Source organism: Streptacidiphilus jiangxiensis (assembly GCF_900109465.1).
GTDB classification, from domain to species: domain Bacteria; phylum Actinomycetota; class Actinomycetes; order Streptomycetales; family Streptomycetaceae; genus Streptacidiphilus; species Streptacidiphilus jiangxiensis.
The window spans coordinates 1-55649 of sequence record NZ_FOAZ01000029.1 but is presented as its reverse complement, the minus strand read 5'-3'; the positions used below and the strand labels follow the sequence as shown (position 1 = coordinate 55649).

Annotated in this window: 57 protein-coding genes and 1 riboswitch (1 of these 58 running past the window's edge); of the genes, 41 read left to right on the top strand and 16 right to left on the bottom strand. The window is 72.4% G+C overall.

All coding sequences use genetic code 11. The features are described 5' to 3' along the window. Positions 1–523, top strand: partial view of a hypothetical protein gene (locus BMY61_RS37465; protein ID WP_042453134.1) — the 3' portion only. Its footprint begins 320 nt before the window's first position; only the last 523 of its 843 coding nucleotides appear in the window; its start codon lies beyond the left edge, outside the window; the stop codon is at positions 521–523. A gap of 28 nt (positions 524–551) precedes the next feature. Here BMY61_RS37465 and BMY61_RS37460 read toward each other — a convergent pair whose 3' ends face one another. Continuing rightward, positions 552–1031: a hypothetical protein gene (locus BMY61_RS37460; protein ID WP_042453137.1), complete on the bottom strand. Its 480-nt coding sequence runs from the start codon at positions 1029–1031 to the stop codon at positions 552–554. Positions 1032–1092: 61 nt separating this feature from the next. Here BMY61_RS37460 and BMY61_RS37455 point away from each other — a divergent pair, with 61 nt between their 5' ends. Further along, entirely contained in the window at positions 1093–1764 is a 672-nt protein-coding gene (locus BMY61_RS37455) for a helix-turn-helix transcriptional regulator (protein WP_052439046.1), read from the top strand. On the opposite strand, the gene BMY61_RS37450 is transcribed toward BMY61_RS37455, so the two are convergent. After that, positions 1725–2141 carry a cupin domain-containing protein gene (locus tag BMY61_RS37450; RefSeq protein WP_042453141.1) on the bottom strand — a complete coding sequence of 139 codons (417 nt, stop codon included), beginning with the start codon at positions 2139–2141 and terminating at the stop codon, positions 1725–1727. The two genes, BMY61_RS37455 and BMY61_RS37450, sit on opposite strands and share 40 nt — an antisense overlap. 52 nt (positions 2142–2193) lie before the next feature. Here BMY61_RS37450 and BMY61_RS37445 point away from each other — a divergent pair, with 52 nt between their 5' ends. From BMY61_RS37445 to BMY61_RS37400, 10 genes are all read left to right on the top strand, one after another. Next, a complete protein-coding gene (locus BMY61_RS37445; protein WP_042453143.1) occupies positions 2194–3174 on the top strand; it encodes a GlxA family transcriptional regulator in 981 nt (326 codons plus the stop codon). A 68-nt stretch (positions 3175–3242) separates the two neighbouring features. After that, on the top strand, positions 3243–4418 hold the full coding sequence (locus BMY61_RS37440) for an NAD(P)/FAD-dependent oxidoreductase (protein ID WP_042453146.1): 1176 nt from the start codon (positions 3243–3245) through the stop codon (positions 4416–4418). Next, positions 4415–4726: a (2Fe-2S)-binding protein gene (locus tag BMY61_RS37435; protein ID WP_042453149.1), complete on the top strand. Its 312-nt coding sequence runs from the start codon at positions 4415–4417 to the stop codon at positions 4724–4726. Before BMY61_RS37440 ends, BMY61_RS37435 begins: the two co-directional genes overlap by 4 nt. Then, complete coding sequence (locus BMY61_RS37430; RefSeq protein ID WP_042453152.1) at positions 4710–6140, top strand: FAD/NAD(P)-dependent oxidoreductase; 1431 nt, start codon at positions 4710–4712, stop codon at positions 6138–6140. The genes BMY61_RS37435 and BMY61_RS37430 overlap by 17 nt, the downstream gene beginning before the upstream one ends. Next, positions 6137–7054 (top strand): dihydrodipicolinate synthase family protein, encoded by a 918-nt coding sequence (locus BMY61_RS37425; protein WP_042453155.1) that lies wholly within the window; start codon positions 6137–6139, stop codon positions 7052–7054. The genes BMY61_RS37430 and BMY61_RS37425 overlap by 4 nt, the downstream gene beginning before the upstream one ends. A gap of 143 nt (positions 7055–7197) precedes the next feature. Next, positions 7198–8205 (top strand): proline racemase family protein, encoded by a 1008-nt coding sequence (locus BMY61_RS37420; protein ID WP_042453159.1) that lies wholly within the window; start codon positions 7198–7200, stop codon positions 8203–8205. A gap of 11 nt (positions 8206–8216) precedes the next feature. Further along, positions 8217–9248 (top strand): proline racemase family protein, encoded by a 1032-nt coding sequence (locus tag BMY61_RS37415; protein ID WP_042453162.1) that lies wholly within the window; start codon positions 8217–8219, stop codon positions 9246–9248. After that, positions 9245–10156: an ornithine cyclodeaminase family protein gene (locus tag BMY61_RS37410; RefSeq protein ID WP_236656311.1), complete on the top strand. Its 912-nt coding sequence runs from the start codon at positions 9245–9247 to the stop codon at positions 10154–10156. The genes BMY61_RS37415 and BMY61_RS37410 overlap by 4 nt, the downstream gene beginning before the upstream one ends. Further along, positions 10153–10587 carry a hypothetical protein gene (locus BMY61_RS48120; protein ID WP_052439047.1) on the top strand — a complete coding sequence of 145 codons (435 nt, stop codon included), beginning with the start codon at positions 10153–10155 and terminating at the stop codon, positions 10585–10587. Before BMY61_RS37410 ends, BMY61_RS48120 begins: the two co-directional genes overlap by 4 nt. Further along, on the top strand, positions 10580–10765 hold the full coding sequence (locus BMY61_RS37400) for a KOW motif-containing protein (protein ID WP_052439048.1): 186 nt from the start codon (positions 10580–10582) through the stop codon (positions 10763–10765). Before BMY61_RS48120 ends, BMY61_RS37400 begins: the two co-directional genes overlap by 8 nt. A 170-nt stretch (positions 10766–10935) precedes the next feature. On the opposite strand, the gene BMY61_RS37395 is transcribed toward BMY61_RS37400, so the two are convergent. The 7 genes from BMY61_RS37395 to BMY61_RS37365 form a co-directional block, all read right to left on the bottom strand. Continuing rightward, positions 10936–12039, bottom strand: coding sequence for a sugar ABC transporter substrate-binding protein (locus tag BMY61_RS37395; protein ID WP_042453165.1), 1104 nt, complete (start codon positions 12037–12039; stop codon positions 10936–10938). Positions 12040–12132: 93 nt separating this feature from the next. Next, positions 12133–13410 carry an alpha/beta fold hydrolase gene (locus BMY61_RS37390; protein ID WP_042453168.1) on the bottom strand — a complete coding sequence of 426 codons (1278 nt, stop codon included), beginning with the start codon at positions 13408–13410 and terminating at the stop codon, positions 12133–12135. Between the two features lie 161 nt (positions 13411–13571). Continuing rightward, positions 13572–14570 carry an ABC transporter ATP-binding protein gene (locus BMY61_RS37385; RefSeq protein WP_042453170.1) on the bottom strand — a complete coding sequence of 333 codons (999 nt, stop codon included), beginning with the start codon at positions 14568–14570 and terminating at the stop codon, positions 13572–13574. Beyond that, positions 14567–15574: an ABC transporter ATP-binding protein gene (locus tag BMY61_RS37380; RefSeq protein WP_042453174.1), complete on the bottom strand. Its 1008-nt coding sequence runs from the start codon at positions 15572–15574 to the stop codon at positions 14567–14569. The genes BMY61_RS37385 and BMY61_RS37380 overlap by 4 nt, the downstream gene beginning before the upstream one ends. A gap of 26 nt (positions 15575–15600) precedes the next feature. Then, on the bottom strand, positions 15601–16581 hold the full coding sequence (locus BMY61_RS37375) for an ABC transporter permease (RefSeq protein ID WP_042453176.1): 981 nt from the start codon (positions 16579–16581) through the stop codon (positions 15601–15603). A 66-nt stretch (positions 16582–16647) separates the two neighbouring features. Next, positions 16648–18417 carry an ABC transporter substrate-binding protein gene (locus BMY61_RS37370; protein ID WP_042453178.1) on the bottom strand — a complete coding sequence of 590 codons (1770 nt, stop codon included), beginning with the start codon at positions 18415–18417 and terminating at the stop codon, positions 16648–16650. A gap of 57 nt (positions 18418–18474) precedes the next feature. Further along, the gene (locus BMY61_RS37365; protein ID WP_042453279.1) at positions 18475–19458 is read right to left on the bottom strand and encodes an ABC transporter permease; all 984 of its coding nucleotides are present in this window, start codon (positions 19456–19458) and stop codon (positions 18475–18477) included. 241 nt (positions 19459–19699) lie between these two features. Between BMY61_RS37365 and BMY61_RS37360 the strand changes: the two genes are divergently transcribed. After that, the gene (locus BMY61_RS37360) at positions 19700–20374 is read left to right on the top strand and encodes a GntR family transcriptional regulator (protein ID WP_042453281.1); all 675 of its coding nucleotides are present in this window, start codon (positions 19700–19702) and stop codon (positions 20372–20374) included. Position 20375: 1 nt separating this feature from the next. Here the strand turns inward: BMY61_RS37360 and BMY61_RS37355 are convergent, their stop codons facing one another. Next, positions 20376–20771: a hypothetical protein gene (locus BMY61_RS37355; protein ID WP_042453181.1), complete on the bottom strand. Its 396-nt coding sequence runs from the start codon at positions 20769–20771 to the stop codon at positions 20376–20378. Positions 20772–20787: 16 nt separating this feature from the next. Next, a complete protein-coding gene (locus tag BMY61_RS37350; RefSeq protein ID WP_042453183.1) occupies positions 20788–21399 on the bottom strand; it encodes a LysE/ArgO family amino acid transporter in 612 nt (203 codons plus the stop codon). A 67-nt stretch (positions 21400–21466) separates the two neighbouring features. Here BMY61_RS37350 and BMY61_RS37345 point away from each other — a divergent pair, with 67 nt between their 5' ends. Then, a complete protein-coding gene (locus tag BMY61_RS37345) occupies positions 21467–22426 on the top strand; it encodes a LysR family transcriptional regulator ArgP (RefSeq protein ID WP_042453283.1) in 960 nt (319 codons plus the stop codon). Positions 22427–22468: 42 nt separating this feature from the next. Then, a complete protein-coding gene (locus BMY61_RS37340; protein WP_042453187.1) occupies positions 22469–23095 on the top strand; it encodes a LysE family translocator in 627 nt (208 codons plus the stop codon). 61 nt (positions 23096–23156) lie between these two features. Here BMY61_RS37340 and BMY61_RS37335 read toward each other — a convergent pair whose 3' ends face one another. Together BMY61_RS37335 and BMY61_RS37330 are read right to left on the bottom strand one after the other, a co-directional pair. Further along, a complete protein-coding gene (locus BMY61_RS37335) occupies positions 23157–24605 on the bottom strand; it encodes an MFS transporter (protein WP_082015307.1) in 1449 nt (482 codons plus the stop codon). A 107-nt stretch (positions 24606–24712) separates the two neighbouring features. After that, positions 24713–25090, bottom strand: a complete 378-nt coding sequence (locus BMY61_RS37330; protein ID WP_236656314.1) for a nuclear transport factor 2 family protein — start codon at positions 25088–25090, stop codon at positions 24713–24715. A 146-nt stretch (positions 25091–25236) separates the two neighbouring features. On the opposite strand from BMY61_RS37330, the gene BMY61_RS37325 reads away from it, so the two are divergent. From BMY61_RS37325 to BMY61_RS37310, 4 genes are all read left to right on the top strand, one after another. Further along, entirely contained in the window at positions 25237–28245 is a 3009-nt protein-coding gene (locus tag BMY61_RS37325) for a helix-turn-helix transcriptional regulator (RefSeq protein WP_075004211.1), read from the top strand. Positions 28246–28312: 67 nt separating this feature from the next. Beyond that, positions 28313–29305, top strand: coding sequence for a methyltransferase (locus BMY61_RS37320; protein ID WP_042453192.1), 993 nt, complete (start codon positions 28313–28315; stop codon positions 29303–29305). Positions 29306–29329: 24 nt separating this feature from the next. Further along, positions 29330–29866: an SRPBCC domain-containing protein gene (locus tag BMY61_RS37315; RefSeq protein ID WP_052439050.1), complete on the top strand. Its 537-nt coding sequence runs from the start codon at positions 29330–29332 to the stop codon at positions 29864–29866. 263 nt (positions 29867–30129) lie between these two features. Beyond that, positions 30130–32127, top strand: a complete 1998-nt coding sequence (locus BMY61_RS37310) for an Ig domain-containing protein (RefSeq protein WP_052439051.1) — start codon at positions 30130–30132, stop codon at positions 32125–32127. A gap of 59 nt (positions 32128–32186) precedes the next feature. Here the strand turns inward: BMY61_RS37310 and BMY61_RS37305 are convergent, their stop codons facing one another. Further along, complete coding sequence (locus tag BMY61_RS37305) at positions 32187–33353, bottom strand: winged helix DNA-binding domain-containing protein (protein ID WP_042453195.1); 1167 nt, start codon at positions 33351–33353, stop codon at positions 32187–32189. Between the two features lie 216 nt (positions 33354–33569). After that, positions 33570–33639: riboswitch (guanidine-III (ykkC-III) riboswitch) on the top strand. Positions 33640–33689: 50 nt separating this feature from the next. On the opposite strand from BMY61_RS37305, the gene BMY61_RS37300 reads away from it, so the two are divergent. Beyond that, complete coding sequence (locus BMY61_RS37300; RefSeq protein WP_042453197.1) at positions 33690–34004, top strand: DMT family transporter; 315 nt, start codon at positions 33690–33692, stop codon at positions 34002–34004. On the opposite strand, the gene BMY61_RS37295 is transcribed toward BMY61_RS37300, so the two are convergent. Further along, complete coding sequence (locus BMY61_RS37295) at positions 33988–34746, bottom strand: dienelactone hydrolase family protein (RefSeq protein WP_042453199.1); 759 nt, start codon at positions 34744–34746, stop codon at positions 33988–33990. The two genes, BMY61_RS37300 and BMY61_RS37295, sit on opposite strands and share 17 nt — an antisense overlap. Before the next feature lie 84 nt (positions 34747–34830). Here BMY61_RS37295 and BMY61_RS37290 point away from each other — a divergent pair, with 84 nt between their 5' ends. The 6 genes from BMY61_RS37290 (at position 34831) to BMY61_RS37265 (ending at position 39671) form a co-directional block, all read left to right on the top strand. Further along, positions 34831–35523, top strand: a complete 693-nt coding sequence (locus BMY61_RS37290; RefSeq protein WP_042453295.1) for a hypothetical protein — start codon at positions 34831–34833, stop codon at positions 35521–35523. Between the two features lie 61 nt (positions 35524–35584). Beyond that, positions 35585–36643 (top strand): ArsR/SmtB family transcription factor, encoded by a 1059-nt coding sequence (locus BMY61_RS37285; RefSeq protein WP_063773321.1) that lies wholly within the window; start codon positions 35585–35587, stop codon positions 36641–36643. A gap of 41 nt (positions 36644–36684) precedes the next feature. Beyond that, positions 36685–37113, top strand: coding sequence for a type II toxin-antitoxin system Rv0910 family toxin (locus tag BMY61_RS37280; RefSeq protein ID WP_042453202.1), 429 nt, complete (start codon positions 36685–36687; stop codon positions 37111–37113). A gap of 45 nt (positions 37114–37158) precedes the next feature. Beyond that, positions 37159–38157: a hypothetical protein gene (locus BMY61_RS37275; protein WP_042453205.1), complete on the top strand. Its 999-nt coding sequence runs from the start codon at positions 37159–37161 to the stop codon at positions 38155–38157. Between the two features lie 5 nt (positions 38158–38162). Beyond that, complete coding sequence (locus BMY61_RS37270) at positions 38163–38963, top strand: SDR family NAD(P)-dependent oxidoreductase (protein WP_042453208.1); 801 nt, start codon at positions 38163–38165, stop codon at positions 38961–38963. Between the two features lie 72 nt (positions 38964–39035). After that, on the top strand, positions 39036–39671 hold the full coding sequence (locus tag BMY61_RS37265) for a hypothetical protein (protein ID WP_042453211.1): 636 nt from the start codon (positions 39036–39038) through the stop codon (positions 39669–39671). 85 nt (positions 39672–39756) lie between these two features. Here BMY61_RS37265 and bldD read toward each other — a convergent pair whose 3' ends face one another. After that, complete coding sequence (gene bldD / locus BMY61_RS37260; protein WP_037606436.1) at positions 39757–40260, bottom strand: transcriptional regulator BldD; 504 nt, start codon at positions 40258–40260, stop codon at positions 39757–39759. 368 nt (positions 40261–40628) lie between these two features. Between bldD and pyrR the strand changes: the two genes are divergently transcribed. The 15 genes from pyrR to BMY61_RS37185 form a co-directional block, all read left to right on the top strand. After that, on the top strand, positions 40629–41186 hold the full coding sequence (gene pyrR / locus BMY61_RS37255; protein ID WP_042453214.1) for a bifunctional pyr operon transcriptional regulator/uracil phosphoribosyltransferase PyrR: 558 nt from the start codon (positions 40629–40631) through the stop codon (positions 41184–41186). Continuing rightward, complete coding sequence (locus BMY61_RS37250) at positions 41183–42157, top strand: aspartate carbamoyltransferase catalytic subunit (RefSeq protein WP_042453217.1); 975 nt, start codon at positions 41183–41185, stop codon at positions 42155–42157. The genes pyrR and BMY61_RS37250 overlap by 4 nt, the downstream gene beginning before the upstream one ends. Beyond that, positions 42154–43449 (top strand): dihydroorotase, encoded by a 1296-nt coding sequence (locus BMY61_RS37245; protein WP_042453220.1) that lies wholly within the window; start codon positions 42154–42156, stop codon positions 43447–43449. The genes BMY61_RS37250 and BMY61_RS37245 overlap by 4 nt, the downstream gene beginning before the upstream one ends. Continuing rightward, entirely contained in the window at positions 43446–44048 is a 603-nt protein-coding gene (locus BMY61_RS37240) for a PH-like domain-containing protein (protein WP_042453223.1), read from the top strand. The genes BMY61_RS37245 and BMY61_RS37240 overlap by 4 nt, the downstream gene beginning before the upstream one ends. Next, a complete protein-coding gene (gene carA / locus BMY61_RS37235) occupies positions 44048–45205 on the top strand; it encodes a glutamine-hydrolyzing carbamoyl-phosphate synthase small subunit (RefSeq protein ID WP_042453225.1) in 1158 nt (385 codons plus the stop codon). Before BMY61_RS37240 ends, carA begins: the two co-directional genes overlap by 1 nt. Further along, positions 45198–48503, top strand: a complete 3306-nt coding sequence (gene carB, locus BMY61_RS37230) for a carbamoyl-phosphate synthase large subunit (protein WP_042453227.1) — start codon at positions 45198–45200, stop codon at positions 48501–48503. The genes carA and carB overlap by 8 nt, the downstream gene beginning before the upstream one ends. A gap of 93 nt (positions 48504–48596) precedes the next feature. Beyond that, positions 48597–49697, top strand: coding sequence for a quinone-dependent dihydroorotate dehydrogenase (locus BMY61_RS37225; protein ID WP_042453229.1), 1101 nt, complete (start codon positions 48597–48599; stop codon positions 49695–49697). Between the two features lie 38 nt (positions 49698–49735). Continuing rightward, positions 49736–50587 (top strand): dihydroorotate dehydrogenase electron transfer subunit, encoded by an 852-nt coding sequence (locus BMY61_RS37220; RefSeq protein ID WP_042453231.1) that lies wholly within the window; start codon positions 49736–49738, stop codon positions 50585–50587. Position 50588: 1 nt separating this feature from the next. Continuing rightward, entirely contained in the window at positions 50589–51557 is a 969-nt protein-coding gene (locus BMY61_RS37215) for a dihydroorotate dehydrogenase (protein ID WP_042453233.1), read from the top strand. Between the two features lie 29 nt (positions 51558–51586). Continuing rightward, the gene (pyrF, locus tag BMY61_RS37210; RefSeq protein WP_042453236.1) at positions 51587–52417 is read left to right on the top strand and encodes an orotidine-5'-phosphate decarboxylase; all 831 of its coding nucleotides are present in this window, start codon (positions 51587–51589) and stop codon (positions 52415–52417) included. Between the two features lie 243 nt (positions 52418–52660). Beyond that, positions 52661–52984, top strand: coding sequence for an integration host factor, actinobacterial type (gene mihF / locus BMY61_RS37205; RefSeq protein ID WP_037610072.1), 324 nt, complete (start codon positions 52661–52663; stop codon positions 52982–52984). Between the two features lie 60 nt (positions 52985–53044). Next, entirely contained in the window at positions 53045–53602 is a 558-nt protein-coding gene (gene gmk, locus BMY61_RS37200) for a guanylate kinase (protein WP_042453237.1), read from the top strand. 33 nt (positions 53603–53635) lie between these two features. After that, entirely contained in the window at positions 53636–53905 is a 270-nt protein-coding gene (gene rpoZ, locus BMY61_RS37195; RefSeq protein ID WP_042453239.1) for a DNA-directed RNA polymerase subunit omega, read from the top strand. 132 nt (positions 53906–54037) lie between these two features. Further along, positions 54038–55246, top strand: a complete 1209-nt coding sequence (coaBC, locus tag BMY61_RS37190) for a bifunctional phosphopantothenoylcysteine decarboxylase/phosphopantothenate--cysteine ligase CoaBC (protein WP_042453241.1) — start codon at positions 54038–54040, stop codon at positions 55244–55246. A 189-nt stretch (positions 55247–55435) separates the two neighbouring features. After that, positions 55436–55649: S-adenosylmethionine synthetase N-terminal domain-containing protein (locus BMY61_RS37185; protein WP_280521069.1), on the top strand; the 214-nt coding region annotated here is incomplete at its 3' end.

Sequence of the window (55649 nt, the reverse complement as noted above, 5' to 3'; positions counted from 1 at the left end):
CATCTCCCGGGCCGACGGCGACAGCCACTTCGCCTACACCGCCGACCCCACCGCCGAGGAGGAGTGGGTCCGCTGGGAGGGGGAGCCGCTGGCGGAGTTCCTGCTGCGGGTCGACCGCGCCCACGAGCGCGGCCTGGTCCGCCGTCAGCTCGACCGGATGCTCGCGGAGACCGCGGAGGCCGCGGTGTCCGGCGAGTTCCCCGAGCCGCTGCTCCGGATCGCCTACGCCCGTGGCGCGGAGGCCCTGCGCGGCTTCCTGCTCGGCGCGGGCGAGGGCACGTTCACGGTGGTCTGCAGCCTGTTCGACGCCGATCTGCCGCTGGTCGCCTGGGCGGACCTGCGGCTGGAGCCGGGCGGGGTGATGCGCGTCGACGACGAGGACCTCGACCTGCTGTGCGAGGTCCTGTGCGTGGGGCACGCGCTGAACCGGCCCGGCATGCTCTCGCTCGGCGGCGTCTGCGCCGTCCGGGGCGAGGTCGGCTGGGAGTGGACCTTCGACGGGGAGAGCTTCCGGCGGGTGTGAGGGTCCGTCCTCGGGCCCGTCGGGGCGGTCACCCGCCGGTCGGTCCCTCGGCCAGCGTGTCCCTGAGGTATCCGGCCAGGTCCGGGGCGTCCGGGGCGAGCATTCGGCGCACCCAGGCGGTGCGCTCGTGAGCCAGTGCGGGCAGCTCCCACACGCACCCCGCGTAGGGCGCCCGGTTGACCACGAAGTGCGTCGGATCGTCGTCCGGGCAGCCGACGAACGGCTCCGCGGCGGCGGCCGTCCGCACCTCGACCACGTTGCCCCAGACCCAGGTGCAGACGCACAGGTACATCGCGCCGTTGCCGCCCTCGTGCAGCACCAGCCATCCGGCGGGCGGCAGTTCGTGGTCCGGCTCGGGCAGCATCGACTCGGCGGTCCGGTGGGCGGCCGCCACCACCTCGGGCGGGAGCGGACGGTCGGCCTCGCGGAGCACGTGGTAGGGCTTGAGCTGCCAGCCGGCGAGGGTCAGGGACGGGTGCACCCGCAGGTGCTTCTCCTTGAAGGGCATGCCTGGACCGTAGGGCGGACCGGCTGACACCCTGTGTCAGCCGGTCCTGAGGGGGAGGGAAATGCGTGCCAGCCGACTGATGTCGATCGTCCTGCTGCTGCAGAGCCGGGGCAGGCTCACCGCCCGGGAGCTGGCCCGGGAGCTGGAGGTGTCGGTCCGCACCGTCTACCGCGACGCGGAGGCGCTGTCGGCGTCGGGCGTCCCGATCTACGGGGAGGGCGGCAAGGACGGCGGCTACCGACTGGTCGACGGCTACCGCACCCGGCTCACCGGGCTGACCTCCTGCGAGGCCGAGTCGCTGTTCATGGTCCCCGAGCTCGGCCCGGCCGCCGAGCTCGGCTTCGGCTCCGCCGCTCTCACCGCCCGCCTGAAGCTCGCCGCCGCCCTGCCGGGCGCCCTGGGGGAGCACGCGGCGCGCATCGGCTCCCGGTTCCTGCTCGACACCTGGTCCTGGCAGCCCGAGGCCGAGGGCTCGGCGCGGCTACCGCTGCTCACCGAGGCGGTGAAGGAGCAGCACACGCTCCGGATCGGTGACGAGGTCGTCTCGCCGCAGGGCATCGTGCTGGAGGCGGGCCGCTGGTACCTCGTCGCCCACGACGGCACGGCCGTGCGGACGTTCGAGGTGAGCGGGCTGGCCGAGGCCACCCGCGCCGAGGTGCCCTTCCGTCACGTCGAGGGCTTCCGGCTGCGGCGCTACTGGGAAGGGCGGCCTCGGCCCTCGGCGAGCCGGTGACCCGTGGTCGCGTCGACGTGGTCGGGGACCTCCTCGTGGCGGTCGCCGACGGTCGAGGTGCCCGTGGGTTCGAGCAACAGGATCGACGCGTGGTCAGGGGCCGACGGCTTGTGTTCGGTACCGCGCGGGACGGTGAAGACGCTCCCCTTGGGCAGTCGCACCGTCCGCTCGCCGGCCGGCTCGCGCAGGGAGATGAACAGCTCCCCGTCCAGTACGAGGAAGAACTCGTCGGTGTCGTCGTGGACGTGCCACAGGTGCTCGCCCGCGACCTTGGCGACGCGCACGTCGTAGTCGTTGACCGTGGTGACGATGCGCGGGCTCCACAGCGCCTCGAAGGAGGCGAGGGCGTCGGCGAGGGCGATCGGCTGGCTGCTCATGACGTCGATCCTCGCCCTTGGGCGGGGAGGGCGGGAGTGCTAGGAATCGCATATGTCGCATGAATCCTCGCAGCCCCCGGTCGCCCGCCCGCACCGGGTCGTGGTCATCGTGGACGAGAACTCCAACCCCTTCGAACTCGGCTGCGCCATCGAGGTCTTCGGCCTGCCCCGGCCCGAGCTGGGCCGCGAGCTCTACGACTTCCGGCTCTGCTCGCCCGAGCCGCGCACGCTGATGCGCGACGGCTTCTACACCCTGACGGGGGTGGCGGACCTGGACGCGGCGGAGGAGGCGGACACGCTGATCGTGCCCAATCGCCCCGACATCGAGGTCCCGCGCCGTCCCGCCCTCCTCGACGCGGTGCGCCGCGCGCACGGGCGCGGCGCACGGCTGGTCGGCTTCTGCAGCGGCGCCTTCACGCTCGCGGAGGCGGGCGTCCTCGACGGCCGCCGGGCCACCGCGCACTGGCGCTGGGCGGAGGCCTTCCGCGCCCGGTTCCCGGCGGTGCGTCTGGAGGAGGACGTCCTCTTCGTCGACGACGGCGACATCCTCACCTCCGCGGGCAGTGCGGCGGCACTCGACCTCGGCCTCTACCTCGTCCGCCGCGACCACGGCGCGGAGGTGGTCAACGCGGTCAGCCGCCGCCTGGTCTTCGCCGCACACCGTGAGGGCGGCCAGCGCCAGTTCATCGAGCGCCCGGTCCCGCGCGTTGCCGAGGACTCCCTCGCCCGAGTCCTGGCCTGGGCCCAGGCCAGGCTGGACCAAGCCCTGACGGTCGACGACCTCGCCGCGGTGGCCACCGTGAGCGCGGCCACGCTCCACCGCCGCTTCCGTACCCAGCTGGGCACGACACCCCTCGCTTGGCTCACCTCCGAACGCGTCGCCCTCGCCTGCCGCCTGATCGAACGCGGCGAACCCAGCCTCGAGCTCGTCGCCCACCGTTGCGGCATCGGCACGGCCGCGCACCTGCGCACTCTGATGCGCCGGCACACGGGCCTGTCGCCGAGCGAGTACCGGCGCAGGTTCAGCAGCTGAGACGAACCGCCGATCACCCCTCCAGCCGGGTCGGAAGAGGCTCGTCCGCGGGAGGTAGCGGAGCGCCAATGCCGTGTGACATAGTACTGAACGTGCCCAGAACCCCTCACTACGACGTAGTCGTCATCGGCGCCGGAATGATCGGTGCGGCCTGTGCGTACGCCCTCGCGGAGCGGGGGCTCCAGGTGGCCGTGGTCGATCGGGGCCCGGTCGTCGGGGGGACGACCGGTGCCGGGGAGGGGAACCTGCTGGTCTCCGACAAGCTGCCCGGGCCCGAGCTGGAGCTCGCGACGGAGAGCCAGCGGCTGTGGCGGGAGCTCGCGGAGACCCTCGGCGCGGACGCGCTGGAGTACGAGCCCAAGGGCGGGCTCGTCGTCGCCAAGGATGTCCAGTCCCTGAGTGCCCTCCAGGGGCTGGCCGCGCGTCAGCGGGAGGCCGGCGTCGACGCCGTGGACGTCCCCGCCGATGCGCTCGGGGAGCTGGAGCCCCACCTCGCTCCAGCACTGGCCGGGGGTGTCCTCTACCCGCAGGACGCCCAGGTGCAGCCCGCCCTCGCGGCAGCGACCCTGCTGCGACGGGCGCGGGACACCGGCCGTGTCGAGCTGTTCACCAGAGCCACCGTGACCGCCCTGTCCAAGGGTCGCGTGGAGACGGACGCGCTCGGAACGCTGCACTGCCACGCGGTGGTCAACGCCGCCGGAACCTGGGGCGGCGAGATCGCCGCCCTCGCGGGGGCGCACCTGCCGATCCTGCCGCGCCGCGGCTTCGTGCTGGTCACCGAGCCGCTGCCGCCGCTGGTGCGGCACAAGGTCTACGCGGCCGACTACGTCGCCGACGTGGCCAGCGGCTCGGCCGACCTGCAGAGCTCCGGCGTCGTGGAGGGAACGGCCGCCGGACCGGTGCTGATCGGCGCCAGCCGCGAGCGGGTCGGCTTCGACCGGAGCCTCTCGGTGCCGGTACTGGCACGGCTCGCCGCGCAGGCGGCCGAGCTCTTCCCCGCGCTCCGCGACGTGCGGGTGATGCGCGCCTACCGTGGATTCCGTCCCTACCTGCCCGACCACCTGCCCGCGATCGGCCCCGACCCGCGGCAGCCCTGGCTGTTCCAGGCCTGCGGCCACGAGGGCGCGGGCATCGGCCTCGCGCCCGCCACCGGGCTGCTCGTCTCCCAACTCGTCGACGGCGGGAAACCGTTCCTCGACCCCACCCCCTTCGACCCCGCACGTTTCCTTCAGGAGCAGCCGTGAGGCGCAATCCGCTCGACCTGGTCCGGGCCCGGCCCGAGCCCGGCTTCGAGTTCAGCTTCGACGGCGAGCCCGTCCCCGCCCTGCCCGGACAGACCGTGGCCGCCGCCCTGTGGCAGGCGGACCGCCTGGCCTGGCGCCGCACCCGCGTCGGGGACCGACCACGCGGCGCGTTCTGCGGGATGGGCGCCTGCTACGACTGCCTGGTCGAGCTCGACGGCGTCCCCAACGTCCGCGCCTGCCTGGCGCCGGTGACGCCGGGCGCCGAGGTCCGCACGCAGAGAGGGGACGGCCATGACGAACTCGCCTGAGGCCGATCCGGGTCACGAATCCGACTACGACCTCGCCGTGATCGGCGCCGGGCCCGCCGGCCTTGCGGGCGCGGCAGCCGCGGCCGAACGCGGCCTGCGCGTCGCGCTCCTGGACGCCGCGCCGCAGCCCGGCGGCCAGTTCTACCGGCAGCCCGCCGCCGAACTGCACGCCGCCCGGCCGGAGGCGCTGCACCACCACTGGGCCGAGTTCCAAGGGCTCCTCGCCCGCGTCGACGCGTCGGCCGCACGGCTCACCCGGCTGCAGGACCACCATGTCTGGTCGGTGGCGGGGGAGTCGGGCGCCTGGAGCGTCCGGGCCCTGACCGGGCCGGACCAGCGACAGGCCCGCTCGCTGACCGCACGTCGGATCCTGTTCGCCACCGGCGCCCACGAACGGCAGCTGCCGTTCCCCGGCTGGACCCTCCCCGGGGTCGTCGCCGCGGGCGGCGCCCAGGCCATGCTGAAGGCCGGGCTCGTCCTGCCGGGCCGACGCGTCGTGGTCGCCGGGAGCGGCCCGCTGCTGCTCGCGGTCGCGTCCTCGCTGGTCAAGGCGGGAGCGACGGTCCCGCTGGTGGCGGAGGCCGCCGGCTACCTCGGCTACGCCCGTGGCGCCCACGTCCTCGCCGCCAACCCCGGCAAGCTCGTCGAGGGCGCCCAGCACGGCACCGTCCTGCTGCGGCACGGTGTCCGGCTGCGCCCGCGCACCGCCGTCGTTGCCGCCCACGGCACCGAGCGCGTCGAGGCCGTCACCCTCGCCCGGCTCGACGCAGACTGGCGCCCCCTGCCCGGCACCGAGCGGCGCGTCGCCTGCGACGCCGTCGCCGTCGGACACGGACTGGTGCCGCAGCTGGAGCTGCCGCTCGAACTCGGCTGCAAGACCCGCAGGCTGCCCGACGGCAGCGCCGCCCTCGTCGTCGACGCCGCGCAGCGCACCACCGTCCCCGGTCTGTGGGCCGCGGGCGAGAGCACGGGCGTCGGCGGCGTCCAACTCGCCATCGTCGAAGGGGAGCTGGCCGGACGCGCCGCCGCGGGCGAGACCGACGCGCCGACCGCGCTGCTGCGGCAGCGCACCCGCCTGCGTGCCTTCGCCGACCTGATGGCCGAGCGACACGCCCCCGGTCCGGGCTGGCCCGACTGGGTCGACGACACCACCGAGATCTGCCGCTGCGAGGAGGTGACGGCACGCCAGATCAGGGACGCCGTCACCGAACTCGGCGCCGGCGACCAGCGCACCGTCAAACTCCTCACCCGCGCGGGCATGGGCTGGTGCCAGGCCCGCATGTGCGGGCCCGCCGTGGCCCGGCTCTGCGGAGCCACCGACGACGGCGCGCCCACCCGCCCCCTGTCCACCCCTGTTCCCCTCGGCCTGCTGGCCGAGTCCACCGCACCATCCTCACAAGGAGCTCCCCGATGACCGCCGCCGACGTCACCACCCCTGACCGCCAGGCTCCCTGGCACGGCATCATGGTCGCCACCGCACTGCCGTTCCACGAGGACGGCTCGGTCGACTACGACGCCTACGCCCAGCACGTCGCGTGGCTCATCGAGAACGGCTGCGACGGTGTCGTCCCCAACGGCTCCCTCGGCGAGTACCAGACCCTCACCGAGGCCGAGCGCGCCCAGGTCGTCAAGGTGGCCGTCGAGGCCGCGGGCGACGGCAGCCGCGTCATGGCCGGCACCGCGGCGTACGGCTCCGCCGACGCGCGCCGCTGGGCCGAGCAGGCCGCGGAGGCCGGCTGCGGCTCCGTGCTGCAGCTCCCCCCGAACGCGTTCCGCGCCGACCGCGACGCGGTGCTGGCGCACTACGCGGAGGTCGCGAAGGCGGGCCTGCCCGTCGTCGCCTACAACAACCCCTACGACACCCGCGTCGACCTGCTCCCGCCGCTCCTGGCCGAGCTGCACGCGGCCGGGCACATCGTCGCCGTCAAGGAGTTCAGCGGCGACGTGCGCCGCGCCTACGAGATCGCCGAGCTGGCCCCCGGCCTGGACCTGCTGATCGGCGCGGACGACGTCCTGCTGGAGCTGGCCCTCGCCGGCGCGGTCGGCTGGATCGCCGGCTACCCCAACGCCCTCCCGCGCGCCTGCGCGGAGCTGTACCGCTCCGCGGTGGCCGGCGACGTCGCCGCGGCACTGCCCCGCTACAAGCAGCTGCACGCGCTGCTGCGCTGGGACTCCAAGACCGAGTTCGTCCAGGCCATCAAGCTCTCCATGGACCTCGCCGGCCGCAAGGGCGGCGCCTGCCGCGCCCCGCGCACGGCGCTGACCGGCGACACACTGCGCGCCGTGACGCTGGCCACGGAGAAGGCGCTGGCTGAAGGCCTGCGGTAACCATGGAGGGGCGCGGGGAACTGCGCGAGAAACCACCGGCGTGCGGATGGCCCTGCGCGTTCGGGGACCCACCACGCAGGGTGGCTTGTCGCGCAGTTCCCCGCGCCCCTGGAGGAACAACTGACTCTCAGGGGGCAAAGCTGATGAAGACCCGTCACATCTACCACGCCGTCGACTCCCACACCGAAGGCATGCCCACCCGGGTGATCACCGGAGGGGTCGGCGTCATTCCCGGTGCCACCATGGCCGAGCGCCGGGTGTACTTCATGGAGCACCTGGACGACCTGCGCACGCTGCTGATGTACGAACCCCGCGGCCACGCCGCGATGAGCGGGGCGATCCTGCAGCCCCCGACGCGGCCCGACGCCGACTACGGGGTGCTGTTCATCGAGGTGTCCGGGCTCCTGCCCATGTGCGGGCACGGCACCATCGGTGTCGCCACCGTGCTGGTCGAGACCGGGATGGTGCCGGTCGTGGAGCCGGTCACCACCGTTCGGCTGGACACGCCGGCCGGGCTGGTCAGCGTCGACGTCGCCGTCGAGGACGGCTCGGCCACCGCGGTGACGCTCACCAACGTGCCGGCCTTCTGCGAGCGGCTGGACGCCAAGGTCCACGTGCCGGGCTACGGGGAGATCCGGTACGACCTCGCCTTCGGCGGCAACTTCTACGCCATCGTCGACCTCGACGACTACCGTCTGCCGTTCGACCGCGAGCGGGCCACCAAGGAGCAGATCCTCAAGGCCGGGCTGGCCACCATGGCCGCGATCAACGCCGCGGACGAGCCCGTGCACCCCGCGGACGACCGTATGCACGGCGTGCACCACGTGTACTTCGCCGCGCCCGGCTCGACCGCCGCGCACTCGCGGCACGCCATGGCCATCCACCCGGGCTGGTTCGACCGCTCGCCCTGCGGCACCGGCACGTCCGCGCGGATGGCCCAGCTGCACGCGCGCGGCGAGCTCGCGCTCGGCGCGGACTTCGTCAACGAGTCCTACATCGGGACCCGGTTCGTCGGACGGCTGGTCGAGGAGACCTCCGTGGCCGGACGCCCTGCCGTCGTGCCGACGGTGACCGGGCGGGCCTGGATCACCGGGACCGCGCAGTACTTCCTCGACCCGACCGACCCGTTCCCCAAGGGGTTCCTGCTGTGAGGGAGCCCGCTGTGATCACGGTCGAGAGTGTCGACTGCGTCGACTACCACACCGCCGGGGAGCCGTTCCGGATCGTGCCGTCCGGCACGGTCCCGATCCCCGGCGACACCGTCGCCGAGCGGCGGGCGATCGCCGTGCAGGCGGACGGGACGCCGCGCGACACCGCCATGGAGACGGTCCGCCGACTGCTCTGCCACGAGCCGCGTGGCCACGCGGACATGTACGGCGGCTTCGTCGTGCCGCCGGACGACGACGGCGCGCACCTGGGCGTGCTGTTCTGGCACAAGGACGGCTACTCCACCGCCTGCGGCCACGGCACCATCGCGCTGGGCGCGTGGGTCGTCGACAGCGGCCTGGTGGCCGCGCCCGAGGACGGGGAGACGACCGTCCGCATCGACGTCCCGTCCGGGCGCGTCGCGGCCCGCGTGCGGCGCCGCGGAGGGCGGACGGAGTCGGTGACGTTCCGCAACGTGCCCGCGCGGGCGAGCGGACTGGGCGTCGAGGTGAAGACGGCGGACTTCGGTGTCGTCACCCTCGACCTGGCGCACGCCGGTGCCTGTTACGCGGTCCTGCCGGCGGAGCGACTCGGCCTCGCCCCGACGCCCGAGGCGCTGCCCGACCTGATCCGCGCCGGACGCCAGATCCGCGCCGCGCTGGCCGGCCACCCGGCCACGCGCGAGCCGCGTGACCCGCGCCTGTCCGGCGTCTACGGGGTGCTGCTGCACCAGCAGGAGCCGGCACCGGACGGCTTCGCGCTCGCCCTGCGCAGTGTCACCGTCTTCGCCGACGGCCAGGTCGACCGCTCGCCCTGCGGGTCGGGCACCTCGGCGCTGCTCGCGGTGCTGACCGAACGCGGCCGGCTGCCGGTGGGGGAGCGGCTGCACCACCGGTCGGTCATTGACAGCGTCTTCACCGCGCGGGTGGCGGAGACCGTCGGTGCGGGCTTCGTCACCGAGATCACCGGCACCGCGCACCGCACCGGCTCCCACCGCTTCGAGCTGGACCCGCGGGACGCGCTCGGCACGGGGTTCGTGCTGCGGTGATCCCCGGATTCCAGGTGCTCGACGCCGACGCCGTCGCCGCCCGGCTCACCCCGGCGGCGGCGGTCTCGGCCCTGGAGGCCGCCCTGCGCGGCGGCCTCGACCCCGGCGCGTCCGCACCGCGCGCCCGCGTCCCCGTCCCGGGCGGGGAACTGCTGCTGATGCCCGCGCACGACGACCGCTACGCGGTCGTCAAGATCGCGGGTGTGGCCCCGGAGAACCCCGCGCAGGGCCTGCCGACCATCACCGGCGGCGTGCTGCTCCTCGACGCACGGACGCTGATGCCGCTGGCCCTGATGGACGCCCCCGCGCTGACGGAGCTGCGCACCGCCGCGGTCTCCGCGCTCGCGGCCGGCCGCCTCGCTCCTGCGGACCCCCACCACCTGGTCCTCTTCGGCGCGGGCCCGCAGGCGCGCGCGCACCTGCGCGCGCTGGCCGCCGTCCTGCCGTCCCTGCGGCGGGTCACCGTCGTGACGCGCTCGCCGGGCCGCGCGGCCGAGTTGATCGCCCTCGCGGAGCGGTCGGGTCTGGTCTGCGAGGTGGGCGACGCGAAGCTCGTCACCGAGGCGGACGTGGTCTGCTGCTGCACGACCGCTCGCGCCCCGCTGTTCGACGGCGCGGCCGTCCGCGACGGCGCGCTCGTCATCGCGGTGGGCGCGCACGAACCCACGGCGCGCGAGGTCGACGCCACGCTGGTCGCCCGCGCGGCGGTGGCGGTCGAACACCGGCCCACGGCACTACGGGAAGCCGGCGAGCTCGCCGGCCTGCACGCGGGCGACCTCGCCGCAGACCTCGCCGAACTGGTCCGCGCGGGCCTCCCGATGACGGACGACCGCCCGGCGCTGTTCAAGAGCGTCGGCATGGCCTGGCAGGACCTGGTGGTAGCGGGAGCCGTTTACGACGGAGGGTGACGGACGGCGATCGCCGGGCCTCGGACCGGTTTGGGCGAGTCCGGCTGCACGACGTCCGGCACGGCTGCGCCACGCTGCATGTCGACGCGCCGGGCTGCGAGGGCGGCGGTGTCAGACCGGTCCAGCATCATCTGCTCATGCTGATTGCGACCACCGGGCGCGGCCATAAGGTGAAGCGACCGTCGAAGCCCGCCATCGGGACGATGCTGGCGAACCTCCAGTGCAACAACCCGCACCTGATCCTTGAACGGGTGGACGAGGAGCAGCCTGACGGTGACTGGTACGTCCAGGTCCGGCAGACGGTCTCGCAGGAGAAGGTCCTCGGGGCGCTGCTCGGCTGGGCCGCCGCAAAGCCGGGCTGGAGCGACGGCTTCATGTGGAACAACATCGGCGCCTGGTTCGAGCACCCGCCGGCGGAGAAGCATGGCTGAGCCACGCGACCTGAAAGCCGGGGATGTGGTCCGGGTGATCGGCGGCCCGTTTGTGGGCGACACGGGCCCTGTTCACTCTGTCGACCAGGAGCGTGGGCGGGCTTGCGTGCTGGTGCCCATCTTTGGCGACACGACCACCGTCGAACTGCCGCTGTCCGACGTCGAACGGGTCGGCTGAGTCCGTTGGCGTCACTCACTACCGTCAAACGCCCCGGACCATGATCGGTCCGGGGCGTTTGCGCAGGTGCCCCATGCAGGATTCGAACTGTGACACCGGCTTCGCGAGCGGCCTTCGACCCTGAGCCTCCATGCCCGCCTCCGGGAACCCCGCGCCTCGCGCCCCTGGGGTCACTGCAAGCCGGCGGCCCGGCACGCGCTCGCGTACGGAAGCGTACAGATCTGGCCGACCGTGTAGAGCCCGTCCGCGACGACCGTCTGGCGGATGTTGGCCTTCGTCAGCAGCACCGGCGTCAGCAGGTCCGCGTGGACCGCGTCGCCGGATGCGCTGATCGTCATCGCCGCCGCCAGCGAGCCGATGTCGTGGCCCTGGAGGAGGTCGACGGCGAGTTCCGCCGCGGCCTCGGCCTCCGGCTTGTACGCCTTGTAGACGGTGTAGGACTGTGTGCCCGCCACGATCCGCTGGACGGCGTCCAGTTGCGCGTCCTGGCCGCCGATCGGGGTGCCGGTGAGGCCGGCGGTGCGCAGGGCGTTGACGATGCCCGCGGCCATGCCGTCGTTCGCGGAGTAGACGCCGGCGATGTTCCTCGCGCCGAGCTGGTTGATCGCGGCGGTCATCTTCTGGGCGGCGACGTCGGGCTTCCAGAGGCCGGAGGCGTCGTAGGCGATGTTGACCTTGCCCTGCACCGCCGCGAGGAAGCCCCGTTCGAAGGAGACGGAGTTGGGGTCGGCCGCGTCGCCGTCGATCTCCACGACCTTCGCGTCCGGCGTGGCCTTGTCGCCCATGGCGTCGAGCAGGCCCTGGCCCTGGAGTTCGCCGACCTTCTCGTTGTCGAAGGAGACGTAGGCGTCGACCGGGCCCTGCGCCAGGCGGTCGTAGGCGACGACCTTGACGCCCCTCGCCTTCGCCTCCTCGATGGAGGACTTGATCTGCGCGGAGTCCTGGGCGTCGACGACCAGGACCGACGCGCCGGCGTTGACCATCGTCCGCAGCTGCTGGGCCTGGATCTGCGCGCTGCCGCCGGCGTTGGCGTAGCGGACCGTGACGTTCGGGGCCAGGGCCTTGACCTTGGCCTCGAACAGCGGGCGGTCGAACTGCTCGTAGCGCGTGGCGGTGTCCTCCGGCAGGAGCAGGCCGATGATCTGCGGGCCTGCGCCTGCGCCTGCGACGGCCGACGCACTGCCGCCACCCGCGCCCCCGGCGCTTCCGCATGCGGCGAGGCCGAGACCGAGGACGACGGTCAGCGCCGATAGGGCGGCCGGGGTGCGTTTCATGCTGACGGAGTCAACCGGCGCGCCTCCGTCTCGTCAAGAAGTGAAGACAAACCCGTTACCACACGGACATCTTCGTTCACGCTCGAAAGGTCGTCAGATCTGACCCGCCACCATGTCCATCAGCCTGCCGAGCACGCGCTCGCCGTCGACGCGGACGCCGTCGTGCTCCCACTCGTTGGTGACCCACGTCCGGACCGAGCCGACCTCGGCGGCCGTGCGCAGGGAGAGCTGGGCGTCGACGTACATGTCGTCGAAGTAGACCGCCGCCGCGACCGGTACCCGGTTGGCCGCCAGACGGTCCCGGTCGTACAGGGCGGGCCAGTCCGCGCGGTCCGCGAGCAGCTGCGCCGCCTCGGCGAACGGGCGCAGGGCGGTGACGTCCTCGAACATCCAGGGCAGGATCATCTCGCCGGTCAGCAGCAGCGGGTCCGCGTCCTCGGCGAACTGCGGCAGCGAGTCCAGGACGCGCTGCGCGGCCCAGGCCGTCGGCCCCGACCCTGGCTGCCCGTAGATCGACTCGTGCAGCACCCCGAACAGGGGGTTGGCGACGAAGCCGGTCAGCTGGGCCACCTCGCTCAGGAACACGTCCGTCGGCGCGCCGTCGGCGTCCAGCGCCTCGTCCAGCAGCCAGTGCAGGCGCTCGAAGCCGGCGCCCATGCCCAGCTCCAGGCCGAGGAAGCGCAGCCGCCGCACCGTCAGCAGGTCGCCGTCCGGCAGCCGCGCGGGCTCCTTGGCCAGGCGCTGCGCGAGGCGTCGCAGAACGTCCTGGTCGCCGGGGTAGCGCGCGGCGAACGCAGCGTTCTTGGCCGCCACGCGGGGCGCGGTCGCGCGGTAGACGTCCTCTGCGGTGGCGTCCAGACCCGGCAGGCCGCCGGTCACGTAGCAGCCGGTGAGCCCCTCCGGGGCCTGTGACAGGTACGTCAGCGTCAGGAACCCGCCGTAGCTCTGCCCGAGCGTCTCCCAGGGCCGGCCCCCCGCGACCGCGTGCCGCAGCGCCTCGGCGTCGGCGACGATCGCGTCCGCGCGGAAGCAGGCGAGGTGGTCGGCGAAGGCCTCCGCGGAGGGGAAGCGCGCCGCGGTCCGCCCGGTCACGGGCGTGCTGCGCCCGGTGCCGCGCTGGTCCATCAGCAGCACGCGGTGCGTCCGCAGGGCGCGGCGCAGCCAGCTCGGGTTCCCGGCGGTCGGCCGCGGCGCCTTCCCGCCGGGGCCGCCCTGCAGGTACAGCAGCCACGGCAGGTCCTGGTCCACGCGTGCGGGATCGACGACCTCCCGCGCGAACACCTCGATGGTCCCCCGCCCGGGGTCCGCGTGGTCGAGGGGCACGGCGAGGGTGTGGTCGGTGACGACGAGACCGGGGAGGCGGTAGTTCATCGGTGGTGCCGGTTCCGTTCTGATAGAGGGCTCGTTGCACTATTTAGGGGCGCGGGGAACTGCGCGACAAGCCACCCACGCAGGTAGAGCCCCGAACGAGCAGGGCCGTCCGCATCTCAGTGGCTTGTCGCGCAGTTCCCCGCGCCCCTGGGGTGTTGCACCTATCCCTCTTCGGGAAAGTGGCACGCCGTGAGGTGGCCGTCGCCCGCGTCGACGAGGGTCGGCCGCTCCTGCGCGCAGATCGCGGCAGCCTTGGGGCACCGCGTGCGGAAGCGACAGCCCGAGGGCGGATCCAGCGGGCTCGGGACGTCGCCCGTAAGGGGTACGCGCGCCGCCGCCGCGTCGGCCGCCCTGCGGGGATCCGGCTCGGGGACCGCCGACAGCAGCGCGCGCGTGTACGGGTGGCGCGGGGAGTCGTACAGCTGCTCGCGCGTGCCGGACTCCACCACCGCGCCCAGGTACATGACCATGACCCGCTGCGAGAAGTGCCGGACGACCGCCAGGTCGTGCGCGATGAAGACGAACGCGATGCCCCGCTCCCGCTGGAGCCGCTGCATCAGGTTGACCACCTGGGCCTGGATGGAGACGTCCAGCGCGGAGACGGGCTCGTCGGCGACGATGACGTCCGGCTCGAGGGCCAGCGCCCGCGCGATGCCGATGCGCTGGCGCTGGCCACCGGAGAACTCGTGCGGGAAGCGGTTCGCATGCTCGGGGTTGAGGCCGACGGTCTCCAGCAGCTCCTGGACCCGGGCGGCCCGGCCGCTCGGTGGGGTGATGCCGTGGACCTCGAGCGGGGTGGAGATGATGGCGCCCACGGTCTGCCGGGGGTTCAGCGAGGCGTAGGGGTCCTGGAAGACCATCTGGATCCGCGAGCGGATCGGCGCCAGGCGGCGGCGGGAGGCGTGGGTGATGTCCTGGCCGGCGAAGGTCAGCCGGCCCTCGCTCGGCTCCAGCAGTCGGGTCAGCAGCCGGCCCATCGTGGACTTCCCGCAACCGGACTCGCCCACGACGCCGAGGCTCTCGCCCGCGCGCACGGTCAGGTCCACTCCGTCCACCGCGCGCAGCAGCGCGCGCCTGCGGCCGGCGCCGCGGACGGGGAAGTCCTTGGTCAGGCCGACGGCCTCCAGCAGCGGCGGCGTGTCGGTCGTCGTCGTGGTCATCGGGAGGTCTCCAACTGATCGGTCGGGTCGGAGGCGAGGAGCGGGAAGTGGCAGGCGGCCAACCTGCCACCGACGCCTACGAGTTGCGGGCGGTCCTCGCTGCATCGGTCCTGCGCGTGGTCGCAGCGGGGGCGGAACGCGCAGCCGGGCGGCAGGCCGCCCAGCAGCGCGGGCGGGTTGCCGCGCACGGGTGTCAGCGGCACGTCCACGTCGCCGTGCAGGCGGGGAACCGAGGACAGCAGGCCTGCGGTGTAAGGATGCTGGGGTTCCGTCAGCACCTGCTCCACGCTGCCCTGTTCGACGCAGCGTCCGGCGTACATCACCAGGGCGTCGTTCGCGTTCCCGGCGACGACGCCCAGGTCGTGGGTGATCAGGATGATCGCGGTGCCGAACTCCCGCTGCAGGTCGCCGAGCAGGTCGAGGATCTGCGCCTGGACGGTGACGTCCAACGCGGTGGTCGGCTCGTCCGCGATCAGCAGCTCCGGGTCGCAGACCAGCGCGCAGGCGATCATCGCACGTTGGCGCATGCCGCCGGAGAACTGGTGCGGGTAGTCCTCGGCGCGCCGGGCCGGGGAGGGGATCCCGACGCGGCCGAGGAGTTCGACGGCGCGGTCCTTGGCCGCGCGCCGGTTCGCGCCGGTGTGCCGGCGGAAGCTCTCGGCGATCTGCTCGCCGACGGTGTAGTAGGGCGAGAGCGCGGTGAGCGCGTCCTGGAAGACCATCGCCATCCGGCTGCCGCGCAGACCGCGCAGGGTGCCCTCGTCGGCGCCGACCAGCTCCTGACCGTCCAGCTTGATGCTGCCGGTCAGCGTGGTGCGGGCCGGGTCGTGCAGGCCCAGGACGGCGAGGCTGGTGACGGACTTGCCGGAGCCCGACTCGCCGACGATGGCGAGGGTGCGGCCGCGCTCCAGTTCGAAGGAGAGTCCGTCCACGGCCTGCACCGGTCCGTCCTCGGTGCGGAACCGGACGCCGAGGTCGGTGACGGTCAGGAAGGTGTCGGTCATGCTGGTCCCTTTCGGACTGGTCCCGCTCAAGACGTGCGCACCCGGGGGTCGATGAGGGCGTAGCAGGCATCGACGGCGATGCTGGCGAACACCATCGCGGTGGAGGCGACCAGGACCGTGCCCATCATCATCGGCAGGTCCTGAGCCGCCACCGAGTCCACCGCGAGGCGGCCGATGCCCGGGATGTTGAAGGTGGTCTCGGTGATGAGCGCGCCGCCGAGGAACATGCCCATGTCGATGCCGAACATGGTGAGCACCGGAGTCATCGCGCCGCGGAAGGCGTGCTTGAGGTAGACGGCCCTGGCGCTCAGGCCCTTGGCGCGCACGGCCCGGACGTACTCCTCGCTCAGGTTCTCCAGCATCGTGGAGCGGGTGAACCGGGCGTAGGTGGCCGCGTTGACCACGGCCAGGGTGACCCAGGGGAGGATCATGCCGCCCGCCCACTGCAGCGGGTCGCTGGTCAGCGGGGTGTAGTCGGGGCGTGGCAGCCAGCCGAGCTGGTCCACCAGCACGTAGCGGGCGATGATCCCGAAGAAGTAGATCTGGAAGGAGGCCCCGATCAGGGCCAGGCCCATCGAGGCCTTGTCGAGCGGCTTGCCGCGGCGCAGCGCCGCGATCAGGCCGAGGCCCACGCCCATCGTCAGCACCAGCGCGCCGGCGCCGAACGCCACCGAGAGGGTGGCGGGCAGCCGGTCCAGCAGCGTCTGCAGTACCGGCTGCTGGTTGACGAAGGAGTAGCCGAGGCAGGGCGCCGGGCAGTGCTGCCCGGCGCCGAAGTCACGGCCGGCGAAGACGCCGACCAGGAAGTGCCAGTACTGCACCGGCACGGGGCTGTCGACCCCGAGGTTGTGCTGGATCGCCGCCAGCGTCTCCGGCGTGCACTGCTTCCCGCAGGAGAGCAGGGCCGGGTCGGGGGTGACGGCGAAGAACAGCAGGAAGGTCGCAGCGCTGATCACCAGGAGGATCAGTGCCGCGCCCAGCAGACGGCGGGTCAGGAAGCGCAGCACGGCACGGCTCCATGGCTGGACGTCGGACGACGTTGGGCGGACTGGTGGGATGCGGAGGTGCGGGGCCTACTTGACGTAGACGTCCAGCGGGTAGACCGTCCCGATCATGCCGAGGTGGACACCGCCCAGGCCCGGCCCGTACATGACCACGAGGCGGCTGTAGACCCACGGGATCGCCGGGACCTCGGCCATGATCTTCTCCTCGAGCTTGGACCAGTCCTTGTTCTGCTGGTCCAGGTCGGGTTCGGCGCTGATCCGGTCGATCTCGGAGTTGACCTGCGGGTCGTTGAAGAGCATGGTGTCGGCGCCCGCCGGGGCGATGCCGCGGCCGTCGAAGATCGGGGCGATGACCGAGGTCGGGCTCGGCCAGTCCGGGCCCCAGCCGGCCCAGTACAGGTCGAACGGGTTGTCCACGGCGCCCATCTCGTCGTAGTAGTTCTGGTCCGAGATGGGGTGCTTGACCACGTTGAAGCCGGCGGCCGTCAGCGCGTTGGAGATGACGACGGCGGCCTGCTGCCACTGGTCGGTGTTGGCGTAGGCGTAGACGATCGTCGGGTGCGGGTTGGCGCTGGTGGCCAGCAGCTTCTTGGCGGCCGCCGGGTCGCCGGTGTTGGGCGCGCCGAACAGGTCGAACTTGTGGTAGCCGTTGACCTGCGGGGACAGGAACGTGGTGGAGAAGTCGCCGTAGAGCGGGCCGCCGAAGATCTTGCGGACCTGCTCCTTGGGGAAGGCCATCAGCAGTGCCTGACGCTCCTTCACGTCGGTGACGCGCTTGTTGTTGATGGAGAAGTACTCGGTGAACGGGTTCACCGAGTCGACCGTGCGGGACTTGAGCGACGGGTCGCTCATCACCTGCTCGGCCAGGTCGGGGGTGACCTGGGTGCGGAAGGCCATCGCGTCGGCGTCCTCGCCCTTGGCGGCGATCAGGCGCTGGTCGATGTCGAGGTTCTGGCCGCCGAACTCGAAGTTCCACTTGTCCGGGTAGGCGTGGCGGGTGGGGTCGGTGGTGGGGTCCCAGTAGGTGTTGCGGACCAGCTCCAGGGACTTGCCGGCGTCGTGGCTCAGCACCTTGTAGGGGCCGGAGGAGAAGGGGTGCTGGTCGAAGGCGGCGTGGGTGTCCTTGGCCTTCGGGACGGGGGAGTAGGACTGCATCGCCGCCGCGAAGGGGAAGTCGGCGTGCGGGGACTTCAGGTGGAAGACGATGGTCTTCGCGTCGGGCGTCTCGATGGCGGGCAGGTCCTGGCCGCCCCACGGGCCCGGGTAGACCTTGCTGAAGTCGCTGCTGCCGGTCAGCCACATCTGCAGGTACTGCGGACCGCCGCTCAGCTCGGCCTGGAAGGTGCGCTCGATGCCGTACTTGACGTCCTGCGCGGTGATGGGCGAGCCGTCCTCGTACTTCAGGCCGTCCTTGAGCGTGTAGGTCCAGGTCTTGGCGCCGTCGCTGGAACGTCCGGTGTCGGTGGCCAGGTCGCCGACGAGCGTGTTCTTGCCGTCGACCCACTGGTACGAGGTGAGCTGGCGGGTCAGCAGCAGGTCGGCCATCTGGTTGGTGGAGCTGTAGACGCGGGCCGGGTCGAGGTGGCTGAAGTCGGCGCGCTGCAGCTCGGTGACGGTGCCGCCGGACTTGGCGCCCGGGATGGCCGGGTCCGCGCCGCTGGACTGGGCGGCGGTGCCGATGGCGACCGCCTCCTGCTGCTGCCCGAAGCCCGGGCCGGAGCCGGAGCCGGAGCCGGCGCTCTTGCCGGCGGAGTTGCTGCTGCAGCCGGCGGCGGTGACGGTCAGCGAGCCGGCGACGAGGAGGGTCGCGAGCACGCGGGCGGTTCTCTTGGAGAGCACGGTTTCGTCCCTTGGGTGGTGGTGAACGGTGCGGTGCGGTTCAGGCGCCCGGGGGGCTCAGCGGTTCGACTTGGGGTCCAGCGCGTCGCGGACGGAGTCGCCGAGCAGGTTGAAGGCCAGCACGAAGATCAACATGGCCAGGCCGGGGAAGAGCATGTAGGTGAAGTCGGCGTTGTAGACCTCGGCGCCGCGGTGGATCATCCGGCCCCAGTCGGGGGTCGGCTCGATCATTCCGGCGCCCAGGTACGACAGGGCGGCCTCGGTGGTGACGTAGGCCGGGACGTTCAGGGAGGCCGAGATGAGGATCGGCGTCCACAGGTTCGGCAGCAGTTCGCGCAGCAGCACCCGCATCGGGTGGACGCCCATCACGCGCGCGGCCTGCACGAACTCGCGGTCACGCAGCGAGAGTGTCTGCCCGCGCAGCAGCCGCGCGGTGGTGGGCCAGCCGAAGGCGGAGAGCACCAGGATCAGCAGCGTCGCGATCAGCCACGTCGGCGTCTGCTGGTTCGGCGCCACGAAGCGGGTGGTGACGATGGGGATGAAAGCGACGAAGAAGAGCGTGGAGGGGAAGCAGAGCACCACGTCGATCACCCGACTGAGCGCGTAGTCGACCCAGCCGCCGAAGTAGCCGGCCACCAGCCCGATGAGGGTTCCGGCCATGGTGATCAGCAGGACGATCGCGAGGGCGATCAGCAGCGAGGTGCGGATGCCGTAGAGCAGCTGCGTGAACACGTCCCGCCCGAGCTCCGGCTCGACGCCGAGCCAGAACTGGCTGCTCATGCCGCCGAAGCGGCCGGTCGGGTAGCCGAAGTCGTCGAGCAGGCCGGACTGGTTCTGCCCGTAGGTGGTGTACGGGTCCTTGCCGTAGAGCTTGGCGATGAGTGGTGCGCCGAGGCCGGCCACGAAGAAGAGGGCGACCACGATCCCCGCGAACACCCCCGTCCGGTCCCGGCGGAAGCGGCGCCAGGCGAGGCGGGCGGGTGAGCGGTGCTCAGGAGCCTTCTCCTGCACGGGTTTCGGTGGAGCTGCCGTCGTCGTCATCGCCTCGGCCATCTCTGCTCGGTCGGGTCTGGTGCAACTGTGCAATGTCACGTTGTTCTGCGCGGTGGGCAAAACTGTCGGGCAAGAACGACCGGGCGTCAAGTGTCATGTATGAGGTGTGACATTGCAGTGATCATCCACGTGCAGGAGGCTTCGGCTGTGCCGGGTGATGGTGCAGGATGATGTTGCACACAACCGCGAGGTGAGAGTTCTGAGAGGTCCCGAGGTGAACACGGAGTCCATGGAGAGCCCCGGCGGCACGCTCAACCTGCCCTCGGTCCAGGAGCGGCGCAGTCTGCGCGAACAGGTCACGCACGCGCTGCGTGCCGCGCTGGTCGCGGGCGAGCTGCGCCCTGGCATCGTCTACTCGGCGCCGGTGCTGGCGGGCGAGTTCGGCGTCTCGGCGACGCCGGTGCGCGAGGCGATGCTCGACCTCGCGAAGGAGGGCCTGGTCGAGGTCGTCCGCAACAAGGGTTTCCGTGTCATAGGGCTGACCGAGCAGGACCTGGACGACTTCACCGAGATCCGCGAGCTGATCGAGATCCCGGCCACCGTCCGGGTCGCCGAGACGGCCACGCCCGAGCAGCTGGAGCCGCTGCGCGCCCACGCCCGCGCCATCGTCAAGGCGGCCCGCAAGGGTGACCTGGTCGCCTACATCGAGTCCGACCGGCAGTTCCACCTGGGCCTGCTCGCCCTCCACGGCAACCGCCATCTCGTGGACACCGTCCGCGAGTTGCGCAGCCGCTCCCGCCTCTACGGGCTCAACGCCCTGGTCTCCGCGGGGCGCCTGGTCGAGTCCGCGGAGGAGCACGAGCGCCTCCTCGACGCGATGATCGCCCGCGACCTGACCGCGGTGGAACACCTCATCGCCGAACACCTCGGCCACGTCCGCCGCCTCTGGGCCCAGGGCGACTGACTCACCCGTTCCGGAGGTCCACCACGGCGCCGAAGAGCGGCCACCCGTCCACGTCGGTGGCCTGGTGACCCTCGAACCGCCATCCGCGCGCCGTCGCCTGCTCCAGCAGGGCGCGCACGGCGCCTGGTTCGTGCAGGTTGAGCCAGGCGCCGTCCGCGCCGAGGGCGCCCGAAGGCAGAAGGCCGTCGGACACCAGGCGTCCAGGGCCCGCCGCGAACACCAGGCGCAGCCGCGCCTCGGTCCCGGCGCGGCGGATCGTCAGGACCTCGCGGCAGTCGAGGAACCGATGCCGCCCGGTGGCGACGTCATCGACTCGCCGGTGGTCGTGGCCGACCTGCCACAGGTACGTCTCCTCGCCGACGACGAGTCTGCGTGCCGCCCTGCCGCGTCTGCTCACGCCCGGAGCGTAGTCGCTACGCACCCGCGGCCAGGCTGAGGCCGGTGGCCAGCATGGTGGTGGCGACGAGGGCGTCGAGGGCGCGCCAGGAGGAGGGGCGGCGGAAGAACGGAGCCAGGAGGCGGGCGCCGAAGCCGAGGGAGGCGAACCAGCAGAGGCTGGCCGCCGCGGCGCCCGCGGCGAACTGCCAGCGGAGGGCTCCGTGGCCGGCGGCGACCGCCCCGAGAAGGAGGACGGTGTCGAGGTAGACGTGGGGGTTGAGCCACGTCATCGCGAGGCAGGTGAGGACCGCGCGGCGGCCGGAGTGGACGGTCGGGCCGCTCGCCTCCAGGCGGGAGGGACGCAGTGCGCGCCGTGCCGCCAGCAGCGCGTAGCCGAGCAGGAACACCGCGCCGACGGCGCGGATCGCCGTGAGGGCGGCCGGCCAGGCCGTCACCAGCACGCCGAGACCACCCACGCCGCAGGCGATCAGGGCAGCGTCGGACGCCGCGCAGATCGCGACCACCGGCAGCACGGCCTCGCGCCGGATGCCCTGCCGCAGCACGAACGCGTTCTGCGCGCCGATGGCGACGATGAGCGACAGGCCTGTCCCGAATCCGGCCACCACGGCCGTGAGCGCACTTCCCATGGTCCTCACCGTAGGCAAGGGGTCGTGCCTGAGACCAGCTAAAGATTTTTACGTAGCATGAGTGTTCGTGAAGAACGAGCTGCCGCACGACCTGGTCCGCACCCTGTTGGCCGTCGTCGACGAGGGCACCTTCGACGCCGCGGCGGCGGTCCTCCACGTGACGCCCTCCGCCGTGAGCCAGCGCGTCAAGGCGCTGGAGCAGCGCGCCGGGCGGGTGCTGCTCACCCGGACGCGGCCCGTGCGGGCCACCGAGTCCGGTCAGGTCGTCGTCCGGTACGCCCGTCAGCTGGCCCGACTCGAGGGCGACGCGCGGACCGCGCTCGGCATGGACGAGGCCGCGCGGGACGGCGACGGCGACGAGGCCGCCGCGCCGACCTGGCTGGCCGTCGCCGTCAATGCCGACTCGCTCGCCACCTGGTTCGTCCCGGCGCTGGCCGCGCTCGCGGACGACGCCCGCATCCACGTCGACCTGCGGCGCGAGGACGAGGCCCACACCACCGCGCTGCTGCGCGAGGGCGAGGTCATGGCGGCGGTCACCTCCTCGTCGGATCCGGTCGCGGGCTGTTCGGTCCACCCGCTCGGCGCGATGCGCTATCTGCCGGTCGCCGCACCGGCGTTCGCCGCCCGGTGGTTGACCGGCGACCCGGCACGGTGGATCCCGCGGGCGCCGGTGGTCTGCTTCGACCGCCGCGACGACCTCCAGGACGCCTTGGCGCGCGAGTTGACGCATGGTCGACCCGCGAGCCGACTGCGTCACTACGTCCCCTCCAGCGAGGGCTTCGCCGACGCGGTGACGGCGGGCCTGGGGTGGGGGCTGGTCCCCGAGGGCCAGGCCCGGGCGGGGCTGGCCGACGGGCGACTCGTCGAGATCCTGCCCGGTCGCACGGTGGAGGTTCCGCTGTTCTGGCAGCAGTGGCGGCTGGACTCACCGGCCCTGGCCACCCTCGCCTCCCTCGTCACCGCCGCGGCCGCCCGCGCGCTGACCCCGCCGCCCGGGCGCAAGCGGCGTGCGGCGTCCACGAAGTGAAACCCCCGGTGCGGTGGGCCGGGGCGGTGCGACGCTCAACTCATGCCAGTCTCACCGCACTTGTTCGCACTGTTCCTGCTGACGACTACGGTCGCCATGGTCACCCCCGGCCCGGACATGCTCTTCGTCCTCGGCTGCGGGATGCGCGGCGGGCCACGCGCCGGGCTGCTCGCCACGGCCGGGGTGGCCACCAGTGAGGCCGTTCACATCACCGTGGCCGCAGCCGGTCTGGCGGCCTTCTTCGCGGCGGTGCCGGTGGCCTTCGTGGCCGTCCGGCTGCTCGGCGCCGCCTACCTGATCCACCTCGGCGTGCAGGCGATCCGCCACCGGGGCCGAGCGCCGGAGACACGGGGGACGGTGGCCGTGGACGGACGGCAGGCCTTCCTGCGCGGGCTGCTGACCAACCTGCTCAACCCCAAGATGGTCACCTTCACCATCGCCTTCCTGCCGCAGTTCATCGACCCGGCCCGGGGCCGGGTCCCGTTGCAGTTCGCGCTGCTGGGGGCCGTCTTCCTGGTGCTTGAGTTCCTCGTCGACGGGACCGTGGGCGTGCTGGCCGGGCGGATCGGCGGCTGGTTGCGGCGGCGACGTGCCGCCCAGCGGCGCCTGGACACCGCCACCGGCGGGATCCTCATCGGGCTCGGCGTCAGACTCGCCCTGGAGCGCTGAGCGCGACGTGCCCGGAGGGGCCTCCCGTCACGACGGGAGGCCTCTCCGGGCGGAGGTGGAATCAGCGCTCGCGGGGGAGCAGCTGCATCAGCCCGGCCAGGGCGAGTTCCGCGACGGCCAGGACCAGCACGCCCGCCTGGAAGGCGTGGGCGTAGCCGCCGGGCAGGGCGCCGTAGAAGACCAGGGCGAGCAGGGCCACCCCGATCGCGCCACCCACCTGCTGCAGGGCCGTCACCACACCCGAGGCCGCGCCGACCAGCTCGGCCGGGACACGGGAGAAGGAGGCGCCCGTCAGCGGGCCGAGGACCAGGCCCATGCCGAGCCCGTCGACGACCAGGCCGGGGATCAGCCACAGCACCCGCGCCGTGCCGGGGGCGTCACCGGCCAGGTTCGCGCCGGCCCACAGCAGGACCAGGCCGATCGTCATGCCGACCGCGCCCAGGGTGACCGCGTGCCGGCCGAGCCGGGCGGCGACCAGGTGGGAGCGGCGGGAGCTCTCGAAGTAGCCGAGCGCCATCACCGTGAACACCACGCCGGAGCTCAGCGCGTCCAGGCCGCGGCCGAGCTGCAGGTAGAGCGCGAGGATCAGGAAGAACGAGCCCTGCCCGGCGGCGAACAGCACCTGGGCGACCGCGCTGACGGTGAAACCCCGGTCGCGGAAGAGCGCCGGCGGCACCAGCGGGGAGCCGCCGCGGCGCGCCGAGCGACGCTGGTGCACGGCGAAGACGACCAGCAGCACCGCGGCCGCGGCCAGGCTCAGCCAGGTCCACAGCGGCCAACCGGCCGCCCGCCCCTGGACCAGCGGCAGCAGCAGCGCGACCAGCGTGGCCGCGATCAGCAGCGTGCCGAGGTTGTCGAGGCGCGGACGTCGTGGCGCGCGCGACTCCGGCAGGCAGCGGCGCACCAGCGCCAGCGCGGCCAGACCGACGGGCAGGTTGATCAGGAAGCAGGCGCGCCAGCCGCTGCCGAACAGGTCCGCCTTGATCAGCAGTCCGCCGACGAGCTGACCGCAGACGGCACCCAGACCCATGGTGACGGCGTACAGCGCGATGGCCCGCGCCTGCGCCGCGCCCTGGTAGGCGGTGCGGATGATGGCCAGCACCTGCGGTGCCATCAGCGCGGCGGCGAGGCCCTGGGCCACCCGGGCGCCGACCAGCAGATCGACCTGCGGAGCGAACCCGCACGCGGCCGAGGCGGCGGTGAACAGGCCGAGGCCCAGGGCGAACATCCGGCGCCTGCCGTGGATGTCGCCGAGCCGCCCGGCGGTGATCAGACCGGCCGCCAGGGCGAGCGAGTAGCCGACCATGATCCACTGGATCGCGCCGGCACCGGCGCCGAGCCCGCGCTGCATGGACGGGATGGCCACGTTGACGATGAAGAAGTCGAGCGCGTACATGAACGTGGCCGTCAGGACGACCGGGAGCAGGCCGCGCGGGACGCCGGCGGTGCCGGGCGCCTCGGCGTCGGCGAGCCTCTCGCCCCGGTCGGCCGGGACACTGATGCTGGACATGGACTGCTCCCACTTTCTCTTCTGTGTCGGATCTTCGTCGGAGGCCGGGGCAGGACCGCGCGGGACTGTGGGAGCAGCCCCGCGCGGGGCTGTGGGGTGATGCGCGATCAGGCGGCGGGGACCTTGTCGAGGAAGCCGTGGACCTGCGCGATCCGGCCCTCGGCGTCGGCGACCAGGACGTCGAAGCCGACCACCAGCGCCTCGCCGTCGGCCGGGCCGAGCTCCCAGCTGAACCGGGCGATGTCGTGGTGGGCGTCGACCGGGCCGGCCATCCGGAAGACCAGACCGGGGAACTGCGCCTGGACGGCGCCGAGCGTGGCGTCGAAGGCCTCGCGGCCCTCGGCGACCACCAGCGGGTCGGTGTAGCGGCCGTCCTCCGCCCAGCTCGCGTCGACCAGGCGGCGGCGCAGTGCCGGGTCGGTCTCGTTCCAGGCGGCGAGGTAGCGGTCGGCGAGGTCCTGCAGGGTGGTGGCGGTGATCTCCACGGTGGGCTCCTACGGTCGTGATGGCCTGTGTGTTCTTGCAGGTCAAGACGGTACGGACGTCCGGGCGAGGCCGAATCAGTCGCACTTAGGTACTTTCCGTGCGGTGAGACGCCGTCCTGTCGGTAGGCCCGGGTAGGGTTTTCGGCATGCTGTACGGACGGGGGGCCGAACAGGCCGTCATCGACGAACTTCTGGCCGCGGCGGCACGGGCCGAGCGGCGCAGCGGCGTGCTCGTGCTGCGCGGTGAGCCCGGCATCGGCAAGACCGCGCTGCTCGACCACGCGGCGCAGGGCTGCAGTTCGGCGGCGGGGTGGACGGTGCTGCGCACGGCCGGAGTCGAGGCCGAGTCCGATCTGCCGTTCGCGGCGCTGCAGTTGCTGCTCGCCCCGGCTCTCGACGGCCTGGGCGCGCTGCCCGCGCCGCAGCGGCAGGCGCTGGAGCGTGCCTTCGGCCTCGCCGAGCCCGACGCGTCCGGCGCCGCCGGTGGTCGTCTGCTGGCCGGCCTCGGGGTGCTCGGTCTGCTGGCGGAGCTGGCCGAGTCCGGTCCCGTGCTCTGCCTGGTCGACGACGTCCAGTGGTGCGATGCCGCGTCGACGGAGGCCCTGCTGCTGGCCTCCCGGCGTCTGCGCGCCGAGGGCGTGGTGGTGCTGCTCGCGGCCCGCGAGGGAGAGGGGCAGGTGCCTGCCGCGGGCCTGCCGGAGCTGCGCCTCGGCGGGCTCGACGAGGCGGCCGCGCGCGCCCTGCTGGCGCAGTACGTGCCGACGGCTGACGACATGACGCAGCGTCACGTGCTGGAGCTGGCGCACGGCAACCCGCTGGCGCTGCGCGAGCTGCCGTCGCTGGAGACCGTCTTCGACGACGCTGTCGGCAGCGCGGTCGGCGGCGCCCTTCGCACGAGCAGCGGGAGCGGTGCGGGTGGCGAGCGCGGCGGGCGCGCGGCCGGTGGTGCCGCCGTTGCCGGTCCCGGCGCGGGCGCCGCCGCGCTGCCGCTCTCAGGCCGGCTCCAACTGGCCTACCACGGACAGCTCAGCCGCCTTCCGGCCGCGACGCAGACGCTGCTGCTGGTCGCCGCGGCCGAGGAGACCGGCGAGCTGCCCGTCGTGCTCGCCGCCGCCGCCCGGATCGGCGCCTCGGCCGCCGATCTGCAGCCCGCCGAGGAGGCCGGGCTGGTCGGCGCCACCGGCCCCGCAGGGCGGCTCGCCTTCCGGCACCCGCTGCTGCGCTCCGCCGTGCTGAGCCGCGCCCCACTGGCCCAGCGGCTCGCGGCGCACGCCGCCCTCGCCGCGGCCCTGGACGAGCGGGAGGTTCCCGGCGGCGACGCGGCCGTGCGCCGTGCCTGGCACCTGGTGCAGGCAGCCCCCGGCCCCGACGAGTCCGTCGCCGCCGCCCTGGAACGGGTCGCCGAGACGGCCGCCGCCCGCGGCGGCCACACCGGCGCGGCCTCTGCCTACGAGCGCGCCGCGCTGCTCAGCCCCGCTCCGGAGGAGGTCACCCGGCGCCTGGTCCAGGCGGCCGAGGCCGCCGCCGAGGCGGGCGAGGTCGCCCGCGCCGAGTCCCTGGCCCGCCGCGCGCTCGCCCGCAGGCCCACCGACCCGGTGATGCTCGCGCACGTGACGTTCATCGAGGGCTTCGCCCAGTTCTGGCGCGGCGCGCCGGAGACGGCCCACCGCCTGATGCTCGACACCGCGGACCTGGTCGCCGACGCCCACCCCGGCCCGACGGCCCGCGTCCTGCTCCACGCCCTGGACATCGCCCGCACCGTCGACGAGGCCGCCGTCCGCGAGACGCTGCGCCGCCTGGGGGCGCTCACACTGCCACCCGAGGACGGCCTCGCCCCCGTCGTCTCCCACCTGCTCGCCGCGACGGCACCCGAGGCAACCGACGCCGCCCTCGCGAGAGCGTCCGGCGTGGCCGCCGCCGTTCCGGGCCGGGGCGGCGCGGGGGAGGGGCCTGCTGCTGTCGGGGCCGATGCCGTCGTGCCTGCCGTCGACACCGCTTCCGTCGCCGGCGGGTCGGCTGTCCCGTCCCTCGCGGAGGTGCTGGCCGCGGCGCGGGCCGGCGGGGCGGTCGTCCCCGTCGATCTCGGGGCCTCCTGCGCGGCGGCGCTCGGGATGGGGCGCGACGAGGAGGCACTGACGGTCACCGCCGAGGTGGTGACGGAGGCCCGCGCCGGCGGGGTGCTGGCCGCCCTGCCCCCGCTGCTGCTCACCCTCGCCCAGGCCGAGCTCTTCCACGGCCGGGCCGGTCAGGCGCGCGCCCACGCAGAGGAGGCGCTCGCGCTCGCCGAGGACGTCCGGCAGGTCCAGTGGGCGGCGCCGGTCCACAGCCTGCTCGCCTACCTGGCCGCCCAGCGCGGCGACGAGGACGCCTGCCACGACGCCCTGCGCACCGCCGACGCCGAGACCCGCGGTGGCGCGGCCGCCCTGTCCGGCGCGCCCTGGCGGCTTTGGGCGCCCGGCCTGCTCGATCTCGGCCTCGGCCGCGCGGAGGAGGCGTTCACCACGCTGGACGCGCTGGTCCGTGGCCCCGACCTCGGCTCCGTTCCCGCGCTGCGCGCCTTCCCCGACGCACTGGAGGCCGCCGTTCGCGTCCGCCGCGAGGAGTCGGCCGAGTTGATGGCGGAGCCGCTGGCCCGGTTCGAGCGCTGGGCGCGGCGCGCGGAGCGCGACTGGGCCCGCGCCCTGCTGCTGCGCTGCCACGCGCTGCTGGCCCCTGACGAGCTCGCCGAGCAGCTGTACCGCGAGGCCCTGGCCCTGCACGCCGGTTCGGGCCACCCCTGGGACGAGGCCCGCACGGAGCTGCTGTTCGGCGAGTGGCTGCGGCGCGCCCGCCGCAAGTCCGAGGCCCGCGCACCGCTGCGCGCCGCGGCGCGCGCCTTCGACGCTCTCGACGCCGCGCCGTGGGCGGCCCGCGCCCGCGCCGAGCTGGACGCCTCCGGCGCGGCACCGGCGGAGCCCCGCGCGGCCGGGCCGCTGTCGGGTCTCACGCCCCAGGAGACGCAGATCGTCCGCCTGGCAGCCCAGGGGATGTCCAACCGGGACATCGCCGCCCAGCTCTTCCTGAGCTCCCGCACGGTGGGCTACCACCTCTACAAGGCCTACCCGAAGCTCGGCGTCGCCTCCCGGGGGGAGCTGGCTGCGCTCGTTCCCTCCTGACCGAGCGCACAGCCCGACCGAGCGCACAGACTGGAGAGGACAGTCCTCCGCTCCCCGGGAGGGTCACATGACCACCAGCGCTGTCCCCGATCCGGAACCGATCATCCGCACCGCCTGCGGCTTCATGGCCGCCAAGCACCTCTACGCCGCCAACGAGCTCGGCCTCTTCGAGTGCCTCGCCGACGGCCCCGCCGACCTCGACACCCTCGCGGCCCGGACGGGGCTGACCCCGCGCGCGGCCCGGATCAGCGCGGACGCGATGGTCGCGCTCGGGCTGCTGGACCACGATGCGCAGGGATATCGCAACACCCCGGCCACCCAGTTCTACCTGGCCGGGAAGACCCCGGCCGACCTGCGGCCGTTCCTCCGCTTCTGGGACCGGCTCAGCTATCGGACCTGGGAGGGGCTCGCGCAGGCGCTCAGCAAGGGCCCGAGCTCGCAGATCACCGAGCTGGACGAGGAGGACCAGCGGATCGCCTCCGCGGGCATCCAGGCCATCACGACCGGCGCGGCCCTCGCGCTCGCGCAGGGCGACGAGCTGTCCGGTCGGGACCGGCTGCTGGACATCGGCGGCGGCACCGGCTTCTGGTCGATGGCCGTGGTCGGCGCGCAGCCGCAGCTCTCGGCGACGGTGGCCGAGCTGCCGATGGTGGCCGCGATCGCGCGTGAGAGCGTTGCCGCGGCGGGGCTGGCCGACCGGGTCGCGGTCGTGAGCGTGGACGCCCGGACGGATCCGCTGCCCGCCGGTCACGACGCCTGCCTGCTGGCCAACGTGATCCATTACTTCTCGCCCGAGGAGAACCGCGCGCTGCTCACGCGGGTCCGGGACGTGGTCGAGCACGGCGCGCTGCTGCTGGTCGCCGACTTCTGGACCGACCCGACCCACACGCAGCCGCTGATGGCGGCACTGATGGCCGGAGAGTTCGCGGTGAACCTGCACCACGGCGACGTGTACAGCGTGGACGAGGCCCGGGCCTGGCTGGAGGCGACGGGCTGGCGCTTCACCGGCCACCGGGTGCTCGCGGGGCCGCTCAGCGTGGTCACCGCAGAGGCGGCCTAGCCGGAGGCGGGTGATGATCGGAGGGTGAACAGCCGAGCGCAGACGCGGGAGCCGCAGCCGGACGGCAGCATCGTCTCCGTGGACGCCGCCCATGACGCGGTCGTCTTCTACCGGCACCTGTCGCATCCCGTCGCGCAGGTGTGGCCCTACCTCTCGCGCCCCGCGCTGCTGCGCCGTTGGCTCGCGGCCGCGGACCGGCTCGATCCCGCCGAGGGCGGGGGCGTCGTGCTCCGGTGGCTGAACACCGACACCGAGGGGCGGACAGTGATCGCCACCGGCACGGTCACCGCCTACGACCCGCCGACCCTGCTCCAGTTGGACCTGGAGCCGCACGGCCGGGTGCGGTTCGAGCTGGCGGACGAGGGCGGCGGTGCGACCCTCGCGTTCAGTGCCGCGTTGCCCGCGCCGATCGAGCGGCCGGCGCTGCTGCTGGCCGGGTGGCATCTCCATCTGGACTATCTGGCACAGGCCTTGGACGGCGGCGCGGTGGACTGGCCCGGGTGGGACCCGGCCCGGGACTGGCAGCCGCTGCATGACGCGTACGTCGCGCGGGGGTTGTGAGGGGGAGTCAAAACACCTGGAGCCGTGCATCCCTGGGCATTCCTCTTCTCCCAGGTGAAATGTCACATGTTGTATTGGCCATGGCAGCTGATCGTGTCAAAGGTCTTGACGTGAATAACACGTGACATGTGTCATAGCACTGCTCCTGAGCCGAGATGGGCGTCGAACCGGGCATCGCGCCTGCTCCATCGGCTGATTCCCCCGTTTCGCACCCCTTGGAGAGGACGACTGTGTCCATATCCCGTACCGGTCGGCTGTCGCCGATGAGACGTGGTCTCGTCGCGGCGCTGGCCTTCGGCCTCGCCGCCATCGGCATGGCCGGCACCGCCGCGGCCCAGACCCCGTTCAGTGCATCCGGCACCACGTCCGTTGCGACCGCGGCCCACAAGCACAAGCCGAAGCCACACCCCAAGCCCAAGCCCAAGCCCAAGCCGAAGCCGAAGCCGAAGGGCCCCGCCGACGCCCACCCGGTGTCCGAGGGCTGGCTGAAGGTCAACGGTGTCTGGGTGCAGGCCACCGAGACGAAGCCGCAGGTCATGCTGAACCAGCAGACCTTCACGGCGCGCAAGGCGCAGCAGGCCGCGCTGGCCGCGGAGGCCGCCAAGCACGGTCAGAACAGCGGCGTACACGCGCACAACAACTACGACCTCAACATGACCTACCGCGGCGGCCAGGACTCGATCGGTGTCACCACCGGTCCGCCGCAGGTGTACCTGGTCTACTGGGGAAACCAGTGGGGTACCCAGGGCACCGACGCCGCCGGGCACACCACCTTCAGCGGTGACCCCGAGGGCGCCTCCCCGTACCAGCAGGACTTCTTCAGCGGCCTGGGCTCCAGCGGCGACACGTGGTCCAAGGTGCCGACGCAGTACTGCGAGAACATCGCGGCGGGCAGCGTCTCCTGTCCGTCCGGCGCCAACCGCGTCGGCTTCCCCGTCGCGGGCAAGACCCTCGCCGGCATCTGGTACGACAACTCCACCGCCGCGCCGAACGCCGCCACCGAGCCGCAGATCGCGGCCGAGGCGCTCGCCGCCGCACAGCACTTCGGCAACACCCAGCCCAACCAGAACCGCAACGTCCAGTACGTCATCAACACCGTGCCCGGCGCCGACCCGGACCACTGGCAGGAGCTGGGCTACTGCGCCTGGCACACCTTCTCCCGCAGCAGCTACGGGACCGTCGCGTACACGCTGATGCCGTACCTGACGGACAACAAGTACTGCGGCACCAACTGGATCAACGGCGGCCAGCGCGGCCACCTGGACGGCTACGGCATCATCGGCGGCCACGAGTACGCCGAGACCATCTCCGACCAGAACCCGATCGGTGCCTGGACGGACGCCACCGGCCAGGAGATCGGCGACAAGTGCGCCTGGATCCCGGCCGGCACCATGGGCGGCCTGTTCAACCTGACGCTGTCGACCGGTGTCTTCCCGGTGCAGACGCTGTGGTCCAACTACGACCACAACTGCATGGGCAACGACCCGCTCTTCGCCAACCAGGCGCTGCTGGTGACCAAGCCCTGTGACCAGAGTCTGTCGACGAACACGCCGATGGACTACGCGGTGCTGGCCTCCGACACGGCCTCCGGCAAGCTCACCTACAGCGCGACCGGCCTGCCCGCGGGCGTGTCGATCGACCCCGGCACCGGCCGCATCACCGGCCAGACCTCGGCCACCGGATGGAACTCGGTGACCGTCACGGCCGCCGACGACAAGGGCAACAGCCAGTCGCAGACCAGCTGGATGGGCTTCTTCAACGGCCCGCAGCAGGGCTGCACGCCGATCGAGCAGCTGATCGACTCCGGCTTCGAGAACGGCAGCTACGACCACACCGCCTGGAACGAGAGCGGTTGGAACGTCGTCACCTCGGCCACCGCGCACCAGGCGCGCACGGGCAACGGCTACGCCTGGCTCGGCCAGGACACCGACGACTCGATCACCCAGTGGGTCGAGACGACGCCCGGCTACAAGCACATGTCCTTCTCGTTCTACCTGAACATCACCGGTACCGCGCCGAGCAGCAGCGCTGCCGACACCATGTCGCTGGTCCTCTACGACCAGTACAGCGGCAACGAGATCGGCGTGGTCAAGACCTGGTCCAACCAGGACGCGACCAGCGGCTACCAGCTCCAGAGCTTCGACCTCACCCCGTACATCGCGAGTGAGCTCGGCTCCACGGTCGGCCTGAAGCTGGTCTCGCACTCCACCACCGGCCAGACCGCGTTCCTGATCGACGACGCCTCGGTGCACCTGACCTGACGTCATGCCACCACACGCGGGGCCCCGGCCGTCGGCCGGGGCCCCGTCGTGCACTCCGTTCAGCTGCTGAGTTCGCGCTCCAGCGGGGTGCGGAAACGCGGGGTGACCCGGGCGTCGCCCAGGAAGGCCGTCAGGTGCGCGGCCTCCGCCTCGACGGCGGAGGCGGCCTCCGCGCCCACGTCCTCCAGCAGTCGCCAGACGACCGAGCCGTCCGTCGCCTGGGCCCAGCCGCCGACGACCCGGCCGGCCCACCAGACCGTCGGCCCGATGTTGCCGGTGCGGTCGAAGAGTTGGTCGGCGTGCCCCGGGTCGGTGTACCAGGCGCGCTCGCGCCAGCCCATCGCGGTCGGGTCCAGCGCGGGCAGCAGGGCCGCCCGAGGCGCGGACGCGCGGACGGGTGCCGTGTCGCCGGGCAGGACGAAGCCGTCACCGTCGGCGGCGGGGGCGTCGGGCAGGGCGACGCGCTCCGCGCCGACCTCGGCCAGCGCCTTGCGCACCGCCCCGAGCGGCCAGCCTGTCCACCACTTCAGGTCGGCCTCCGTGCCGGGCCCGTAGCTCGCGAGCCAGCGGCGCACCAGTTCCGCGCGCGCCGGCGCGATCGGCAACTCCGGCCACGGCGTGCTCTCCGTCCAGCGGTAGGCGCTGGAGGTCCAACTGCCGCGCGGGCGGTCCCGGCGGATCCTGTTCTCCGCCGCCAGCACCCGCAGCACGCGGGAGGCGACGGTCTGCACGGCCTCGTAGGGCTTGCCCGCGGCGACGGTCACCCGCTCCTGCAGCGCGGGCACGGCCGCGCCCAGCTCCTGCCCCGAGGCGGGGCCGATCCGGTGCAGCGCCTCCAGCGTCTCCCGCTCGGCGGCCTCCAGCCAGGCGGCGTCCCAACCGCCCCCCTCCCGCAGGAAGTCGAGCAGCTTCTCGCGCTCCTTGGCGGCGATCGCGCGGGCGGCGGCGGTGTCGACGACGGGCGCGAGGTCCACCGGCACGACGAACAGCGTCCGCCGCATGGCGAGCAGCCGCACCAGGGCCACCTCGTCGTAGAGCGCGCGCTCCACGGCTGCGACGGTGGGCGCGGTCAGCCGGGCGGCGAGGGAGAGGTAGACCGTCGCGGCGTCGGTGGCGTGCAGCGCCACCAGGTCGTCCGCGACCGCGAGCGGCGCCTTTCGGCGAGTCAGCAGCCGGGCGTTGATCCGGGCCCGGCGTTCGGCGGTGTCGATGCTCGGGAGCGACATGGCAGCAGCGTAGTGCGGCGGCGGTTCCTCGGGCCGGGAACTCGGCCTCGGCGGGCCGGCCGGAGGCCGAGGTCGCGAGTTCCGCGGTGCCTGGGGGCGACGGGGCTCCCCTGCGGAGCCGCCGCGCTGCTTCCCGTCCCTCCGGGCGGTGCCCGACGGGTGCGACATTGCAGGTCAGCGGCATGGTGAGACCCATGCCGGTGTGTTACGGTCGAGAGTGAGGCCGGACGGTATGCCCGGTCTCCCGGACGAGCGCGTCGTACCCGGTCCGACAAGACGGCGCAGCAAGAGCGGTGGGCCGCGGCCCCCGCCCCCTACTGCGAAAGGCTCGCCGTCATGGCCTGGATCGTGCTCCTCTTCTCCGGCATCCTCGAGACCGTCTGGGCGGTCGCCCTCCAGGCGTCCAAGGGGTTCTCCCGTCCGCTGCCCAGCATCGTCTTCGGCATCACCGTCGTCCTCAGCATGGCCGGGCTCTCCTACGCGCTGCGCAGCGTCCCGCTCGGCACCGGCTACGCCGTCTGGGTCGCCGTCGGCACCGTCGGCACCGCCCTGTACGGCATGTTCGCCCTCGGGGAGCCGGTGACGGTCGCCCGCGCCCTCTTCCTCGCGATGATCGTCGGCGGTGTCGTCGGCCTCAAGCTGGCCCACTGACCTCCGGCGTCCCGTCGAGGAGGGCGAGCAGCCGGTCCCAGTGGCGCTGGTAGGCACCCGGGTGGAAGGCCTCGGTGTCGGACATGGTGTAGCCGTGGAGCGTGCCGGGGCAGATCTCGGTGGTGTGGTCGACGCCCGCGTCGTCCAGGGCCCGGGTGAGTGTCTCGACCGACGCCGGCGACATGTCGCCCTCGGAGAGGCCGAGATGGACCCGCGCGGTGATACGGGGGATGAGCAGGTGCGGACTGTCGGGCGCCTTGGTGACCAGGAAGCCGGGGTGGAACCCGGCGACCGCGGCCACCCGCTCGGGGTGGGCGGCGGCGGTGCGCAGCGCCAGGGCGGCACCGATGCAGTAGCCGACGACGGAGACCGGCCCGGGGGCGACCTCGGGCCGGTCGTCCAGGAACCGCAGGTAGGCGTCGGCGTCGCGGAGGATGCGGTCGGTGGTGAGTGCCTCGATCATCGGCATGCACTCGGCGATGAGCGCGGGCCGGACGTCCTCCCCGATGTGCGCGGGCAGGTCGACCAGTGGTGCCAGGCCGTGTCGGTAGAACAGGTTGGGGACCAGCACGTAGTAGCCGTGCCCGGCCAGCTCGCGAGCCCGGTTCTCCAACTCGGGCCGCACGCCGAAGGCGTCCGGGTAGAGCAGCACGCCGTGGTGGGGCGCGTCGTCGGGGAAGGCGGCGAAGCCGTCGGCCCGGCCGTCGGCGGTGGTGATCGTCACAGTCGTGGTGGTGGTCATCTTTCTCAACATAACGCGCAGAGCGGGCCGTTGCCCCGAATAATTCGCTGGCCTTCGGCGGCGGCGTCACTCATGATCAACTCGATGCTGGAACAGACTCTGCGACCCGTTCTCCTGCGCGCCGCGGCGCGCAACAACGCCGACTGGTGCGAGGCCATGTGCCGCGCCCACGGACTGCGCGGCGAGTTCCGCGCCGACGCCTGGAGCAGTCCGACGCGGACGCCGCCCTACTACCCCGACGCGGTCACGCTCACCGAGCACGTCGACACCGGCGACCTGCTGGCGCGGGTCGACATCCGCACCCCGGGTGCGACGCTCAAGGACAGCTTTGCCGCGCTCGACCTCCATCAGCACGGCTGGACGCCGCTGTTCGACGCCACCTGGATCGCTCGCGCGTCGCAGCCCGCAGCCGGTACCCGGTGGCGCCGCGTCAGGACCGAGGCCGAACTGCAGGACTGGGAGCGGGCCTGGGACGGCGGAGTGCGGGAGCTGTTCCGCCCCTCGCTCCTGGAGGACCCCTCCGTGCTGCTGCTCGCCGCGCCGGGCCTCGACACCGGAGCCGTGCTCAGCCTCGGCGCCGGGGTCGTCGGCGTCTCCAACCTGTTCACCGCTGACGGGGTCGACCCGGATCGCGCCTGGGGCGAGTGCGTGGCCGCAGCCGCCGCGTTCTGCCCGGGCCTCACCCTCGTCGGCTACGAGCACGGCCCGGATCTCGCGGTCGCCGAGCGCGCGGGGTTCACGCCGCTCGGCCCGCTGCGGGTGTGGCTCCGCGACTGAGCGGGGCGGCCGGCCGAGCGGGGCAGCCGGCTGGGCCGGGACGGCGGACTACCGTGGGGACGTGCTCCGATTCACCGCGTCCGCCGAGGACCTGCTGCGCAGCCGGTTCGCGCTCTCGCCCGCGTTCGAGCTCTGCGGCCTGCTCCGCCGCCTGAGCGGACGGGACGAACCCCTTCTCCCGGCGAGCTGGACGGCGCGGCTGGCCCCGGGCTTCGCCCGGCTGCGGCGTGAGACGGAGCTGGATGCGGTGCTGGCCCTGCAGGCCCGACGCGCGGGCGTCAACTTCGTCGCCCCGCCGCCACGCGGGCTCACCCAGCGCTGGGCGGACGACGTCGAGACGATCCGGGCGACGTCGCTCGCGCTCGCGCGGGCCGAGATCGACACCGTGCTGCACGAGCAGGAGCAGCCTCCCCGTGATCCGCGCCTGCGGGCCCTGCTGGCCGCCGACGACGTCGTGGAGGTGATCGCGGAGACACTGGACCGTGCCTGGCACGAGCTGCTCGCCCCCGACTGGCCGCAGCTGCGGGCGGTCTGCGAGCGCGACGTGGTGCACCGGGTCGGCGTGATCGGCGAGCGCGGGTGGAAGCAGGCCATCGAGGGACTGAGCGAGGGCCTTGTCTGGGAGGGGCAGCGCCTGCTGGTCGACAAGTTGGAGGCGGACGAGGAGGTGAGCCTGTCGGGGGAGGGGCTGCTGCTGGTGCCGTCCGTGCTGGTCTCGCCGGGGCTCGCGGTCTTCCACGACGAGCCCTGGCCGAAGGCACTGATCTACCGGGCCCGCGGCACCGCCGTCCTGTGGGAGCGGGCAGCCCCCGACCCGGACGCGGTCGCGTCGCTCGCCGCGCTGCTCGGACGCTCCCGGGCGCGCCTGCTGCTGGAGCTCGGCGCCCCGGCCAGCACCAGTCAGCTGGCCCGTGCGCTGGGCATGGCGCCGGGGGCGGTAGGGGATCACCTGGCCGTCCTGCGCGGTTCCGGGCTGCTGGCCCGCGCCCGCTCGGGACGCTCGGTGCTGTACCGGCGCACCGCGCTGGGGGATGCACTGGTGGGTGGTTCGGCAGCAGTATTTGACGGAGCGTCAGATCAGCCTGCGCAGATTATTGATGGATCGTCAGATCATGACTAGCCTCCGCTGAGAGCCAACTCAGTGCCCGAGGAGGAACGGCCATGCCCGAGGTAACCGTCAGCGCCACCATCGCCGCCCCGGCGGACAAGATCTGGGCCGTCATCACCGACTTCGAACGCTTCGGCGAGTGGAACACCATCCACACCGCCTTCCCCAACGGCGGCCCCGCCGAGCTGGCCGTCGGCGCCGTCTACGGCGAGAAGATGACGCTCATGGGCATGCCGGCCGAGGTCAGCTGGACCGTCAGCGAGGTCGCCGCGCCCACCACGCTGGCCATGGACGGCAAGGGTCCGATGGGCATCGCCCTGCACCAGCAGTACAGCCTCAGCGCCGACGGCGACGGCACCAAGGTCACCGTGGACAGCGAGTTCAAGGGCGCGGCCGTCAACATGCTGGCCGCGCGCGTCAAGGAGGCCACGTCGAAGGCGCTCGTCGAGTCGCTGGAGAAGCTGGCCGGCCTGCTCGCCTGAAAAGCCTTCGCTGCCACGGTCGGAGCGTCGCTAACCTCGCCGCTCATGGGAGCACGAGCGCAGTACGTCGTCGTCGAGAACGGCAGTTGGCAGCGGTACTACTCGCACTGGGGTGCGAACCGGGTGGCACACGACCTGCTGCCCGGTCCGGCCGCCGCCACGCGCTCTTTCCGCGCCCAGCAGGGCGAGGGGTGGCTCAACGACGTGTCGTGCGAGGGTGCCGCGCTCGTCGACCACGACCGGCGGGTGCTGCTCTGGTTCGCCTTCGAGGGAGGCGTGGCCGAACACCAGGCCCACCGAGCGGTGCTGGAGCGGACCTGGGCGGGATGGGACGTGCGTTTCGCCTACGACGGCCTGGGCGACCTCACCGACCATCTCGGCCTCGGGCGGGACCTGCTGCGCAAACCGGGCTGGTTCGAACCCCGCGGACCTCGCTGGGTCGGCGACGAGGACGGAGAGCCGGTCACCGTCGTGTCCGTGCGCCAGGCCGACGGCCGGGTGCAGGCCTGGGGCAGCGTCATGGAGGCGACGGAGTTCCTGGGGATGGGGTTCGTGCTCGCCGAGTGCCTGGAGGAGCTGCCCCCGCCGCCCACGCCCCGGCCGGTGCAACTCCCCGAGGGTGGGCTCCATGTCGACCTGGTCGAGCGGACCGTCCACTACTGGACCGCCGAGGTCTCCCTCGGCGTCCGCGACTGGCCGCTGCCGGGTTGGCGCGGCTGGAGTCTCGACTTCCACGGTGGTGACCACAGCCACCAAGCAGCGCTGCTCCCACCGGAGTTCCGCTTCCCCGAGGTCCCGCTCGCCCCCGCGCTGCGGCAGTTGCGCGACGGCTTCGGCGCTCCGCCACCGGACGCCCCGGCGCTGCTCGCGCGGGCCGCTGCCGCGCCCGGCCCGGAGGGTGCCACCGCCGTGGTGAACCCGAAGGCCCTCGTGCCGCACGACCCCGTCGCGCCGACTCCCGACGAGCTTTGCGTCCTGCGCACCGTCCTCGACGAGTTGATCGCCGCGGCCGAACGGGACCAAGGGGCGGGTCCGATAGCGTGAGCGCCATGCGGACTGCACTCATCACCGGCGCCAGCGCCGGAATCGGCGCGGCGTTCGCGCGCCGGCTCGCGAAGGACGGCCACGCCCTGGTCCTCGTCGCCCGCGACGGGAGCCGCCTCGCGGCCTTCGCCGACGAGCTCGCCAAGGAGCACGACGTGCCCGCCGAGGTGCTCGTGGCCGACCTGGCCACCGAGGCGGGCATCGCCACGGTGGAGGCACGGCTGACGGACCCGGAGCGTGCGGTCGACCTGCTGGTCAACAACGCCGGGTTCGGTTTCCGCAAGGGCTTCCTCGACGTGCCGGTCGAGGACGAGTTGACGATGGTGAAGGTCCACGTCGAGGCCGTGCTGCGGCTCACCCGCGCCGCCGTTCCCGGCATGCGCGAGCGCGGCAAGGGCTATGTCGTCAACGTCGCCTCCGTCGCGGCGTTCGTACCGCGCGGCTCCTACGGCGCGAGCAAGTCGTGGGTCGTCCAGTTCACCGCCGGGGTCAATCGTGACCTCGCGGGCAGCGGCGTCACCCTGCAGGCGCTGTGCCCCGGCTTCACCCGCACCGAGTTCCACCAGCGCGCCGAGATGGACATGTCGCGGGTGGGGGAGTGGATGTGGCTGGACGCGGACCGCGTCGTCGACCAGTCGCTGCGCGACCTGGCCCGAGGCAGGTCGATCTGCGTGCCCTCGCGCCGCTACCAGGCGCTGGTCGCGCTCTCGCGCAAGGCACCACTCGCGCTCCTGGCCGGCATGTCCAGTGGGTTCGGCCGGAGGCCGACGGAGGACCGCAGTGGCCGGAGGCCGACGGAGAAGTGAACCGCGCCCCCCTGGTGGAACGTCCTAGTCGCCACCACACTGTGCGCACTGCAGGACTCACCGGGGGGAACGATGAGCGAGATCCACGACGCGGGCATACCCGCCTGCCCGAACTGCGGCCAGGCCGACCGGGTGGCGGCCGTCCCGGCCGTCTATCTGAGCGGCAGGGACCTGCTGCGCGTCGCCGTGCCGGCGCGCGGTGACACGCTCGCGCACACCGAGGTCAGGCAGGCGACCACCGCGCTCTCCCAGGCGCTGGCACCCGTACCGAGCGCGCCGCAGGGGCGGGGCTGTCTCGGCGGGCTCGGGGTACTGACACTGTTCGGCTCGCTCGCCGCCGCGGCCTTCGCCGCGATCGCGCCCTCGCCGAGCGAGGGCGCCATCCCGGTCGGCTTCCCGGACGCCGGGACGAGCGTCTTTCCCGACCTGTCCTGGCTGTGGTGGGTCGCCGGGGTCGGCGCCGTGGTCAGCCTGGCGCTCTTCGGCACGCTGGCGGCCCGCTCCCGGGCCAGGCGCGCTCACCTCGCGGGGCGCGCGCAGGCGGAGGCGGTGTGGTCCCGGGGCTGGTACTGCGCGCGTTGCGGGACCGCGCACTTCCGGCCCGCGCCGGACGTGCCGCAGGGGTCGCTGTCGCTCGGCGAGTTCCGCCGGATCGTCTGGGAGGCCGGCGGCTACGGCGACCTCGTCGCGAAGTACCCCACGGTCTGAGCCGCGCGGGTGACGTGGAAACGGCGGGTTCCCCCGGTGGAGGGAACCCGCCGCAACGTTTCTGCTGACGGCGCGGGGCCGTGGATCAGACCGCGTCGTCCTCACGGACCGCGCGGCGCGCGTCCGGGTCGAGGACGCCCCAGCTGATCAGCTGGTCGACCAGCAGCGAAGCCGGCTGGTCGTAGATGACGGCGAGGGTGCGCAGGTCGTCCTGGCGGATCGAGAGCACCTTGCCGTTGTAGTCACCGCGCTGGCTCTGGATGGTGGCCGCGTAGCGCTGCAGCGGGCCGGCCTTCTCGGAGGGCACCTGGGCCAGGCGCTCCAGGTCGAGCACCAGGCGCGGCGGCGGCTCGGCCGCACCGCCCGGGGTGCTGCCCGGGAGGAGTTCCTGCACCGGCACGCCGTAGAACTCGGCCAGCTCGGCGAGGCGCTGGACCGTGACCGCACGGTCGCCGCGCTCGTAGGAGCCGACGACGACGGCCTTCCAGCGGCCCTGGGACTTCTCCTCGACGCCGTGCAGGGAGAGCCCCTGCTGGGTGCGGATCGCGCGCAGCTTGCCGCCAAGCTGTTTCGCGTAGTCGCTGGACAATGTGTCTCCCCGGACGTAAGTGCAAAACAAGTGCTGTTGATCACTGCTCTGCCTGGCCTGTGACGGCCGGGACGGCGCGAACCCCGATACGACACAGGGCGCTTCGTCGCGTGGCCGTAACTGAGTGTGAGGTTACGCAGAGTGATAAGCGTTCGTCAAGCCGAACGAGGCACCCGTGCGACTCACCGGTAACCATGGGCCCCGCCGCAGGTCGGCGGGGGTCCCGGCGCGGCACGCCGTGATCGCCCTGGTAGGGTTGACGGCGGCTCCCCGACGTGCGTCCGGCTCCGGATGCGCGACGGCTGCCCCATCCCGTAGACATCCTTTAAGGCCCGTCCCGTGAGGCGGGGAAGGAGGTCGGCTTCGGCATGACCACTGCTGCCCAACGACAGGTTCTCGACCAGGGTGACATCGCCCGGTCGTTGACCCGGATCGCCCACGAGATCGTCGAACGCGCCAAGGGCGCCGACGACGTCGTCCTGCTCGGCATCCCCACCCGCGGTGCCCATCTGGCCCGCCGCCTGCACCGCAAGCTCGCCGAGATCACCGGCCGTGAGCTCCCGGTCGGCACCCTCGACATCACGATGTACCGGGACGACCTGCGGCTGAAGCCCGCACGCGCCCTGGAGCACACCGAGATCCCCGCCGACGGCATCGACGGCAAGCTCGTCGTCCTCGTCGACGACGTCCTCTTCTCCGGCCGGACGATCCGCGCCGCCCTCGACGCGCTGGCCGACCACGGCCGCCCGCGCGCCGTCCAGCTCGCCGTCCTGGTCGACCGGGGCCACCGCGAGCTGCCCATCCGCGCGGACTACGTGGGCAAGAACCTGCCCACCTCGCTGCGCGAGTCCGTCAAGGTCAAGCTGGACGAGACGGACGGCGTCGACGCGGTCCTGCTCGGCGAGTCGGAAGGCAGTGCCAAGTGAAGCGCCACCTCATCTCCACCGCGGACCTGACCCGCGAGGACGCGCTGCTGATCCTGGACACCGCCGAGCAGATGGCGCAGGTCTCCGCCCGCTCCGTCAAGAAGCTTCCGACGCTGCGGGGCCGCACGATCGTCAACCTCTTCTTCGAGGACTCCACCCGCACCCGCACCTCCTTCGAGGTCGCCGAGAAGCGGCTGTCCGCCGACGTCATCAACTTCTCCGCCAAGGGATCGTCGGTCTCCAAGGGCGAGAGCCTCAAGGACACCGCGCTGACCCTGCAGGCCATGGGCGCCGACGCGGTGGTCATCCGCCACGGTGCCTCGGGCGCGCCCAAGCTGCTGGCCGACTCCGACTGGCTCCACGGCAGCGTCGTCAACGCCGGTGACGGCACCCACGAGCACCCCACCCAGGCACTGCTCGACGCCTTCACCATGCGGCGCCACCTGAACCCGGGCGTCGGCCACGACCTGGCCGGCCGCCGCGTGACGATCGTCGGCGACGTCCTGCACAGCCGGGTGGCCCGCTCCAACGTGCACCTGCTGCACACCCTCGGCGCCGAGGTCACCCTGGTGGCCCCGCCGACCCTGATGCCCTTCGGCGTCGAGACCTGGCCCTGCCAGACCAGCTACGACCTGGACGCGGCGCTGAACAAGGCCGACGCGGTGATGATGCTGCGCGTCCAGCGCGAGCGCATGAACGCCGCCTTCTTCCCGACCCAGCGCGAGTACACCCGCCGCTACGGCCTGGACGCCCGCCGCCTGGCGCTGATGCCGGAGCACGCGCTCGTCATGCACCCCGGCCCGATGGTGCGCGGCATGGAGATCGAGTCGGACATCGCCGACTCCGCCCGCGCCGTCATCGTGGAGCAGGTCGCCAACGGCGTCAGCGTCCGCATGGCCGTCCTCTACCTGCTGCTCGGTGGCTCCGAGCCCGCGATCACGACTTCTTCCTCCGAGGAGACCGGCAAGTGAGCACCACGAACCACCTGATCCGCAACGCCCGCATCCTCGGCGGGGAGCCGCAGGACATCCGCATCACCGAAGGCGTCATCGCCGAGATCGGCGCGAACCTCGAAGCGCGCGACGGCGAGCAGGAGATCGCGGCCGACGGCCTGATCGCCCTGCCCGGCCTGGTCGACCTCCACACCCACCTGCGCGAGCCCGGTCGCGAGGACGCCGAGACCGTCCTGACCGGCACGAAGGCCGCCGCCAAGGGCGGCTTCACCGCCGTCCACGCGATGGCCAACACCTTCCCCGTCGCCGACACCGCCGGCGTCGTCGAGCAGGTCTGGCGCCTGGGCCGGGAGTCGGGCTACTGCGACGTGCAGCCGATCGGCGCCGTCACCGTGGGCCTGGAGGGCAAGCAGCTGGCCGAGCTCGGCGCCATGGCCGACTCCGCCGCGCAGGTCCGCGTCTTCTCCGACGACGGCAAGTGCGTCGACGACGCGGTGATCATGCGCCGCGCGCTGGAGTACGTGAAGGCCTTCGGCGGCGTCGTCGCCCAGCACGCGCAGGAGCCGCGGCTGACCGAGGGCGCGCAGATGAACGAGGGCGTCGTCTCCGGCGAGCTGGGCCTGGCCGGCTGGCCGGCCGTCGCCGAGGAGTCGATCATCGCCCGCGACGTGCTGCTCGCCGCGCACGTGGGCTCGCGCCTGCACGTCTGCCACCTCTCCACGGCCGGCTCGGTCGAGATCATCCGCTGGGCCAAGAGCAAGGGCTGGGACGTCACCGCCGAGGTGACCCCGCACCACCTGCTGCTGACCGACGAGCTGGTCCGCTCCTACGACGCGGTCTACAAGGTCAACCCGCCGCTGCGCACCGAGGCCGACGTGCTGGCCCTGCGCGAGGCGCTGGCCGACGGCACGATCGACATCGTGGCCACCGACCACGCGCCGCACCCCGCCGAGGACAAGCAGTGCGAGTGGGCCGCGGCGGCCATGGGCATGGTCGGCCTGGAGACGGCGCTCTCCGTCGTCCAGTCCGCGATGGTCGACACCGGCCTGATGGGTTGGGCCGAGGTCGCCGAGCGGATGTCCGCCAAGCCCGCCGCGATCAGCGGCGTCCCCGGCCACGGCCGGCCCGTCTCGGTGGGCGAACCGGCCAACCTGGTCCTCTTCGATGATCAGTACCGTGGCGCGGTGAACCCCGACTCCTTCGCCACCCGCAGCCGCAACACCCCCTACCGGGGCATGGCCCTGCCCGGACGCGTCGTCGCCACCTTCCTGCGCGGCGAGGCCAAGGTGCTCGACGGTGAGCTCGTATGAGACTCACACAGCTTCTCGCTGAGGCCCCCCACTCGGCGCCGGTCACCCATGCGGGCGACCTGGTCGGCTGGGTCATCGGCATCCTGCTGGTCATCGCGCTCGTCTACTGGCTGATGCGACAGGGCTGGAACTGGCGCAAGACCGTCCAGTCCGGTCTGCCCGAGCCGGCCGCCGTGCCGTCGCGGACGACCGAGCCGATCCTGGAGTCCGAGGGCCGCTACGTCGGTTCCACGACCGCCGGCAACTGGCTCGACCGGGTCGCCGCCCACCGTCTCGGCGAGCGCAGCCTTGTCGAGCTGACCCTCAGCGCCGAGGGACTGAAGGTGGTCCGTCCCGCCTCGCAGAGCTTCTTCGTCCCGGTCGCCGACCTGCGCGGCGCCCGCCTGGACAAGGGCATCGCCGGCAAGGTCTTCCCCGAGGGCGGCCTGCTGGTGATCACCTGGCAGCTCGGCGACCAGCAGCTCGACTCCGGCTTCCGCGCCGACCGGTCCAGCGAGCACGACAACTGGGTCACCGCGATCGAGGTGCTGATCACGGCACACGACAAGGTGACCCGTACGAACGATTCGAAGAACGACGAGAACGTGGAAGGCGCATGATGACCGCACCGGCATCCATCACGACCACCCGACGCCGCGAGCGCACTCCTGCCGCCTACGTCCTGGAGGACGGCCGCATCTTCCGCGGTCAGGCCTACGGCGCCGTCGGCGAGACCTTCGGTGAGGCCGTGTTCAACACCGGCATGACGGGCTACCAGGAGACCCTGACCGACCCGTCGTACCACCGCCAGATCGTGGCCATGACGGCCCCGCAGATCGGCAACACCGGCGTCAACGACGAGGATCCGGAGAGCTCCCGGATCTGGGTCGCCGGCTACGTCGTGCGCGACCCCAGCCGGATCTCCTCCAACTGGCGCGCCACCCGCTCGCTGGACGAGGAGCTGCAGGCGCAGGGCATCGTCGGCATCAGCGGCATCGACACCCGCGCGCTGACCCGCCACCTGCGTGAGGCGGGCGCCATGCGCGCCGGCATCTTCTCCGGCGCGGCGCTGGCCGACGACGCGACGATGCTGGAGCGCGTCCGCCAGGCCCCGCAGATGGAGGGCGCGGACCTGTGCGGCGAGGTCGCCACCGACGCCGCCTACGTGGTCCCGGCGATAGGGGAGAAGCGCTTCACGGTCGCGGCTCTCGACCTGGGCATCAAGGGCATGACCCCGCACCGGATGGCCGAGCGCGGCATCGAGGTGCACGTGCTGCCCGCCAACGCCACCGCCGAGGACGTCTACGCCGTCAACCCCGACGGTGTCTTCTTCTCCAACGGCCCCGGCGACCCGGCCACCGCCGACGGCCAGGTGGCCGTGCTGCGCGAGGTGCTGGGCCGCAGGACGCCGTTCTTCGGCATCTGCTTCGGCAACCAGCTGCTCGGCCGCGCGCTCGGCTTCGGCACCTACAAGCTGAAGTACGGCCACCGCGGCATCAACCAGCCGGTGCAGGACCGCACCACCGGCAAGGTCGAGGTCACCGCGCACAACCACGGCTTCGCCGTGGACGCGCCGCTCGACCGCGTCTCCGAGACGCCGTTCGGCCGCGTGGAGGTCTCGCACGTCTGCCTGAACGACGACGTGGTCGAGGGCCTGCAGTGCCTGGACCAGCCCGCGTTCAGCGTCCAGTACCACCCCGAGGCGGCGGCCGGTCCGCACGACGCCGCGTACCTGTTCGACCGCTTCGTTTCCCTGTTGGAGGGCCAGCGTGCCTAAGCGCACCGACATCCAGTCCGTTCTGGTCATCGGTTCCGGCCCGATCGTCATCGGCCAGGCGGCCGAGTTCGACTACTCCGGTACCCAGGCCTGCCGTGTCCTCAAGGCCGAGGGCCTGCGGGTGATCCTGGTCAACTCGAACCCGGCCACGATCATGACCGACCCGGAGATCGCCGACGCGACCTACGTCGAGCCGATCACCCCCGAGTTCGTCGAGAAGATCATCGCCAAGGAGCGCCCCGACGCGCTCCTGCCGACCCTGGGCGGTCAGACCGCGCTCAACACCGCGATCTCGCTGGCCGAGGCCGGGACGCTGGAGAAGTACAACGTCGAGCTGATCGGCGCCAACGTCGAGGCGATCAACAAGGGCGAGGACCGCGAGCTCTTCAAGGGCGTCGTCGAGGCCGTGAAGGCCCGGATCGGCCACGGCGAGTCCGCCCGCTCGGTCATCTGCCACTCGATGGAGGACGTCCTCGCGGGCGTCGAGACGCTCGGCGGCTACCCCGTCGTCGTCCGCCCCTCCTTCACCATGGGCGGCGCCGGCTCCGGCTTCGCCCACGACGAGGAGGACCTGCGCCGCATCGCCGGCCAGGGCCTGACGCTCTCGCCGACCACCGAGGTGCTCCTGGAGGAGTCCATCCTCGGCTGGAAGGAGTACGAGCTGGAGCTGATGCGCGACAAGCACGACAACGTCGTGGTCGTCTGCTCCATCGAGAACTTCGACCCGATGGGCGTGCACACCGGCGACTCGATCACCGTCGCCCCGTCGATGACGCTGACCGACCGCGAGTACCAGATCCTGCGCGACATCGGCATCGAGGTCATCCGCGAGGTCGGCGTCGACACCGGCGGCTGCAACATCCAGTTCGCGGTCAACCCCGAGGACGGCCGGGTCATCGTCATCGAGATGAACCCGCGCGTCTCGCGCTCCTCGGCGCTGGCGTCCAAGGCGACCGGCTTCCCGATCGCCAAGATCGCGGCCAAGCTCGCCGTCGGCTACACCCTCGACGAGATCCCGAACGACATCACCGAGGAGACCCCGGCCTCCTTCGAGCCGACCCTCGACTACGTCGTGGTCAAGGTCCCGCGCTTCGCGTTCGAGAAGTTCCCCTCCGCCGACGCGACGCTGACCACGACCATGAAGTCGGTCGGCGAGGCGATGGCGCTGGGCCGCAACTTCCCCGAGGCGCTGAACAAGGCGCTGCGCTCGCTGGAGAAGAAGGGCTCGCAGTTCGACTTCGTCTCCGAGGTCGGCGACAAGGCCGAGCTGCTGGCCAAGGCCCAGATCCCGACCGACGGCCGGATCAACACCGTCATGGACGCGATCCGCGCCGGTGCGACGGCCGAGGAGGTCTTCGAGTCCACGAAGATCGACCCGTGGTTCGTCGACCAGCTCTTCCTGATCCACGAGATCGCCGAGGAGCTCGCCGAGGCCGAGAAGCTCGACCCGGAGCTGCTGCGCCACGCCAAGCGCCACGGCTTCTCCGACCAGCAGATCGGTGAGATCCGCGGCCTGCGCGCCGACGTGGTCCGCGAGGTCCGGCACGCGCTGGGCATCCGCCCGGTCTACAAGACGGTCGACACCTGCGCCGCCGAGTTCGCCGCGAAGACCCCGTACTTCTACTCGTCCTACGACGAGGAGAGCGAGGTCGCGCCGCGCACCAAGCCCGCCGTGATCATCCTGGGCTCCGGCCCGAACCGCATCGGCCAGGGCATCGAGTTCGACTACTCCTGCGTCCACGCCTCCTTCGCGCTCAGCGACGCGGGCTACGAGACCGTGATGGTCAACTGCAACCCGGAGACCGTCTCCACCGACTACGACACCTCCGACCGCCTGTACTTCGAGCCGCTGACGCTCGAGGACGTGTTGGAGATCGTCCACGCCGAGGAGCTGGCCGGTCCGGTCGCCGGTGTGCTCGTGCAGCTCGGTGGCCAGACCCCGCTGGGTCTGGCCCAGGCGCTCAAGGACAACGGCGTCACCATCGTCGGCACCTCGCCCGAGGCGATCCACCTTGCCGAGGAGCGCGGCGCGTTCGGTCGGGTGCTGGTCGAGGCCGGTCTGCCCGCGCCGAAGCACGGCACCGCCTTCTCCTTCGAGGAGGCCAAGAAGATCGCCGACGAGATCGGCTACCCGGTCCTGGCCCGCCCGTCCTACGTGCTGGGCGGCCGCGGCATGGAGATCGTCTACGACGAGCCGTCGCTTGCGGACTACCTCAAGCGCCACGCCGGTCTGATCTCCGAGCACCCGGTGCTGATCGACCGCTTCCTCGACGACGCGATCGAGATCGACGTCGACGCCCTGTTCGACGGCGACGAGCTCTACCTCGGCGGCGTGATGGAGCACATCGAGGAGGCCGGCATCCACTCCGGCGACTCCGCGTGTGCGCTGCCGCCGATCACGCTGGGCGGCTACGACATCAAGCGCCTGCGCGCGGCCACCGAGGCCATCGCGCGGGGCGTGGGCGTCCGCGGACTGATCAACATCCAGTTCGCCATGGCCGGGGACATCCTCTACGTGCTGGAGGCCAACCCGCGCGCCTCGCGCACCGTCCCGTTCACCTCCAAGGCCACGGCGGTGCCGCTGGCCAAGGCGGCGGCCCGGATCTCGCTGGGCGCGACCATCGCGGACCTGCGCGGCGAGGGCCTGCTGCCCAAGGAGGGCGACGGCGGCACGCTGCCGCTGGACGCGCCGGTCGCCGTCAAGGAGGCAGTGATGCCGTGGTCGCGCTTCCGCGACATCCACGGCCGCGGCGTCGACACGGTCCTCGGCCCGGAGATGCGCTCCACCGGTGAGGTCATGGGCATCGACTCCGTCTTCGGCACCGCGTACGCGAAGTCCCAGGCGGGTGCGTACGGGGCGCTGCCGAAGTCGGGCCGGGTGTTCGTCTCGGTCGCCAACCGCGACAAGCGCAACCTGGTCTTCCCGGCCCGCGCGCTGGTCGGCCTCGGCTTCGAGATCCTCGCCACCAGCGGCACCGCGGAGGTGCTGCACCGCAACGGCATCGACGCGACGATCGTGCGCAAGCACAGCGAGGGCGAGGGCCCCGCGGGCGAGAAGACGATCGTCCAGATGATCCACGACGGGGAGATCGACCTGATCATCAACACCCCGTTCGGGACCGGCTCGCGCCTCGACGGCTACGAGATCCGCACGGCGGCTGTCGCGCGCTCGGTGCCGTGCCTGACCACCGTCCAGGCGATGGGCGCCGCGGTCCAGGGCATCGACGCGCTGCGCGGCGGCAGCGTCGGCGTGCGGTCGCTCCAGGAGCACGCCGCTCAGCTGAACGCCTCGCGGTAAGGGGTTGGGGCGCGGGGAGCGCGTGCGGACCGTAGGTGGTTCTCGCGCAGTTCCCCGCGCCCCTAGGTGGTTGCAACCTAAGGTCAGGTTTCTTTGTACAAGCTCTTCTTCAACCTCGTCTTCAAGCGGCTTGACCCCGAGAAGGCGCACCACCTTGCGTTCTTCTGGATCCGGCTGGCCGCCTCCGTCCCCGGGCTGCGGAACCTCGTCGCGGCCGTGCTCGCGCCCCAGGACCCCAAGCTCCGCACCAAGGCCCTGGGCCTGGACCTGCCGGGCCCCTTCGGGCTCGCCGCCGGGTTCGACAAGAACGCCGTCGGGATCGACGGGCTGACGATGCTCGGGTTCGACTACGTCGAGATCGGGACCGTCACCGCCCAGGCGCAGCCGGGGAACCCCACCCCGCGGCTCTTCCGCCTGATCGAGGACCGCGCGCTGATCAACCGGATGGGCTTCAACAACGAGGGTTCCGCCGCCGTCGCGGCGCGCCTCGCCGCGCGGCCGAAGCCGTCGAAGGCGATCGTCGGCGTCAACATCGGCAAGACCAAGGTCGTCCCCGAGGCCGAGGCCGTGGCCGACTACGTCACCTCGACCGAGCGACTCGCGCGTCACGCCGACTACTTCGTCGTCAACGTCAGCTCGCCGAACACCCCCGGCCTGCGCAACCTCCAGGCCGTGGACCAGCTGCGCCCGCTGCTCAGCGCGGTCAGGGAGACGCTCGACGCCCATGCGACCACCGGCCACATCCCGCTGCTGGTGAAGATCGCGCCCGACCTCGCCGACGCCGACGTGGACGCGGTCGCGGACCTCGCGCTGGAGCTCCGGCTCGACGGGATCATCGCCACCAACACCACCATCGGCCGCGAGGGCCTGCGCTCCGACGCCGCCAAGGTGGCGGGCATCGGCGCCGGCGGCCTCTCCGGGGCTCCCCTCAAGGCCCGTGCCAACGAGGTGCTGGAGCGGCTGTACGCGCGCACCGAGGGGCAGATCACGCTCGTCGCCGTGGGTGGCATCGAGACCGCCGAGGACGCCTGGCAGCGCATCCTCGCCGGGGCGTCGCTCGTGCAGGGCTACTCGGCCTTCATCTACGAGGGTCCGTTCTGGTGCCGTCGCATCCACAGGGGACTTTCGTCCCTGCTGGCGGCCAGCCCGTATGCGACCCTGGGGGACGCGGTCGGCGCTGCTGCCCGCCGCTGACCGAACCACGGGCTCCGACTGAGAGGCGAGCAGGCACGATGGCGCACCCGGTGCAACGGCAGGCCGAGATCGTGGAGCTGTCTCCGGTGGGTGCCTACCACCGGCTCGTGCTGCAGGCGGAGGGGATCGCGGAACGCGTTCTGCCCGGTCACTTCGCCGCGCTCGCCGTGGACCGCGCGGACGGTTCGCTGCTGCTGCGCAGGCCGTTCTTCATCCACCGTGCCGACCCGGCGGCGGAGACGATCGAGATCGTCCTTGCCGAGGTCGGGCCCGGGACCCGGGCGCTCGCCCGGCAGCGGGTCGGCGACACGGTGGACGTCGTGGCGCCGCTCGGCACCTCGTACTCGGTCCCGACGGCGCCGGCCTCCGCCTTGCTGGTGGGCGTCGGTTACGGCGGATCCCCGCTCTTCGGGCTTGCGGACCGGATCGTGGAGCAGGGAGGGTCGGTCGGGTTCATCCTCGGCGCCTCGACCGCGGAACGGCTCTTCGGCGTCGAGCACGCCAAGGCGTTGACCCCGGACGTGCTGGTGACCACGGACGACGGCACTTTCGGGATAAGGGGGCAGGTCACCCTGCCACTGACGGAGGCGATGCGGGCCATAGAGGCGCGCGTCGTCTACGCCTCCGGGCCGAGGAGCATGCTGCGCGCGGTCGCCGAGGTGTGCAGCCGGGAAAGCGTGCGCTGCTTCACCGCCGTGGAGGAGACGATGGCCTGCGGTGTGGGCGTCTGCATGACCTGCGTGCTGCCGGTCGTGGGAGACGACGGGGAGAGCCGTTTCGTGCGTTCCTGCGTGGACGGGCCGTGCTTCGACGGGTCGCGGGTGCGCTGGGACGACATCGGCAGCGTCCCGGCCGACCTTGAGGGCGCCGCGGCCATGGGAGGGCTGTGACATGAGCATCGACCCCGCGTCCGTGGACCTGACCGCGCCCTTCGGGTCCGGCACGCTGCCCAACCCGGTGACCACGGCCTCCGGCTGCGCCGGCTACGGGCGCGAGCTGGCCAAGTTCCTGCCGCTGGCGGAGCTGGGCTCGATCACCACCAAGACGATCATGCCGTACCCGCGCTCCGGCCGGGCCACGCCGCGGATGGCGGAGACGCCGAGCGGCATGCTCAACGGCATCGGCCTGCAGGGCTCGGGGATCGAGCACTTCGTCGAGCACGAGCTGCCGTGGCTGGCCGAGCGCGGCGCCCGGGTGCTGGTCTCGATCGCGGGGGAGCGGGTCGAGGAGTTCGCCGAGTGCGCGCGGGCCCTGAACGGGCAGCCGGGTGTGGTGGGGCTGGAGGTCAACATCTCCTGCCCGAACGTGGACAACCGCGGCCTGGTCTTCGCCGCCAACCCGGCCACCTCCCACGACGTGGTCGCGGCGGTCCGCGAGGTCGCCGATCCGGCGCTGCCGGTCTACGCCAAGCTCACGCCCGACGTCACCTCGGTCACCGACGTGGCCATGGCCTGCGTCCGCGCCGGTGCCGACGGCCTGTCGATGATCAACACCCTGCTCGGCGTCGTCATCGACACCGACACCCTGCGCCCGCACCTGGCCCCAAGTGGTGGCACAGCGAGCGGCGGGCTCTCCGGCCCGGCGATCCGCCCCGTCGCGGTCCGCTGCGTCTACGAGGTGCACGCCGCGATGCGAGCCGGGCAGTTCGCCTCCGTGCCGATCCTCGGCATGGGCGGCATCCGCACCGGGCGCGACGCGCTGGAGTTCGTCCTCGCGGGCGCCTCCGGTGTCGCGGTCGGCACCGCGATCTTCAACGACCCCACGGCGCCGCTGCGCGTCCTGGACGAGCTGCGCGAGGCCCTCGCCGTGCGCGGCTTCGCCAAGCTGACGGACGCCGTCGGCCTGGCCCATCACCACTGAACGAACCGCTGAAAGACGAGGAACCAGAGATGACCTTCGGAGCCCGGCTGCGCCAGGCCATGGACGACCGCGGCCAGCTGTGCGTGGGCATCGACCCGCACGCCGCGCTGCTGAGCGCCTGGGGGCTGGGCGACGACGCGGCCGGTCTGGAGCGCTTCTCGCGGACCGTCGTGGAGGCGCTGGCCGACCGCGTCGCCGTGCTGAAGCCGCAGGCGGCCTTCTTCGAGCGCTTCGGCAGCCGCGGCGTGGCCGTGCTGGAGCAGTCCGTCGCCGAGGCCCGTGCCGCCGGCGCGCTGGTGGTCATGGACGCCAAGCGCGGCGACATCGGCTCGACCATGGCCGCCTACTCGGAGGCCTTCCTCGCCGAGTCCAGCCCGCTCTTCTCCGACGCGCTGACGGTCTCGCCCTACCTGGGCTTCGGCTCCCTCCAGCCGGCCGTGGACCTGGCCCGCAAGAACGGCTGCGGCCTGTTCGCGCTCGCGCTGACCTCCAACCCCGAGGGCGCCTCCGTGCAGCGCGCGGTGGGCGCGCAGGGGCGGACGGTGGCGCAGTCGATCCTGGACCAGCTGGCCGCCGAGAACGCGGGCGCGCAGCCGCTCGGCTCCTTCGGCGCCGTGGTCGGCGCGACGCTGAGTGACGTGGACGAGGCGGACCTCATGATCAACGGCCCCCTGCTGGCGCCGGGCGTGGGGGCCCAGGGGGCGACCATGGCGGACATCCCGCGGGTCTTCGGCGCGGCCGCGCGCAACGTCGTGCCGAGCGTGTCGCGCGACGTGCTCAAGCACGGCCCCTCGGTCCAGGCGCTGCGGGACGCCGCGGAGCGCTTCGTCGAGGAGATCCGCGCGGCCGTTCCGGCGTGAAGATGTCGTGAACGGGCGGTGAGGGCGCTGAGCTGCGTGTTCGCCGTCCGTTCCGTTTTGTGCCGAAAAATCCGCACCGATCGACCTGGAAGCGGTCCTGAGCAGGACTTTTCTGCTCTTTTCCCTGACGAAAGGCCTGAACAGCGGTAGGGTCCGGGCCATAGGTTCAGTTCGGGAGTCCCCTCCCCCTCTGACCTGGCACTAAGTCCTGTTCCATTCATTCGAAGTACTGAGGTGAACGGCGTGGCACTTCCGCCCCTTACCCCTGAGCAGCGCACGGCTGCGCTCGCCAAGGCAGCTGAGGCTCGCCGGGAGCGCGCCGAGATCAAGAACCGGCTCAAGCACAGCGGCGCCTCCCTGCACGAGGTCATCAAGGCGGGCCAGGAGAACGACGTCATCGGCAAGATGAAGGTCTCCGCCCTGCTGGAGTCCCTGCCGGGTGTCGGCAAGGTCCGGGCCAAGCAGATCATGGAGCGTCTCGGCATCTCCGAGTCGCGTCGTGTCCGCGGCCTGGGCACGAACCAGATCGCCTCGCTCGAGCGCGAGTTCGGCGGCGCGGTCTCCTGATCCACCCGCTCCTGTCCGCCGGTGGTTCGAGAACCCTCCCGGTTCCTGGATAATCGGTACATGAGTGAACGTCCGCGGCTGACCGTGCTCTCCGGCCCCTCCGGGGTCGGCAAGAGCACGGTCGTCGCTCATATGCGCAAGGCACACCCGGAGGTCTGGCTCTCCGTCTCCTGCACCACCCGCAAGCCGCGGCCCGGGGAGCAGCACGGCGTCCAGTACCACTTCGTCGACGACGACCAGTTCGACAAGCTCGTCGCCAACGGCGAGCTGCTGGAGTGGGCGACCTTCGCCGGCAACCGCTACGGCACCCCGCGCGCGGAGGTGCTGCGCCGGCTGGAGTCGGGCGAGCCCGTCCTGCTGGAGATCGACCTGCAGGGCGCGCGCCAGGTGCGCGAGTCCATGCCGGAGGCGCAGCTCGTCTTCCTCGCGCCCCCGTCCTGGGACGAGCTGGTCCGCCGCCTCACCGGCCGCGGCACCGAGTCCACGGAGGTCATCGCGGAGCGGCTGGCGACGGCGCGGGTCGAGCTGGCGGCCGAGGCCGAGTTCGACACGACCCTTGTCAACACCTCCGTCGAGGATGTAGCGGCCGAGCTGCTAGCCTTGATGCGCGTAGTCTGATCTTTTTTCTTCTTTCGTTCGGAAGGTTCCCGCGTGTCCTCTTCGATGACAGCGCCCGAAGGCATCATCAACCCGCCGATCGATGAGCTGCTCGAGGCCACCGACTCCAAGTACAGCCTGGTGATCTACGCGGCCAAGCGCGCGCGTCAGATCAACGCCTACTACTCCCAGCTGGGCGAGGGCCTGCTGGAGTACGTCGGCCCGCTCGTCGACACCCACGTGCACGAGAAGCCGCTGTCGATCGCGCTGCGCGAGATCAACGCCGGTATGCTCACCGCCGAGGCCATCGAGGCGCCGCAGTAGTCGGAGCCGGGCCCATGGGCTTGGACGCCGCGGAACGTCGGATCAACCCGACGCTCCGCGGCGTTTTTCTTGTGTGTCGTCCGTCTATGTGTCGTCCGTCGTCGTCGCATGCGTTGATCGGAGTGGGTCGGGGTGTCCGGTAAGAACGTGGTCCTCGGGGTCAGCGGCGGGATCGCCGCCTACAAGGCGTGCGAGCTGCTGCGGCGCTTCACCGAGTCCGGCCACTCGGTGCGGGTGGTGCCGACCGAGTCGGCGCTGCACTTCGTCGGTGCGGCGACCTGGTCCGCGCTCTCCGGCCAGCCGGTCTCCACCGAGGTGTGGGAGAGCGTGCACGAGGTGCCGCACGTGCGGATCGGCCAGCAGGCGGACCTGGTGGTCGTCGCCCCCGCCACCGCCGACATGCTCGCAAAGGCCGCGCACGGCCTGGCCGACGACCTGCTGACCAACACGCTGCTCACCGCCCGCTGTCCGGTCGTCTTCGCCCCCGCGATGCACACCGAGATGTGGGAGCATCCGGCCACCCAGGAGAACGTCGCCACGCTGCGCCGCCGCGGTGCCGTCGTCATCGAGCCCGCCGTGGGCCGGCTGACCGGCGTCGACACCGGCAAGGGCCGCTTCCCCGAGCCGGAGGCGATCTTCGAGTTGTGCCGCCGGGTGCTGGACCGCGGCCCGGACGTCACAGCCACCGACCTGGCCGGCCGCCACGTGGTCGTCTCGGCCGGTGGCACCCGGGAGCCGCTGGACCCGGTGCGCTTCCTCGGCAACATCTCCTCCGGCCGCCAGGGCTACGCCATCGCCGCCGTCGCGGCGGCGCGCGGCGCCAAGGTCACCCTGGTCGCCGCCAACACCGAGCTGCCGGACCCGGCCGGGGTGGACGTGGTCCGGGTCGGCACCGCGCTGGAGCTGCGGCAGGCGGTGCTCACCGCCACGGCGACCGCCGACGCGGTCGTGATGGCGGCCGCCGTGGCGGACTTCCGTCCGGCGACCTTCGCGACGCAGAAGATCAAGAAGGTCGACGGAGTGGAGCCGCCCGCCGTCGAGCTGGTCCGCAACCCCGACGTGCTGGCCGAGATCTCCGCCGAGCGGCAGCGCCCGGGCCAGATCGTGGTCGGCTTCGCCGCCGAGACCAACGACGCCCTCGTCAACGGACGGGCCAAGCTGGCCCGGAAGAAGTGCGACCTGCTGGTCGTCAACGAGGTCGGCGAGGACCGGGCCTTCGGCAGCGCCAACAACGAGGCCGTGGTGCTGGGCGCGGACGGCTCCGAAACGCCCGTCCCGTACGGCCCGAAGGCCGCCCTGGCCGACCTGCTGTGGGACCTGGTGGCCGCCCGTCTGGCCTGACGGCGCAGGGTGGGGGAGCACCTCGGCCAGGTCCGGTGGCCGAAAGGTGATCCACAACATGAGACTGAATGGACGCATCTCGCGCCTTGTTCGTTACACTCCGGACAGTAGTTCTCCAAGTCTTTCCGGATCGCCGGGCAATCCCGCCCGACCGGTTCAGTCAGCAGCCGCTGCAACCCAGGGAGCGCTGTGTCTCGCCGCCTGTTCACCTCCGAGTCCGTGACCGAAGGTCACCCGGACAAGATCGCTGACCAGATCAGCGACACCATCCTCGACGCCCTGCTGAAGGACGACCCGTCCTCGCGTGTCGCCGTCGAGACGCTGATCACCACCGGTCAGGTCCACGTCGCGGGGGAGGTGACCACGTCGGCGTACGCGCCGATCGCGCAGCTGGTGCGCGACA

What these genes read in the sequence shown, in the direction of transcription:
- BMY61_RS37460 (WP_042453137.1), bottom strand. Translation starts at nt 1,031, where the DNA reads ATGCCCTTCAAGGAGAAGCACCTGCGGGTGCACCCGTCCCTGACCCTC.
- BMY61_RS37455 (WP_052439046.1), top strand. Translation starts at nt 1,093, where the DNA reads ATGCGTGCCAGCCGACTGATGTCGATCGTCCTGCTGCTGCAGAGCCGG.
- BMY61_RS37450 (WP_042453141.1), bottom strand. Translation starts at nt 2,141, where the DNA reads ATGAGCAGCCAGCCGATCGCCCTCGCCGACGCCCTCGCCTCCTTCGAG.
- BMY61_RS37445 (WP_042453143.1), top strand. Translation starts at nt 2,194, where the DNA reads ATGTCGCATGAATCCTCGCAGCCCCCGGTCGCCCGCCCGCACCGGGTC.
- BMY61_RS37440 (WP_042453146.1), top strand. Translation starts at nt 3,243, where the DNA reads ATGCCGTGTGACATAGTACTGAACGTGCCCAGAACCCCTCACTACGAC.
- BMY61_RS37430 (WP_042453152.1), top strand. Translation starts at nt 4,710, where the DNA reads ATGACGAACTCGCCTGAGGCCGATCCGGGTCACGAATCCGACTACGAC.
- BMY61_RS37425 (WP_042453155.1), top strand. Translation starts at nt 6,137, where the DNA reads ATGACCGCCGCCGACGTCACCACCCCTGACCGCCAGGCTCCCTGGCAC.
- BMY61_RS37420 (WP_042453159.1), top strand. Translation starts at nt 7,198, where the DNA reads ATGAAGACCCGTCACATCTACCACGCCGTCGACTCCCACACCGAAGGC.
- BMY61_RS37400 (WP_052439048.1), top strand. Translation starts at nt 10,580, where the DNA reads ATGGCTGAGCCACGCGACCTGAAAGCCGGGGATGTGGTCCGGGTGATC.
- BMY61_RS37395 (WP_042453165.1), bottom strand. Translation starts at nt 12,039, where the DNA reads ATGAAACGCACCCCGGCCGCCCTATCGGCGCTGACCGTCGTCCTCGGT.
- BMY61_RS37390 (WP_042453168.1), bottom strand. Translation starts at nt 13,410, where the DNA reads ATGAACTACCGCCTCCCCGGTCTCGTCGTCACCGACCACACCCTCGCC.
- BMY61_RS37385 (WP_042453170.1), bottom strand. Translation starts at nt 14,570, where the DNA reads ATGACCACGACGACGACCGACACGCCGCCGCTGCTGGAGGCCGTCGGC.
- BMY61_RS37380 (WP_042453174.1), bottom strand. Translation starts at nt 15,574, where the DNA reads ATGACCGACACCTTCCTGACCGTCACCGACCTCGGCGTCCGGTTCCGC.
- BMY61_RS37365 (WP_042453279.1), bottom strand. Translation starts at nt 19,458, where the DNA reads ATGACGACGACGGCAGCTCCACCGAAACCCGTGCAGGAGAAGGCTCCT.
- BMY61_RS37360 (WP_042453281.1), top strand. Translation starts at nt 19,700, where the DNA reads ATGGAGAGCCCCGGCGGCACGCTCAACCTGCCCTCGGTCCAGGAGCGG.
- BMY61_RS37350 (WP_042453183.1), bottom strand. Translation starts at nt 21,399, where the DNA reads ATGGGAAGTGCGCTCACGGCCGTGGTGGCCGGATTCGGGACAGGCCTG.
- BMY61_RS37340 (WP_042453187.1), top strand. Translation starts at nt 22,469, where the DNA reads ATGCCAGTCTCACCGCACTTGTTCGCACTGTTCCTGCTGACGACTACG.
- BMY61_RS37335 (WP_082015307.1), bottom strand. Translation starts at nt 24,605, where the DNA reads ATGTCCAGCATCAGTGTCCCGGCCGACCGGGGCGAGAGGCTCGCCGAC.
- BMY61_RS37325 (WP_075004211.1), top strand. Translation starts at nt 25,237, where the DNA reads ATGCTGTACGGACGGGGGGCCGAACAGGCCGTCATCGACGAACTTCTG.
- BMY61_RS37320 (WP_042453192.1), top strand. Translation starts at nt 28,313, where the DNA reads ATGACCACCAGCGCTGTCCCCGATCCGGAACCGATCATCCGCACCGCC.
- BMY61_RS37310 (WP_052439051.1), top strand. Translation starts at nt 30,130, where the DNA reads ATGAGACGTGGTCTCGTCGCGGCGCTGGCCTTCGGCCTCGCCGCCATC.
- BMY61_RS37305 (WP_042453195.1), bottom strand. Translation starts at nt 33,353, where the DNA reads ATGTCGCTCCCGAGCATCGACACCGCCGAACGCCGGGCCCGGATCAAC.
- BMY61_RS37300 (WP_042453197.1), top strand. Translation starts at nt 33,690, where the DNA reads ATGGCCTGGATCGTGCTCCTCTTCTCCGGCATCCTCGAGACCGTCTGG.
- BMY61_RS37295 (WP_042453199.1), bottom strand. Translation starts at nt 34,746, where the DNA reads ATGACCACCACCACGACTGTGACGATCACCACCGCCGACGGCCGGGCC.
- BMY61_RS37290 (WP_042453295.1), top strand. Translation starts at nt 34,831, where the DNA reads ATGCTGGAACAGACTCTGCGACCCGTTCTCCTGCGCGCCGCGGCGCGC.
- BMY61_RS37280 (WP_042453202.1), top strand. Translation starts at nt 36,685, where the DNA reads ATGCCCGAGGTAACCGTCAGCGCCACCATCGCCGCCCCGGCGGACAAG.
- BMY61_RS37275 (WP_042453205.1), top strand. Translation starts at nt 37,159, where the DNA reads ATGGGAGCACGAGCGCAGTACGTCGTCGTCGAGAACGGCAGTTGGCAG.
- BMY61_RS37270 (WP_042453208.1), top strand. Translation starts at nt 38,163, where the DNA reads ATGCGGACTGCACTCATCACCGGCGCCAGCGCCGGAATCGGCGCGGCG.
- BMY61_RS37265 (WP_042453211.1), top strand. Translation starts at nt 39,036, where the DNA reads ATGAGCGAGATCCACGACGCGGGCATACCCGCCTGCCCGAACTGCGGC.
- pyrR (WP_042453214.1), top strand. Translation starts at nt 40,629, where the DNA reads ATGACCACTGCTGCCCAACGACAGGTTCTCGACCAGGGTGACATCGCC.
- BMY61_RS37240 (WP_042453223.1), top strand. Translation starts at nt 43,446, where the DNA reads ATGAGACTCACACAGCTTCTCGCTGAGGCCCCCCACTCGGCGCCGGTC.
- carA (WP_042453225.1), top strand. Translation starts at nt 44,048, where the DNA reads ATGACCGCACCGGCATCCATCACGACCACCCGACGCCGCGAGCGCACT.
- BMY61_RS37220 (WP_042453231.1), top strand. Translation starts at nt 49,736, where the DNA reads ATGGCGCACCCGGTGCAACGGCAGGCCGAGATCGTGGAGCTGTCTCCG.
- BMY61_RS37215 (WP_042453233.1), top strand. Translation starts at nt 50,589, where the DNA reads ATGAGCATCGACCCCGCGTCCGTGGACCTGACCGCGCCCTTCGGGTCC.
- pyrF (WP_042453236.1), top strand. Translation starts at nt 51,587, where the DNA reads ATGACCTTCGGAGCCCGGCTGCGCCAGGCCATGGACGACCGCGGCCAG.
- gmk (WP_042453237.1), top strand. Translation starts at nt 53,045, where the DNA reads ATGAGTGAACGTCCGCGGCTGACCGTGCTCTCCGGCCCCTCCGGGGTC.